A 54684-nucleotide genomic window follows, 5' to 3' on the forward strand; every position below is an offset into this window, starting at 1 on the left:
ATGTAATTATTTCATAAAAACCAAAATATGCTAAGGAATAATTAATCAAAATATAACAAATTATTCTAAAACTTAATAATTCAAGACACACCTCACGTTGAAACTGTGGTTAAGCTAGTTAAGTAATACCAATGGTTTAAGGGTTTTAGAGAGTTTGAAAAATCGATATTTCCTACATTTTTCCGACATAAAAATATTATGTCGGAAACTAAACTAAGACAAGAGGCTTTTGAATTTTAGAATAAGATATACTAATTATGCTAAGATATGAATCTTAAGTTGTTTTTGGGGGAAAAGTTATGAAAAAAAGACTAATATTATTTTTTCATCCAGCCGATGAAAGAAAGCCCGAAAAGGATCAAACTATATATAAATGGGCAAAAGATGTTAGGCATTCACGCAAGTACGTAGTCTCAAATGGGAAGTTGTTATCATCTATAGATGATGAAATTAAGGAATGTAATTTTGGATTTTGGACTGAATGGGAGGCAATATCCAGATTTGAAGAAATAAACAATGCAAGCGAAAATAAAAAAGGTTTTCCAGAGAGAAGGCATTATCCAATTAAGCCACTTTCTGAAGGTTGTAATTCCATAAGTTCAGAGGGAAATGGAAGTTGCAAAACAGGATATTTGAATACAGATCCATGTGTGCTTGGAAATATGTTTTTATATTCTAATTGTCAACAAGATAACAATGTGAAAAAGTGTAAGATACTAAAAGATTTAGAGCCAGGTGGAATTATTCTTTTTGGATCTGGGAAGCAATCTAACGAAAAAAATATATATGATAAGTTTATATGTGATACCATTTTTGTTACAAAATATAAAATTGAGAATTTGTCTTCTGAAACTTTTGAAGACTTCTATAATGATACTATTCAAAAGCTTAAAGAACAAAAAGCACCTGATAGAACTTTAGAGAGATTTACTAGACTTAGCAAGTGGTACTATACTTTAACTATAGAATCTTTAAAGAATAAGAATAAGTATTATACTCTATATATTGGAGCTACTATTGATGATAGGATAGATAATATTTATAGCTATGTTCCATGTAAAGAAATAGAGGATTTAAACTCTGATATTGGATTTGAAAGACCAGATTTATCAAGAGTTCTTAAAAATTATTTTACGAATGTTAAAAACAATAATGGAGGTTTTGGAAACCAAACAATAAATTATAAGAATGACGTTGATGATATAGAAGACATAGAGGAAGTATGGAATAAAATTAAGGAATGTATTATAAATCACTATAAGCTAGATATTGGTACATTATGCGATTTTTATGAATAAGTATTAAAAAATATACGATTATGTGTTTTCTTTTAAGCTTATATTTTATACAGACATGTGTTGAAATTATGTTAACATAAGTAATCTTAATGCTTAGATTACTTTAGAAATCTAAAAGCGAGATTTCCGACATAAAAATATTATGTCGGAAATTTTGTCTTTATTATAGTTTCAAAAATATCAACACTCTCTTTTTTCATTTTTTCAGTTACATGTGAATATGTATCCATTGTTGTTGCTAATTTACTATGCCCTAGACGAGCTTGTATTTCTTTTATATTAGCTCCAGATTCTAATAACATAGTAGCATGTGTATGTCTTAGAGAATGAAATTTGAAATTAATACCTAATTCGTAATTGACTACTCGACTTAGATACTTTAAACTGTCGGTAGTAAGTAATTCCCCATTTTCTTTTAAGCATACAAAATCAAAATCATTTTTCTTATAATGAACACCATATTTAAGTTTATTTTCAAGTTGACTTTTATGGTGTTTTTTTAATAAGTTAATTAGTGTTTTACCAATGTATATTGTTCTTATACTACTTGCAGTTTTTGGACTATTAAAAATCCAAACACCTAAATCGTTACGATAGAGAATTTTTTCAACCTTTATAGTTCCTTTTTCTAAATCAATACAATCCCAGGTTAAACTCATAACTTCAGCTGCTCTCATTCCAGTATGAAAAGCTATTTGTAAAGGTGTATAGAAGTTAGAACCATAAGGAAATCGTTCGATTATTCTACTGTAGTCTTCAGTTGTTATTATTTTAAGATCATCTGGATTATTTATTAATCTGGTATCATATTTAGGTAAATATACATGAATCATTGGGTTTACTTTTATCAATTCATATGGATTTACAGCCATTCTAAATGAGCCGCTTAGAACACCATATAAATTAGATAAATAGTTCTTACTAAATCCATTTCTGTATTTAAGGTTTATCAACTCTTGTAATCTTGCAGAGGTAACTTGCTTAAGTTTATAAATACCTAAATCCTTTTTTATGTGATTCCTTATAAGCTGTTCATAGCTCTTCTGGGTATTAGGCTTACAGTTTATAAGAACATACTCTTTAAACCAGTAATCAAGATAATCACTTATACTCATATCACTTTCTGTAAAAACACTTCCAGCACTTTCAAATTCAACTATAGCTTTTCTAAGTGATTCAAGAGCTTCTTTTTTTGTAGATCCACCAGCTCTTTCTATTCTTTTTCTTTTGCCGTTCTCTCTTCCAACTTCAAAAGAGTAGTACCATTTACCATTTTTCTTTCGGACACTTCCTTGCATGTTAACACCTCCGTATTTAATTCTCCTATAGTAGAAAAGTAGTTTCTATAGGTAATGTTTTCCCCATTCTGTATACAGATATCTTTTTTTATGCTTTTATAAATAGTTTGTTTATTAATTCGAATACATAGAATATATTCTTCTAACATAGAACATCCCCCTTATTACAAAGTAAATAAAAAGTTTCTTTATTCACTTTGTAATAATTATTTCATAAATTGAATAATTATGTAATTGTCTGTATACAGAATTTATCTTCAAAATATAACAAAATTAGCTTATATAATCCAAATTAAATATGTAGACAACAAAAAACAATTAATATATACATTTGAATATGTTAAGTATGTTTATATAAGTAAATTAAATAAAAGAATTAAAAAAAGACAGTAGATATTTTTTTATCTACTGTCTAGTCGTTTTTGTTTTTAGCTTTTTCAATTAATTTATTAACATCAAATCCTACTTCTTTAAGTTGATTAATTAAATTTTCAACTTCTTGTGGAGTAAGATTATGAGGATAATTTTTATTTATTTCTATCTCTATATCATTACCATCTAAATTATAATTATATATTTTTGCTATTGGATTATCAGTTCTATATAATAAATAATCTATAGATACATTAAAATAATCAGCTATTTTTATAATCATATCTGCATCTGGAGTTCTTTTACCATTTTCCCAGTTAGAAATAGTTCCTTTATGAACATTAAACATTTTCCCTAACTCTTGTTGATTTAAGCATTTGTCTTCTCTTAATTCTTTTATTCTATCACCAATAGTTTTCATAATGACTACCTCCTATATATTATTATACACAATTAATTATTATAAAAATAAATAACGACATAATGAATATTTTTTTTGAAAAAGATTAAAAATAGTATTGACAGACGACAATATGACAACTATAATTGAATTATGATAAGTAGTCACTTTGAATACAAGGAGGTGATTAAATGGTTAATCGTAAATTAAAGTCACTTAGAGCTAAATATGGAGATACCCAAACAGACTTAGCTGATTTTCTCGATATAAGAGTATCTACATTCAATTTTAAAGAGAATGGTAAAACTGAATTCACGCTTAGTGAAGCATACAAAATATCTAGAAAATATAATAGCTCAATAGAAGAAATTTTTTTTACTGACCTTGACGTCGATATGACAACAGATACGGCTTAATATATCTTATGTAGTTCTTTAAAAAATAAATTAGTAAAAGTGAGGTATGTAAAAGGCAGGAAAAGTAACAATTCTAGTATTTAAGAACTGTTAGAGAAATGACTATTATATTGATATTTTAAATAAGATTGTAAGAAAGTTTAGATAGAAAAGGAGATAAGAATGGTCATAAGGTTATTTATAAGAATATTACTTAAGAATAAAGATAGCTTCATTAAACCGATTAAGTTAAATGGGGAAGTTTATGTAATTAATATTGAGAAATACGAATCATCAGATATGTATATGAAAGGTTTAGAGGGAAAAGTGCTTTAGTTCAGAAACTAAAGCACAATTGTAATTAAAGGTACGAATTTAGTTTATTTAGTCTAGGGCAACATTTTTCAATTTTATTAGTGATTGAAGAATAAAGATCTATATCTACATTTATGCTTTTGTGAGATATAGGAGAGTTAGGAAGATTTTTAAGTTCGGTTAATTTTTTAATTTCCTTTTTAAAATGTCCATAGATAAAAATTATTTCTTCAGATGTAAAATCAAAATCCATTAATAGTTCTCCTTTCATATGTATTTGGTATTACACTACCATAATTACATTATAGGATGATAATGGAAGTAAAACAATAAAAAGGAGGTAACAGTATGGAAGAATTAAAGTTTACTGTTACACAAGAGCAAAGAGAGAAAACAATAGATAAAATTTTAAAACTTGTAGAGAGTGAGTTTGAAGGAGTAGAAATTACAGCATTATTTACTAAAGTGATTTTACAAGAAACTATAAAAACATTAGAAGATAGATGCTTATCAGCAACACTTAAAAATTTAAATAAATAAGGGTAAGATGGAAGGGAATAAATCCTAAGGAGGAATCCCTAAAGTGTCAGTTTTAAAAACAAAAGAATTGAGAAGAGAGAAAAGAATATCTTTATCTCAATTAAGTTACAAAAGTGGAGTGGCTAGAGGGTATTTAACAGAGTTGGAAAAAGGGAAATACTCTAATCCAGGAATACAAGTTCTTGGTAAGTTGTGTAAGGCCTTAAAAGTAACACCAAATGAGCTTATAAGTGAAAGTATTTGGAAGTGGGAGGAGTGATATTATTGGATCCAGTACTTTATACAGTTGCAGAAGTAGCAGAATTATTAAAAATAAATAGAAATGCAGTTTATGAACTTATTAGTAAAAATATTCTAGTAGGCTTAAAGTTGGGAAGTATGAAAATAACTAAAGCTGAGCTAATGAGATTTCTAAATGAATATGTAGGTAAGGACTTAAGTGATTTAGATGATATAAAGAAGTTATAAGGAGGGTGAAAATGAAGGGAATTTCAACAGTTAAGGACTTAGTAAATTATTTAAATAACTTTGAAGAAGACATGGAAGTAAGGATACAGCAGATAGAACCTGTATCAATTTATAGAATTAACAAACGTGAGATAAACATCTACAAGTATGGAAAAGTAATAGGAAAGAAAACAGTTTTAGTAATTTGCTAAAACATCAGATGAGTAAGGCTGAAAAGCCTTTTTAAAATAAGTTTTTTCTGTAAAAAAGAAAATACCTTCCCAATATATTCTATGTGGGACTGGTTGAAAAGATTACAAAAAGTTTTTATATAAGGAGTGAAGAATTTTGAGTATACAAGAATTAGTCCAATGTCAAGTAGAGGGGTTAAGAATAAAGAAGTTAAATATTAAAAACTTCTTAGGTTTAGAAGAGTTAGGATTAGATTGCAGCAAGGTAAATCTTATAAAGGGGCCTAAGGGAAGTGGTAAAAGTTCTATTATAGAAGCCATAGAAAAGACATTTACTAATAGGAATAGACGTACAGAGGTTATAAAACATGGGGAAGAGGAAGCTACATTATTTGTTGAATTAGATGGCGGATTATCTGTAGATAGAAGATTAAGAACAGATAAAGGGGATTACTTAAAAGTAAGGAAAGAAGATGGAGCAGTTCCAAGTACAGAAAAGTTTTTAAGAAGTTTAATAAATGGAGATATTTTTAGACCATTAGATTGGGTAAATATGAATATTAAAGAACAAACAAAATCTATCCTAAGTATGTTAGAAATCGGTTGGAGCAAAGAAGATATTGTTAATTGGTTTGGCGACCTCCCTAGCAATATCGACTTTGACCAACACATTCTACTCATTCTTAAGAGTATAGAACAAAAATACTACAAAGATAGGGAAGAAGTCAATAGGAAGATAAGAGAACTTAAGACTCAGATAAAAGTAATATTGGATGAATTACCTGCAGAATATGATGGAGAAGAGTGGAGAAATCTTAAAATTCAGGAGTACTATAACAAAGTTTCAGAAGCTCAAAAAATTAACCACTGGATTGAAGAAGCTAAGAATTTACAGGCTAACTTTGAGGATAAGATTAACTCCATAAAAGCTAATGGTGAAAGTGAGAAGTCTAAGATAGCTTTAAAGTTTAAAGATAATAGGCAGGACATAAAGGATATTATAGAACTTTCTAAATCTAAGATAGATAAAGCAAAAGATACTATTAATGGATTAGATAAGACTTATGAAACAGGACTAAAAGGGATTGAATTAGATAATGAGAGAGCTAAGGTAGACCTAGAAACAGAGTTACAAGCCAAGATTCAAGAACTTAAGTCTTCATATATAGAAAGAATGGATTTAGTTAATAAAAAAGCTAATGAGGATAAAGAAAACCTAAAGAAGCAACTAGAAATAACAAAGGAAGAGTCCAAGGACCTTATATCTATAAATGAAAATAAAGTAGCAGCTAAAGAACAGGAGCTTTTATCTATGGATAGCTTAGAACAGCAGGAACTTAAAGCTGTAGATGAAAAAGTAAATGCAGAGGTAGAAAAAGAAGAAGTTAGGATTGGCAAGTCAATTGAGTATTTAGAAAATAATGAACCTGTGGATATAGATCCATTACAAGAAGAAGCAGAAAAAATAAGTGAAATGCAAAGTTACTTAAGACAATGGGATATGATGCTAAACATTCGTGATGGAGAGTTAGCAGATAAAGAGAGATATAGTAATGATCTTACTATAAAAATAGATAAGGCAAGAGAGTTACCAGGAGACTTACTAAAGAAAGCTAAGATGCCTATAGAGGGAATAAGTGTAGATTCTGATGGATTAATAAGAATAAATGGAACTCTAATAGATGGTTTAAGTGATGGAGAAAAGCTTGAATTAGCTATGAAGATTGCAAAGGCACAAGCAGGAGTACTTAAAATTATTTGCTTAGATAAATTTGAGTCTTTAAATCCAAAGGCACAAGAAAAGCTTATAGAGGAAATGAAAAAAGATGAATATCAATATTTTGTAACTAGCACTATGGCAGATGAATTTGAAATAGAAAAAATAGGATAGGGGGATTAAAAATGAATAACAGTATTAAAGAAAAAACAATTGAAGAAATAAGAAATTGTATGAGAATTCAAAAAGAACTTTGTGAAGAAAAGGGGTATCCAAATTTTGCTCCAAGTAGCGGAACTTGTTGGAAGTGTAATAGAAATATTTATCAAAGTTATCAAATTAGAGAGAGGAAATCTATTGGAGAAACAGGAGAAAGGTTAGTAACCGGTTGTCCTCACTGTTTCAGAAGCTATTGTGATTAAGAGGTGTTTTTAATGATTGAATTTATAGAAAATAAAAGTTTATTTCCTAGTGTAAAAATAGTCTTTGATACTAGAAAAGACAATGAAGAAAGAACTCAATGGCTTAATCAAAGATGTAATAGTATAGGCGGTTCAGAAATAGCGAAGATAGCAGGATTTAGTAAGTATGGAAGTCCATTAACTGTATTTAATGAGAAACTTGGATTAAGTGAAAAGTTTAAAGGTAATATACACACTAAGTTTGGCAATAGAATGGAGCCAATAATTAGAGAATGGGTACAAGAAGACTTTGAGAAGGCTACAAAAATTAAACTTACTACTTATGAGTATCCATACATGATGGTTCATAAAGAACATGAATACTTTAGTGCTAATATAGATGGTTTAGCAAGATTAGAAGATAACTACACATATTGGGAAAATAGAGATACAGCAGAGATTAAGCAAATAGGTAAGGATGAACTAATAGGTATTGAAATCAAAACAGCTAGTGAGTTTCTAACTAAGATGTGGCAAGGAGAAGAGATTCCAGATGAATATTATTGCCAAGTTCAATGGTATATGGGGATTACAGGTCTTAACTACTTCTTAATTGTTTACTTATTAGGTAAAGAAGTTAAATGGAAGGTAGTCCCTAGGAATGAAGATGATATAAAAGTTTTATTTGAAATGGGAGAAAAGTTTTGGAATAGTAATATTCTCACAAAGATACCACCAGAGCCAACAGGTTTAGAAGTAGAAACTAAAGAGATACTTTTTAAACAAGCCTTAGATAATGATATAGAAGCTACTATAACGGATAATAAGTTATCTAGGTATAAAGACATTACAGAAGAGATAAAAGCATTAGAGAAGGATAAGGAGCATATTAAACAACTTATATATTTAGATATGGGAGATAGTAAAAAAGCTACAGATGGAATTTATAAGATTAGTAGATTTGAAGTTAAAAAAGATAAGTTAGATACTAAGACACTTAAGGAAAAATATCCATTGACATATGAAGCTATACTTCAAGGACAAAGTGAATTTGTAAATATGAGAATTGCTAAATGTAAATAGAAGGAGAGATAAAAATGGCTAATATAAATGGCGGCTTAGTTACTAATAAACAAGCAGCAACTACTAATGTACAATTAACACCACAAAAGAAAATGCAGAATGCCTTAGAGAAGATGATACCAGAGATTAAAAAAGCAGTAGCAAATACAATGACACCAGAGAGATTTAGTAGGATAGCTTTAAGCTTATTCAATGGGAATCCTGTGTTTTGGGAAGCTGATACAACAACATTTTTAAGTGCTCTAATGCAGAGTGCTCAGTGTGGTTTAGAACCTAACACAGTCCTAGGAGAAGCTTACGTTATACCATATAGGAATAACAAAGCAAACATTGTAGAAGTAAACTTCCAAGTTGGATATAAAGGTATATTGAAGATGGCTTTTAATACTGGAGAATATGAGGCTATATATGCTCATGAGATAAGAAAAGGTGATGAATTTTCTTATGAATACGGACTACACAAAAACTTAGTTCATAAGCCTGCAGATGTTCCTAATGAAGAAGTAACACATTATTATGCAGTGTATAAACTTAAGAATGGAGGTTGTGACTTTGTAGTATGGTCCAGGGAAAGAGTAGATAAGCATGCAAGAGATTTTTCTAAGAATTATTTATATAAAGGTGAAGTTAATAAGAATTCAGTTTGGGCCAAGAATTTTGACTCAATGGCTAAGAAAACAGTACTTATAGATGTTTTAAAGTTTGCACCTAAGAGTGTAGAAATGGCCAAGGCATTAGACCTTGATTATAAGTCAGAGGCAAAAGAAGAGAAGGTAAGTAGTTTTAATTACATTGATGTAGACCCTATACCATTAAATGATACTCAAAATAATATTAATTATATAGAAAATAATGAGCAAGAGGAATTGTTTAAAGATTCACCATTAGAGTAGTGAAATAGGGTTAAGAATCATGGAAAGGAGAAACTTATGGCAGAAGTAAAGTGGATAAAGATAACTACCAATATGTTTGATGACGAGAAAATTAAACTTATAGATGCTATGCCAGAAAGAGATACGATTCATTATATCTGGATAAGGTTACTAGTTCAATCAGGTAAGACAAATGCAAATGGGTATATATTTCTTAATGAGAATGTCCCATATACAGAAGAAATGTTGTCCACTATATTTAACCGTCCACTAAATAGTGTAAGGCTTGCCCTTCAAACTTTGTCCAACTTTGGCATGATACATGTCCAAGAAGACAGGCTAATTAAAATTAATAATTGGGAAAAGCATCAAAACATTGAGGGTATGGAGAAAGTACGGGAACAAAATAGACTTAGAAAACAAAAGGAAAGAGATCGAAAAAAGCAAGTTAGTTTACCAGAATCTTGCCCTAAAGATGATACGTCATGTGATGGTCACGTGACAATCACGCAACAGAATAAGAATAAGAACAAGAATAAGAAAGAAGAATTAGATATAGATAAAGATATAAATAATAATAACAATAAGATATATAATACAGAGATTAATACTGGTAGTTGTTGTTGTGATGAAATTAAAAATTTAGATAATGCATATGTATTTAGACATTTTCAAAAATGTGGATTTATGTTAACACCTTTGCAGTATGAAGAGATCTCTGCTGATATAGAGCTTTATTCACATCAATGGCTAGTAGATGCAGCTAAGGAAGCAAGCAATAGAGGAAAGTTAAACTATAGCTATGTAAAAGGCATATTAGAAAATTGGAAAGCTAAAGGCAGAGAATATAAGCCAATTAAGAATCAAGAGCCTTATAAAAAAGCAAGTGGTTTCAACAATTTTGATCAAAGAAAGTATGACGGAAGTGATGGAGGAATGACCATAAAAGAGCTTGAGGAAGGATTATTAGGTCTTAATAAAAATAAATAAAAAAGGATGGGGGATTAATGGATATGGAGATTTTATTAATAACTATAGGGATAGTTCAAGTTGTGGTTATCATGGGAGTGGTAGTTACTCTAGAAAGAGTAATAGACGAAAAGATGGAAGCAGTTCAAGAGAGATTTTTAGATTCTCACAGTAAAGTTATAAATGCTATTACAAACACAGAGGATAAGTTAATTAGGGAACTTGAAGAGTCAGAGCAGTCTATAGTGTTTGAAAATGTAGATCAAAGAAGAATCGCTACAGCAGAGTTAAAAGAGTTAATTGATGATACTAGATATAAGTTGTTAAAAGCAATAAATATAGGAGTTAGATATAACGTTGATAAGTTCAAAAGCACTATAGAGGGGAATGCACAGGTTTTAGAAGAGGTTTGTATATCTAAGGATGAACTAATTAAGAAATTAGATGCACAAGTAGATTTAAATATGGTCAACTTAAAAGAATTCAAAAATGGACTATCAGGAATGATAGAAAGAGAGTGTCAAAAACAAATGTTTAGATACATCATGCATGAAGTTCTATTTAATAACAAAAAATTAAAGAGTGAAAAATAAGATACTATATAGCATGAATATTAATATAACTTTGGTTAAAGACTAATATAATCAATATCTAATGTAGGTGATTATATGTATAAAGTTATAGTTGAGTTACCCAAAAATATAAAATTTTTAGAGGAAAAATATGCAGAGGTTCTTGCGGATATAATCGCTGAAGAATTTACTCAAGATGAATTAGGTTATCTAATTGAAAGATTGGAAAATAGAGAAAGAAGCTTAATAAAGGATAATAAATATTAAAAATCTTAAACCAATGATGGTAGATTGAAAAGCTCTTAATTAATGAACAAAAGATGAGGTGATAAAATGCCAAAGGTAATTATAGTAAAACCTGATATAACCAAAAAACAAAATGAAGAAAACTTAAAGAAAGTAATCGCCGTATTAGAACTTATTGCACAAGAGATAACTGAAGGTTAGTCCTTTTTATATATTAATCAACATAAGAAAACACTTAGCATTATATTATACTAAGCTCTAAGATATAAAGCCAAAGACCTTCTCACTTTATGATATGCAAAATAAATTGAGAAGATGAGAAAAAATTTAAAATAAAATTTAGTACAAGCATAGGAGGGGATTAAATGAATAAGAAAGAGGTCATAAATCAATTAAAGAGTTTAAAAGAGCACTGTGAAGGGTGGAAGGAAGAACCTTGGGTTGATGATGTACAAGCTTTAGACTACGCAATAAAGAAACTAGAAGAAACTACTCTTGAAGTACCAGTTCAAGAGCAGTTAGAAAAATTATATTTAAGTAATGTATCTATAAAAGATTTAGTAGATGAATTATTAAAACGTAATGACTGTGTTACAGAGTTAAGAGCTGAACCTTATGAAAAATATAGTATTTCTAGAGAATATAACGGTACCATAACCGATTTAGGTCCGGCAACAATTTTAAGAATTATAGACTAAGGCAATGGTTGGAATGGGTATTTGTGTCTAATATAGGTAGAAAAATATTTACCTTTTGATGGTGAAGACATTAAAGCAGAATAAACAGCTTCAGGTACATGTAGATACCTATAAACTTTACCAGAGTGAAATTCAATTTCTAATGTTGAATTTTCATATCCAACGGAGCATAAATTCTTAGAAGAAACTTGAGTTCTTTGCATAGTATCACCGCCTTTCAACTGGTGATATTCTTCACAAATACTAAAAAATCCTTTAGGAGTGATATTAAAATGTTACAAGCTCTGAAAATATATTATAACTTAACAGATAAGCAATTTAGAGAAGCACTTAAGTTAACAACAGAGGACATTAAATTCAACCGTATAGGATTTAACAAAAGGACAAGCTTGCATGACACAATAACTATCTTAGAAAGATCCATAAAACTTGTAAGGAGGTGTTAGCTTGGAGGGATTATTTAAAACTATATTTCTTACATTATTGGCTTATTTGGTTGTAAATGTAGTAGAAAAATCTTTAACTGTATATAAGAAAAATGATTTATTTAAGGAGGAATATTAATTATGAAATCAACAGGAGTAGTAAGAAAAGTGGATGAGCTAGGAAGGATAGTACTTCCGATAGAGTTAAGAAGGACATTAGATATTGAGGTTAAAGATGCTCTAGAGATATTTACAGAAGGAGAGCAAATAATACTTAGAAAGTATCAACCAGCATGTATCTTCTGTGGAGAAGCTAATGATATGACTAACTTTAAAGGTAAAAACATATGCGAGCATTGTTTAAAGCAACTTAAAAAGTAGGACATATATAAGCTTTTAGGATCTAGTACAAGAATATATATCTATAAATCTATATATATGGATATAACAATATAAGGAGGATAAACTATGGAAAATATGATTAACCTTGAGAATTTTGCTGAGGGAGCACTAGCAGAGAAAATGGATATGGCATTAAAGGAGGTGTTAGGAAATATTTCAGATCCAAATACAGATTACAAGCTAAAAAGAAAACTTACCCTAGAAATGACCTTTGCTTCTGGTGAAGATAGAGAGTTAGCAGAAGTAGCTATAATAGCTAAAACCAAGTTAGCTCCAAATAAACCAATAGCAACAAAGATTGTAATTGGAACAGATGGTAAGGGTGGAATACTAGCTAGTGAATATAAGAAGCAAGTACCAGGGCAAAGTGTTATGCGAGTAGAGGATGGAACTGGCGAGATTGTGACAACTGCAGAAGAGAAGGAAAAAGCAATAGACCTTAAGGGAATAAAATTAGTTAAATAATAAATTTTAGGAGGAAGAAAAGATGATAAATAGAGAAGGATTAGAGTATTTAGTAGGTTTAGGAGAAGGAAAGAAAATAATAATTGAAACAGAACAAGGAGTATTTACAACTAGGAACTTAACTAGAGTTAAAGCTCCGAGGGCATCAGTATTAGGAGTATCAACTTTAACAGGATTTGTAGATTATATAAAGGCAAACATAGATAAATTACAAGGAGAGTTATTGATACAAGTTAAATCACATGGGGAAGTTAATCTATATAGTACTTTAAATAGTGATAAGGAAAGAGAGGAGTATATAAGAGCAGAAGCTATACTTCCAAATAACATTCACTATGACTATTTTTTAGATACAGAGAAATTTAATATCATGCTACAAAGTTCATTTGTAAATGTGGGAGATAGAGAAATTTTATTAAAATATACAGGTCTCATAAGAGATGAAGCTGTAAAAAGTACAGGGGATGATGGGGTAAGTCAGTCAGTAACAGTTAAAACTGGTGTAGCAACTGTAGGACAAGCTATAGTTCCTAATCCAGTATCACTAGCACCATATAGAACATTCCCAGAAGTAGAACAACCATCAAGTAAATTTATATTTAGAATGCAAGAAGGCCCAAGAGCTGCTATATATGAAGCAGATGGAGGAGCATGGAGAAATGAAGCTATGAACAACATAAAGGCTTATCTAACTGAGAATTTAGAAGGCTTAGAAAATATAAAGATAATTTCATAGAAACATATAAAGTTGGACAGGCTAGGTTAAACACCTAGTTTGTCCTAAAAATAAAAGAGGTGAGTTTTTGAATTATTTAGTATGTGAGGAATGTGGCCGTAATGAGGGGATAGAACTACATCATATAATTTTTAAAAGTCAATCTCCATGCATGGCCAATATAGAAATCAATTTTAAGTACTTATGTTATAAATGCCATAGGGGTAATGATGGTCCACACTTAAATAGAGTTAAGGACCTTGAATATAAATATAGACTTCAAAATAAGTTGTTTGAAAAGTTTAGCAGCAAAGCTTATTACACAGAGGAAGAAATAAGGAAGCTACTCAAAATATCCAAGGGTGAAGCAAGTAAGATACTTAAGAAACTTAAAGTCTATAAAGAAGGCTACTGTAAGATAGAGCTTATTCAAAGGCTTATGGGAGGTAGAATCTATGCAAAGTAACAAAGAAAATTTTATGTTATATGCTAAGAAAAGACTTATAGAAAAGAATAGTAAATCAGATAGAGAGTGTGGAGCCTATTTCAAAAACTTTCATGATAGTAGAAAAAGAAAGTGGAATGTAAAGTTTGGAGGCTTTAAATGGTAGTAGTAGAAGGCAAGATTAAAGGAAAGGCTAGGCCAAGAATGTTTAATGGGAGAGCAATAACACCTAAAGATACAGTTAGTTATGAAAATTGGGTAAAGATATGCTACCAACAACAAGATGGTAGACAGCTTACAGGGTCTATAAGAGCCAATATAACAGCTTATTATAAAGTGCCTAAGTCTTATACCAAAAAGAGATTACAAGTTATAAGAGAGGGGATAGAGTATCCACAAAAGAAACCTGATGCAGATAACATAGCAAAGATTATTTTGGACTCTTTAAATAAAATAGCTTTTGATGATGATAGCCAGGTTACTGAACTTACAATTTTAAAGAGATATACAGAAGATTTAGAGAGAGTGGAATTTGAACTAGAGGAGGTGTAGGCCTTGAATAGACAACAGAGAAGAAAAATGCAAAGGGAAGTTAATCAAAGTACAAAGATACTGGATAACTTTAGTTCTAAGCAGTTACAAGTAATAGAGGATATAACTAATGCAAAGGCAGAAGAAAGAGCCAATATGAAATTAGATGAACTAAGTTTTATTACAGACATGTGTATAAGTACATTATTTATAGAGCTATTTCCTGAGAAGGATTTTGAATATATAAAAGATGTTGAAAATAGATTAGCACATCTAATTGAAGAAGATATTATCAAGTGGAAAAAATTAATTGAAGGGAAGGATTTTAATATGGCAAAGAAGCTTATAAAAGAGATAGAGGAAAAAGTGAAAAAGAAAGCTATAGAGCTTATAGAGAAGGATGTTAAGCAAAAGGAATCAATAGAAATTTTACTTACACAATTTCCAAACTTAAGTAAAGCTATAATTACCAATGTTTATAAAAATACTAAGTTTGAACTTAAGGAAAATAAAGATGCTGAAAAGAAGTTTGATAAAGAAACGGAAGAAGCAGCAGAGTATATATTCGAGGAAGAGATAGAGAATAAAACTATAGAAGAAGTTAAAGTGGACAAGCATTCTGTGGTACAAGTTGTAGAAGAACCTAAAGATATTAAAAAAGAATCAAAAGGAGCTGAGAAAGTGAGTAAGTTAAAGATTAAGAGCATGGTACTAGAAGGTGAAAATGGAATATATAGAGTGTGTCCTGAGGGTGTAGAGCTACAAGGACAAGAATTAATAAGCTTCTCAAACTTAGAAGAATTAGAGAAGTATAGGGGTGAAGAGCTTAAAAAGTTTGAAAATAGAATAGCAGAGTTCAGAGAAGTATTTAAGATGAGAGGTTAGTATATGACACCAGTTGATATAATGAATAATCTTGATATTTGTATAAGAGCATTAGGTCAAGGTAACACAGAGCTTAAGACTTTAGGTATAAAGAAAGCAGAAGCAGAAAGAAAGTATAGAATAGCTTTAAATAAAGAAATATTAAGACTTAAAGTGGACAAGTATCCAGCTACATTAATCCAAGAGTTAGCTAGAGGAAATAAGGAAGTAGCTGAACTAAGACTTAATAGAGATATAGCAGAGAGCAGCTATTATACAGCTATAAGTGCTATGGATAATTTAAAGATAGAAATAGAAGTCCTTATAAGTAAATTAACTTGGCTAAGGGCAGAGTTTAAAAATAGTTAAGAGAAAATTATAAAGTGGGAAATATAGTAGACTTAAGGATGTTTAAATTTGAAAATGATTAAGAAGAATGTGTTATGATGAAGGTTATAAATGTTATAATAGTATATTTGTAGATAATATAAAGGTGAGGTATGAGACTGATAAAAATCAAGAAGATAGGATTTATCTTGAAACAATCAGATATTCCTTCTTGCAATAAATATCTGATTGTTCAGAAATAATTTAAAAATGTAATAAAGAACTATTTACGTATGGTGTTAGATTTAAATTTGTATACTCTATAATTTTCTGAATCTGATTATTATAAAAAGCAAGAACTTATAATATTAGTTACTTTCAATTTTTAAATTAAAGCCATTTTTGATTTTTGTTTTATTTTTTAATTGAGCCCTATTAAAACCAACATCAGAGTTAATAAAATTATGTATATTAGGATCATCTGCTGGAGGAGATAAGGGCGGAATTGCCGAAACGAATCCAATAATTTGAACACCTGGAACTGAAATAGTTGTTCCATCGAATTCAGAGTGAAATTTTTCCTCATGGCTACTATGCTCGTAAGTTCCTGATAATTTAAAACATCCCCAACCTATTGAAGCACCTCCACGAGTGGATTCGTCAATAATTTCCAAATCTCTTTCTGACCATTTTGCACTAATTTTAAGGTCTCGAGCAACCAAGAATTGAACTGGAAATTGAGGAAGAAGATCAGCATCTGTATTAGGAGCTGTACCAGATGAAATTATTCCTTTTTTTTGCCCTGATAGATACCATCCATCTAATTTAAAAAAATTAAAATTCATCCATGGACGTTCAATTTGAATATTTCCTACTTTAAACGAAACTGATATGTCTGTAGATGTAGAATGTTCAGTATGTTCTTTTTTTGTATGTCCACCCGAGCCACCTACTGACCATAAACCCCAACCAAAAGAAGCACCACCTCCATATGATGTATAATAGTCTGTCTTTGTTTGGTCCTTAACTTTATTACTAACTTCTATGAGTGTCATACTATTAGCAAGTGAATTATCGTACCAGTTGCTAGGAGAAGCAAAACTAACATGTTGCATTTCACCTGTTGCAGGGTCAGAAATTAAACACTTATTAAATGCATCCCTAGCCTTCGCTATTGCGAATGAAGTTACATCATTCTTTGATGTTGCTATTATATTTAAAGCCTCATCAATACTAGGACGATATGATTCTAATAATCTAAGTTTTTGGTTTCGTACATTAACCAACTGAATAGATTGAATAGCCCATTTATTTCTACCCTCTGTTGTATTTAAATCACATTGAAGCTTTAAAGATTGTAGAGCTGATTCTGCTGAAATATATTCAGATTCAAGGTCTAAAAATTTCTGATAACGGGTTTGAGGTACTGCTGGAAGTTCGATAATGTTTCCATTCATATCTTCGATTTTTTGTACCTCCCATAAATAATCCCATGCTTTATTGTACTGCTTTATCTGATCAGGATTTGCTTCATATTTGGAATTAGCTTGTAAGCAAATTTCAAATGCACTATCGACAGCATCACCTGAAGGTATGTAACTTGAAATTGCACAGGCAGGAATATTATTGACTAAAGCTGAAAATGCTAACGCGGTACTTATATCACCACCAGGATTTGCTCTACTCATAGCATTTTTATAATCGTTTTCATTAACAGGAATACCCGGGTGACATAGCTGTATCATTGTATTTGTTGAAGCAATTCCAGTTTCTGGTGATAGAGTTATGATTTCGTAGATTTGATTAACAATCTTTTTTATAGCATCTATATTATTTTCTGAGAAATTCATATAGACATACCTCCTTTAAATTAGTTTTTATTACAATAAGTATATTACTCTAAATATTAATATTAAATTCATGTTAAGTTAAGGGAGAAGTTACATGAAATAACGGATAAGTGTGGATAAAACTTTAGTTAAAGATATAGAATGTAAATTATAGATTTATTTTGATAAAGAAAAAAATAGAAAGTGATGAAGTAAAGTTCTACTGTGAAGATGGTTAAAGTTTTTAATTCATCATAGTCAAGATTGTTGTGAAAATGTAACTATTTAAAGATATATGTGGTAATGCTAATAATTTAATTAGGAAGTTCAATATTAAAACTTGAAGAATCCACAAGTAATGAAAATACAAAAGACTATAGAGGGGCTGAAAGTTTTACATGGATATTTTATAAAATAGCTACATCAAAGGGATATGTAACAATTAGATGGCATGTGGAATCTAATTGCTATTATTCTGAATCAGTTGATTTTAAATAGATTGATTAATATAGATTAAATAACACGGTATGGGAGTATAGGTTCATGCCTGTATTCTCATATGGTAATCAATTATAAGTGTTCTTTGAAAATTGAATAATACGGTGTTAAGCAATATTTTTTTAATATTAGATGGTGATAGAGTGGAATCATATGGTATAATTACTATAATATTGATTCATATTTGTAATACTTTTAACTTATGGTGAATGTTCTAGATAATGTATTTTTTACACATGAGAAGTTAACATATTTTAAGGAGTGATTTGATGGCTGATTTTGCTTTTCATTTTAAGAGTGTTAAAAGAAGTACTCCATACACCCTAACTTTCGAAGGGAGCTGTACTAATTCAGGAGTTAGAAATCTTATTATTAAATACCCAGGGACAGAGGTAATTAATGAGACAAGCATTGCAATACCTCAAGATATTTTGGAACAATTAAAAGAAGAATTTAATGGACAGTTTGGTTATGGTCCGTTTAATACTAGAGAGGTCAAAAAGGCTTTTGAAAATAAAAAGGATTTTTATTTAAATTATAAACGTAATAATGATTAGCATGATATAAATATAAAAATTTTCTTAGAACTTAAAGTTGTGTGAAAAAACTTTTTAGTTAAAAGATATAAATAACTCAATATGATATTTAAAAAATTAATATGTATATATTAAGCTAAACACCGTATCATTCAGAAATGGATATGCGGTGTTTTTATATTCAAGGAGGTAATTATGGATAGGAACTTATTTAGAGCTACTGAGAAGAAGCTATATAACTATTTCAGTAAAGATAAGAAGATAGATAGCCTTAGGAATAAAATAAAGTTATTAGAGCAGCAAAGTGATGCTATAGAAAATAGAATAAAACATACAGATATAAGTATACCAATAGAAAGTAGAAGTATAGAGTTTAGTGAAAGAGTCACCTGTAGTTCAGATGGTACAAGCTACATGGAGAGAACTATGATTAAGATAATAGATAATTTATTAATAGAAAAGGCTAGAAAAGAAGAAGAGATTACCAAGACAGAAGAATTAATAAGGAGTATAGAAGAAGATAATAATATAATTGGTTATAATATAGGATTTTTAAGTGATGAGTCTAAAAAGTTATTAAAACTAAAATATAAAGATAAGAAAAAAGAATGGGAGATAGGACAGGAAATTAACCTATCACAATCCAGAGTTAATAAACTAAAAAATGAGTTAATAAAAGACATATCTAATTGGGATAATTGGTTCATATGCTAAAAATGGGAATAAAAGAGGAATAAAAGAGAGATAATTTTATGAGCTTACCTGATGTATAATGATAATATAGAATAAATTTATTTCCCTCATGTAAAATACGATTACTTAGGTATATGTGTTTTTAAAAGGAATTTATAACAATTCTGTAGAAGTATAAGATTTAAAGGGGGAATAATTATGAAGGATATAAGGGGTAAGAGTAAAGAAATTGAACATAAAAATGAGTATATTTATTTTTTAATTATGTTGATTGTATTAATTATAATAGGAGTAATGGTAGCTTCTTTGTTTGAAAATAGCTCTTATGGGAATCAATTAGAAGTAAAAGATTATTTTAATTATACAGGGGTATTAATTGGATCTATTTCAGGTGGTTTTATATCATTTTTTATATTAAAGATTACATTAAATAATCAAAAAGAACAGTTTGAATATGAAAGAAAATTGAATAATGATTCAGAAAGAATTGAAAACTCTCTTTTATTGTATAAAGATATTTATAAAACATGTGGGCATATAAAATTTGAAATTAGTAGTTTTAAAAAGATTATAGAGATGGATAATGATTTAGAAAATTCAGTACATAATATACTTGTAGCATTTAATAGTATGAATAATAATTTAACACAGCTTTTTAATAATCTTGAGTTTAATTATCTATTATTAGATGTAAAAGAAACACAAGATTTATTAGTATCAAAAGTATATGATGAGTTATTAGATAAATATGCTAATTTTGAGAAGTATTATTTTAGGACAAATGAGTATGAAAGGTTGAGTAAATTCTTAACTGAAAAAAATAACACTATAGATGATTTCATGAAAGATTTATTATCTGAGGCTAAAAAATTAATATAGAATGATAAGGCAACACATAAACCGCAGGGATTATACCATAAGGTACTTTGTTGTAAAATATTAGGATATATTGTAAAATACTTTATGGAGGGGATGCAAATGGATAATAGAAAACTCGAATATATAGAAATTTGGTATGATGAGAATAAAAACGTATACAAAAAATTAATTAATAAAGTTACTAATATAATAAATGATATTTTAGAAAATGAAAAAATTATTGTTAATTCTGTTTATGGTAGAGTTAAAGAGAAAGATAGTTATTGTAATAAAGCATCAAAAGATAAATACAAAACGCCTGTAGATGAAATAACGGATCTAGCTGGAATAAGAATTATAACTTACATAAATTCAGATGTAGATAAAATATGCAGAATAATTAAAGAACAATTTCATATAGATGAAGAGAATAGCGTAGATAAAGGAGAGGAATTAGGAACAAATAAAGTAGGTTATAGATCAGTTCATTATGTGGCAAAAATAAAAGAAGATAGAAGTAATCTTCCAGAGTATAATGCATATAAAAATTTGAAGTTTGAAGTTCAAATTAGGACTTTATTACAACATACATGGGCTGAAATAGAGCATGATAGAAATTATAAATTTAGTGGGGTTTTGCCAGAGAGTATTAAAAGAAAATTTGCATTAGTTGCAGGTACTCTAGAATTAATTGATATGCAGTTTGAGGAAATATCCAAGGAAATAGATTCTTACTCAAAAGAAATTTATAAAAATACACAGGAAGGAAACTTAGAGGGAATATTAATTGATAGTACATCACTTAATCAATATTTATTAAATAGATTTGATAATGAAATAAAAGAAAAACGTATAGAACCTAGCTTCGGAAAAATCAGTACTGTAGAGGAAGCGATAATCAACGAATTAAGAGATTTTGGAATAAAAACTTTAGATCAACTTGATAGTATGTTAGAAAAGTATACTTTAAATGAAATAGAGCATGAAAATTATTCTGGACTTTTAAGAGATCATATGATTGTAAATGACATAGAAAAATATTTTTCAAAGTGTTGGAATCGTCATTGGGGAGGATTTAATAGTAGGGATATACCTATAATGGAAAAATATAACCCTGACATTAGTGATTACCTATATAAATATGATGTAGGTATAATTTATGAGTAGTACGTTTTAGGTAATAAACTAGTAATAATTATATTTTTATGCTGTTATAAAAATATATAGCAAAGATAGTAAATAAAATTCATTTTTTTAGTAAAAATTCTAAAAAGGACACTTGCCAATAGTGTCTTTTTTATTTTGTAAAGGTAGGTGAGGATATGCTAAGTATTTATACAAGCTATAGCTGCAGTAGATGTAGAAAAGAATTTGTTTTACTTACAGAAGATATACAAAGATTACAAGGATACTTAGTGTGTCCTTACTGTAGTAATAGAAATATTAGAAAGCAAGGAGCTTCAGATAGTTTAAAGGAATGTATGCAAGAGAGAGCTTATGTAAGGGTTAAAGGTGCTTTAAGGCAAAAATAATATTTTAAATAAATGGAGGTATTTTAAATGAGTATAAAAAAGTTTAGTACAAAAGAATTAGTTGAAGAACTAAGTAAAAGAGAAGGGGTAGAAACTATTATAGCTGAACCATATGAGAATAAAGAACTTAAGATGAATGGTCCAGCTATAATAATTAAAGTTATAGATTAAGCTACTTGCTTATACTGGTAAACTCCTTTTACATAATTATGAAGATAGCTACCATGAGATGATGCTGACATTATACCACTATAAACTGACTGAGGTACATTGTAATATTGATATATAGAACCTGTATGAAATTGTACTTCTAAAGTTTTAGAATAGGAATCATATCCTATGGAATAAATATTTGATGATGAAACTATAGTTCTTTCCATTTAAAACGCCTCCTTTCATTTACCATATTTCTACAATTGATTAAAAAATCCTTCATTAAATGTAAAATAAAAGTAGGAAAGTGCGATATATATGTAGAAATGTATGCATTTAGGAAGGAAAGATTAATAATGATAATTTTAAAAACGCCTGAAAATAATAAATTGGAACTTGAAATAAGTTCTACTTATGAAGCAAAAGAATTTTTTGAGAGAGAACCTTATAACTTTGGAGAAATAATTTCTGTTATATCAAAAAATAAAAATAAAATAATATTAAAATCTAAATTAGGATATGAAATAATATTTAAAGGTTCTTTTACAACTGGAGATGTAGGAGAAGAATTAAATGGAGCTATCTTCATGTTGGAAAATTGTGGATTTGAATTAAAGGATTTAATATATACAAGTGATAATTTAAAGCTTAAAAAAACACTAAAATATAAATATAGAACCATAATAAGTAATATAATTGATGCTCTTTTCAATGTATACAAAAAATCATTTAAGAAAAAATCTAGTAAGCATTATGAAAAAGGAGCAAAAAAGCTAAAAAAGATATATCGCAGTCTTGATATTGAAAAAGAAAACAAAATTTATTTAGATTTTATATCTGATATAAAAAAAGATTATAAAGGGATGTTTGGAAAAAATTTAAATAAAATAGACGAAGAAAAAAGTAGAATAAAACTAGAAATAAAATATAAAGAAGATCAAGACCGAGGATATACAACTGCTTTTGCTATATTTATCTTAGGTATTTTAATTAAAGATATTGTTTTTGGAAAATTATTTTCTGGAATGAGTAATTTGGAGTTTTTTATATATGGAAGCTTATATATTCTAATATTTTCATATGTATCAAGTAAGGTATTTCTAAAGGATGAAAAAAAATTAAGAGTCTATAAACTTATGTTACAAAGTTTAATAGATCTAGAAAAAGAGATCGAAGTAAAAAAGAATTCTAGATCAAGTTTAAATAATTTGAAATAAATAGATATAAGGGTCAATGTGTAAGGTAGTTAAAAGAATTTTAATATACTTATGAACATAGGCTCTTTTTCTTATATACAAAATAAACAAATAAGCAATTAGCAATGAGGTGGTGGTATGGCAAAAGTAAGAAGTCCAAACAGAGACAAAGCATTTGAGATATACAAAGAACATAAAGGGAAGATTGACTTAGTTAAGATAGCAGAGATATTAAGTGCTTCCCCTGGAACAATTAGAGGTTGGAAGAATAAAGATAAATGGGAACAAAAATTAAACGGAACGTTCCAAAAGGAAAGTATAAAAAATACGGAACGTTCCAAAAGAAAAAGAGGAGCACCACTCAATAATAAAAATGCAGTAGGGCATGGAGCGCCGTTAGGTAATAACAACGCTGAGACTCATGGATTCTTTTCTAAGTATTTACCGGAAGATACTTTTAATATTATTCAAGAGATACAGAAAAAAGATACTTTAGATATCCTATGGGAGAACATTCAAATTCAATACGCTGCAATAATAAGAGCTCAGCATATTATGTATGTTAAAAATAAAGAAGATACTACTAATGCTCTTAGCGGTGAAACTAATGGAGATACATCTTCATCAGAAAGATATACTATTCAATTTGCATGGGATAAACATGCCACTTTTCTACAAGCACAGTCAAGGGCAATGAAGACACTTGAAAGTATGATTAAACAATATGATGAATTATCAAAAAATGGCATTGCTACTGAAGAACAAACACTAAGAATTAACAAGTTAAAAGCTGAAATATCTAAATTAACTGGTGAGAATAAAGATAAACAAAAGGGTAACTTAGGAAAATTAATTGAAGTCTTCAAGAAAGGACCAGCTAAGTAATGGAATTTGAACAGTTTGGTGAAAAAGCTTGGAACTTCATTGATACACCAGTAATTTTAGATGCAAGTATTAATATTTTAGAGGGAAGTGTAAGAAGTGGTAAGACTATAGCAATGCTTCTTAAATGGCTTAGATATGTAGAAGAAGGCCCGAAAGGTCTATTGATAATGACAGGAGTATCTAAAGACACCGTATATGATAATGTTCTTAGAGATTTATTTGAGACCTTATATGAAGAAGATTATTCCTATAATAGACAATCAGGAGACCTAAGGATATTTGATAGAGAGATAAAAGTTATAGGGGCAAAAGATGAAGGTTCAGAAAAGTATTTAAGGGGTAAAACTTTGGCAGGAGCCTATTGTGATGAGTTATCCTTAATGCCTGAAAAATTCTTCAAGCAATTACTTAATAGACTTTCAATTAAAGGAGCTAAACTGTATGGAACTACTAACCCAGATAGCCCATACCATTATCTTTATACAGAATATATAACAGATAAAGAAAAACTAGAGAGTGGAATGGTTAAGGTTTATCATTTTATGTTAGATGATAATCCAAGTTTAGATGATGAATACAAAACCTTTATTAAGAATGCTTATACTGGATTTTGGTATGAACGAATGATTTTAGGGTTATGGGTAATTGCTCAAGGTGCTATATATGGAATGTGGGATAAAGAATTAAACACTTTTATAGATGAAGATTTACCGCCAGGATTTAAAAGTATGGCCCAAAGGTATATTTCAATTGACTATGGAGCATCAAACCCTACAACCTTTTTAGATATTTGGGATGATGGAGATACAGTTTGGATATTAGATGAGTATTACCATGATAACAATAAAAAAGGACAAAAAGAAAATTCACAGTATGCAGAAGATTTAGTAAAGTTTATAGGAAGTGATTATCCTAGATTTGTTATTATAGATCCATCAGCTAAAAGTTTAAAAATATCTATAAGAAATAAAGGAATAAGAACCAAAGATGCAGATAATGATGTATTAGAAGGAATAAGAATGGTATCTACAATGATATCTAATAGAAAATTAAAAGTTCATAGGAAAAACTGTCCTAATTTTCTAGAAGAAGTGGCAGGGTATGTATGGGATGAAAAAGCAGCCTTACGTGGAGAAGATAAACCAGTAAAAAGTAAGGACCATACTTTAGATGCAGCAAGATATTTTGTGAAAACTATAATTAAGTCTAGAAGGTTAGCAAGATAAGTCATAAGAGATAACATCTATTGAAGATGTTATTTTTATTTTGCATGAAAGGAGGTAACCATGAAGAAGAAAAGGAATAAGAGATATTCTAGGGATTCTAAACCTAGAATAAAAAAAGATAATAGAGTTATGGCAATAGATGCTTTTTCTAATGTTCTTGCAAGGCTAGGAGCAGGTACACCTAATCTTTTAGAAGGTACAGACTATCCAATGACTAGACTTACACAGAATTTTCAGCTTATGAATAGTCTTTATAGATCGCATTGGATAGTAAGAAAGGTAATAGATTGTATTCCGGAAGACATGTGTAAGAATTGGATAAATATAAAAACTCAATTATCTCCTAATGATTTAGATAGGTTTATAAAGTTAGAGAGAACAACTAGGGTACAAAGAGATATATTACAAGGATTAAAATGGGGAAGACTTTATGGTGGAGCTGGAGCAGTAATTATAATAGATGGACATGAGGATATACTAAACACTCCTTTAGATTATGACATGATAATGCCTGGAAGTTTTAAAGGAATGATAGTAACAGATAGATGGTGTGGTTTAACTCCTGGTGATGAAATTATAGAAGACTTAGGAAGTCCAGACTTTGGATTACCTAAATACTATGATTGGAATACAGAAGCAGGTGGATGCATAAGAGTACACCATAGCAGGGTTCTTAGATTCATAGGAAGAGAACTTCCTAACTGGGAAAGGTATACTGAACAACAGTGGGGTGCTTCAGAAGTAGAAGTAATCTTTGATGAATTAAAGAAACGAGATAATACTAGTTGGAATATAGCACAGCTTGTATTCTTAGCTAACTTAAGAGTATTAAAGATGGCTGACTTAGGAGAGTTGCTTGCTGTAGCAGATGAACAGGCTCAGAAAGAATTATATGATACTGTACAGGCTCAAAACTGGTTAATGTCTAATATGGGGATGTATATATTAAATAAAGATGATGATTTTCAAACACACCAATATTCATTTAGTGGGCTTAACGATATATATGAAAGCTTTATGTTAGATGTAGCAGGTGCTGCTGAAATACCAGTTACTAAACTATTTGGTAGAAGTCCAGCGGGGTTTAATGCTACTGGAGAATCAGATTTACAAAATTACTATGATGTAATTGAGCAGAAACAAGCATCACAGCTATATCCAGTACTAGATAAGTTACTACCTATAATGTTTATGAGTGAGTTTGGAGCTATACCAGATGATTTGGACTATGAGTTCAATTCAATAGGTTCTCCAAAAGAAACAGAATTATCGGATATAGTTGATAAAAAATCTAATGCAATAATTAATGTATTTAATGCTGGACTAATAAGTCAAAAGACTTCATTAAAGGAATTAAAGCAAATGGGAGAAACAACAGGGATGTTTACTAACATAAGTGATGAAGATATAGAAAATGCTGATGAAGATATAGATCCAGTAGGTGATGTACCAGAGGAGAATGGAGAATTAGATTATGAAGAATTACAAGGATACACAATTAAGGAGGAAAAGAAATATGGATAATCTGAAGGAAATTAATGAGCTAAAAAATCTATGTACACCAATAGTAGAGTATTTAAAAGAGAATTACGACCCATATTGTAAAGTTATTATATCAGACAATGAAATAAAGCTAGTATCTACGAAAATAGGAATACCAATTAATCAAGAGTAATAGATTGTACTTTTATAGGAGGAAATTAAATGGATATAATTTCAGAGCGAATTGTTAATATCTATAAATTAGAGAATAAAATAAAGTCTGCTCGCTGTAATGCTGATAATATCGAAAGGTTTATCAAAGAAAAAAATTACAACAGAGCAGAAGAATTTTCAAAAATACTTTCATTACAAATGCATGAACTTGATTGTTTTGAATTTCAAATAGAGCATAGGAAAATAAATAAAATAGATTAATACTTATTTATTTAAATCAATTGTTGGTTCAAAAGAATTTAATTCATTACAAGGATATTCTTTACAAAAAGCGTAAAGAGCTAATTTACGGTTTCTTTTATATTCTGGTAAGTTATTATTTTCAATTATTGGGCAAATACCAAATTGAAATTCAGCTTTATAGGTATCTCCAATAAGCTTGTATTTACCAGAAACAGATAAATCAATATTTCAAAATGAACAATGAATCTTTTTACTAACCAATGTATAGTATGGCATAAATGAACACCTCCTTTAAGAATATTTTAACATTAAATTATAAGTTGGTGATAATATGACACTGAGAAAAAATACGGCTAAAGACCTTTGGAAGCCTAAAAGAAGAATAGAGGAAATGTATAAACGAACCTTAAAGCAGATAGCAAGTCAGATACAGGTTAAATTAAAAGATGCTAAGACAATAGAGGAAATATTAGTAGAACTTAAAAAAGCAATCAATAGTCCAGAGTTTAGCAGGTATGCAGATAGAGCAGCTATGAAAATGGTAACTAGTTTATTTGCAGATGCAGGACATACCTGGAGGCAAGCAGCTAGGAAGAATAGTAAAGGTAAGGGTATATACGAAGCATTAAAGAGAGAACTTAATGGGCCTATAGGTGGATCTATCAATGAACAAATACGAAGAAATGCACATTTAATAAAAAGCATGCCTTTAAGTATATCTAAAGATATTACAGAACATGTATCTAAAGAAGCCTTTAAGGGTAGAAGAGCAGAGTATATAGCAGAGGATTTACAAAAGGAAATACCAACTATGTTTGAGTCTAAAGCTAAGCTAATAGCTAGAACAGAAGTAAGTAAAACTTCTACAGCATTAACTAAGGCTAGATGTGAAAACATGGGGATCGATTGGTATATATGGCGTACATCAGAAGACCAGAGAGTAAGAAAGAGTCACTACCATATGGAAGGGGTGATTGTTAATTGGAACAATCCACCTAGCCCTGAAGCTTTAAACAATGAAAAGAATGTAGGTTATTATCATGCAGGTAATATTTATAATTGTAGATGTTACCCAGAAGCAGTAATAATCTTAGATTTAATTAAATGGCCATCTAAAGTTTATTACAATGGTTCTATAGTAAGAATGACTAGAAAGCAATTTGAAGAAATAATGTGATATTTAAAAAGTATGTTATAATTTACTAAATGTAGATTGATAAATTGGAATCTGAAGGAGAAATTTTTATGAAAGATAATTCATTTATAGAAACTGAAAGGCTGATATTAAGAAAGTTTACTGAAAAAGATATAGATGCTTTTTTTTCGATTTTAAGTGATAAAGAGGTAAATAAATTTTTACCAATGTTCCCGCTTAAAGATATTGAAGAAGCAAAACAATACTTGCAAGAAAGATATCTAGTGTCAAACGGTTATCATTATGCTATTTGCTTGAAAGTAGATAACGTACCTATAGGATTTATTAATGTAAGTGATAATGAAAGTCACGACTTAGGATATGGATTAAAAAAGGAGTTTTGGCATAAAGGAATTGTAACAGAAGCAAGTAAAGTAGTCATAGAACAGCTTGAAAAAGATGGTATTCCTTATATTACAGCTACACATGATGTTAAAAATCCAAGAAGTGGGGCTATAATGAAAAAAATAGGAATGACTTACCAATATTCATATGAGGAACAATGGCAACCAAAGGATATACTTGTAACCTTTAGGATGTATCAATTAAACTTTGATGAGCAAAAAGATAGAGTATACAAAGAATACTGGAATAAGTACCCTGTCCATTTTATTGAAAAAGATGTTTAAATTCTAGCTTAGTTATGAGTATATTATAAACACATTATTAAGTAAAAAAATAAATGACATATTAAAATATTGCATTATTCATAAATGAATTTGCGATATTTTTTTATTACGCAATTTAAATAAATAGTGAATTAAGTCTTAGAAATAAGGCTTTTTTATTTTGCTTGAAAGGAGGTGATGAAGACATATGAGAGCATTTTATGGATCTAGATTTAGTCCTAACATGACAAAGACACCTGAAGGTTTTTTAATATGCCATAACGTTCCTATTGCTCGTACAGGATGGTATACATACTTACCTAGTGAGCTAGGAATAAAAAGTGATAAGCAGACTATAGAGGTATATAGAAGTCCAGATGAGGTATTCAATAGAGCAGCTATAGCAAGCTTCGAAGGTAAACCAGTAACAGATGACCATCCACCAGACTTATTAACTCCAGATAATATTAATATCTATTTAAGGGGTACTGTACAAAATGTAAGACAAAGTAAAGAAGAAGATGATCTTTTAGTAGCAGACTTAGTTATCTATGATAGTTGCCTTATAAAAGAAGTAGAAGGTGGGAAAAGAGAAGTTAGTTGTGGATACGAATTTGAATGTAAAGAGAATGAAGATGGGACATATAGACAGATTAATATATGCGGTAATCATGTAGCGGTTGTTGATGCTGGAAGAGCTGGCAATCGTGTATCTATAAAAGATTCTAAGAACAAAGAGTTGGAAGGGGAGAAGAAAGTGAGTAAAAAAGTAAAAATACCACAAAAAAGAGGACCAGTAACAAATATATTAGCGGCATTAGGATTTAAGCACTATGCAGCTGATGCAGAACCAGATGAAATAGCTAACACTATAGATCAGTTGGTGGAAGAAAGGAAAGAAGGAGAATATGAGGATATAGAAGTAACTCCTAAGCAAGAAAATGAAGAAGCAGCTAAGGATTCAAGTCCAGAGATAGCTCAACTTACACAACAGGTATCAGGTTTAACTAAATTAGTAGAGCAATTACTTACAAAACAAAATGAAGAAAAGGCACCAGAAGAAGCAATAGATGAAATGATTAATAAGTTAGAAGAAAATACAGTAGGGGATGAAGAAGAATCAGTTACAGTTCCAGTTGGAGAGATAGGGGATGAAGATATTCCAGATGGTGTAGTAATAAGCCCTGAAGATAGACCTAAAAACCCAATACCAGGAACTGATAGTAATCAAACTATGTTAATGGCATTAAAAGCTATGAAGCCTATAATAGCAAATATAAGTAATCCAGTAGAAAAGAAGAAAGCTTGTGATTCTCTTTTAAGTGCATTCAAGACTTCTAAGAAGACACAACAAAGTAATAATGGTTATGCAGATATATTAAGAGCACAAAAGAAGAATGCAATGGATAGAAAAAGGGCAGATGATGAAAAAGCAAAAGAAGTAGAAGCTATAGGAGAAAATTATAAGAAGCAATTTAATCCACATTACAAGGAGGGGAAATAATATGCCAGGAAAAGCAATAGGAATTGAACTTAATTTAGGTTATCCAGGTACAGTATCTAGGAGTGTAGATACCATAATAACAGCAAGAAAGGTAAAAAGTAAAATAGATGGTGATAAAGAAACAGCTTCTCCAGTAGCTTTTGGGGAGGCTGTTATTTTAAATCCAGATAATTCTTATAGTAAGTTTTCTAGTACTAATATAGCAACAGATTTTGTAGGCATAGCAGTAAGAGAAGTTAAGCAGACTATAGATTATTATTCTGCTGCTAAATATTTGCCAAATGAAATTATGGACGTTCTTAATAGAGGTAGCATAACAGTTAAATGTAATAACGGTAAGCCAGCAGCAGGGGGGAAGGTTTATATAAGAATAAAAGAAAATCCAACTTTACCTAATGGAAAGATTGGACAATTTGAGGCTGTAGCAGATGGAGAAAATACTGTAGAAATTCCAAATCTAAAGTGGGCTACAGGTAAATTAGATAGTAATAAAGTAGCAGAAGTTACTATTCTTAATAGGACTATATAGGAGGTGCAGGAATGAAAGGAACAACGAATATAAATGCTTTTAATGGACAGGTGCATAATGCATTTAATAACATAACACCAACTAGAACAGCTTTGGATGCAGCAAGTGATGGATCAGGGATGGCCTTCTTAGTTGGAGAGTTAGAAAAAAGAGATGCTAAGCTAAATGAACCACTAACAAGTGTTACATGGATGAGAGATATAGTAGCTAAGACCGGTGGAGGATGGATAGAAAATACATCTAATTTATTTGTTGACTATGCTACTACAGGTGGTAATAACTATGGATTAATTAGAGGACAGACAAACAACATACCTGTAATGCAAGCTAATACAAGTAAAGATACATTTAAGGTGTTCCCTTGGTCTAATATACTAAAAGTACCTTTTATAGATCAACAGAAAATGCAATCTATAGGAAGATCCCTTGATAGCATATTAGATGATGGTATTAGATTAAACTACAATAAAACTATAGATTACATGGTTTATAGAGGTGTAGAGGAAGAAGAAGTCTATGGATTAGTTAATAATACAGCAATTACTATTACAAGTGTGGCTAAAGGTGAAAAAGGAAAATCAGAATGGGCTACTAAAACAGCAGATGAAATATTAGATGATATAAATACAGTACTTACAGAAGCATGGACCAATAGCGAGTATGATTTAGGAGGTATGCCAAACCATATATTAATATCTCCACAGCAATACACTTACATTGCTACTAGAAAGGTTAGTGAGGCAGGAAATGTGTCTATTCTAACTTATCTATTAGAAAATAACATAGCTAAGAACCAAGGAGTTGAGCTTGCAATAGTTCCTTGTAGATGGTGTGTAGGTGCTGGGCTTAACAAGACTAACCGTATGGTGGCTTATGTAAATGATGAAAGTAAAACACTAATTGATATACCAGTACCAATTATGAGAGCAATGACACAGCCTAGTGTAGGAGATGTTGCTTATTTAACTGCATATATGGCTAATATAGGACAAACTAAGTTCTTATATACACAATGTGTTTTATATGCAGATGGAATATAAAAGTAATTAAAATTAATAAATAAAAAGCTTTAGTGTGATGCTAAAGCTTTTTCTATTTAAGGAGGAAGAATATGAGAATATATACAAACAAATCATTACTTTTTATAAATGGAGATGAAAAAATTAAAGTTAAAAATCTTGAAATAATAGATGTACCAGAATGGATAGAGAATACAGGTCTTTTTAGCTTAGCTAAATCGGATGGAACTTTAACAGTGATAGAAAGTAAAGAGGATAAAATAGCAGCAGAAAATGGTGATCTAAGAAAGCAAAGCAAGACTAAAGGTAAAGCAAATAAAGATGAAGTAGAAGAAATAGAAAAAAGTGAATAGGTGATTTTATGAGTACTTTCAATGGGTTAATAAGTAGTGCTGGAAATATGAAGCCTGGAACTAATCCACCTTTTACATTAGAAAATTTCTATGAGGTATATCCACAGTTTGGAGAGAATGCAGAGGGGAATTATACAGTACCTAAAATAGTATTAGATATGTATTTAGATATGGCCAATGCCTGTATTAAAGAAAGTAGATGGCATAGACAATGGAGATATGGAATGTGTTTATTTATTGCACATTTTTGTACCTTATACTTACAAGGCGTAGCTGATGTTAATGGTGGAGTTAAAGGCATATTAGAAGCAGGTAAAACACGAGGACTAGACACATCCATAAGTGTTGGGGATGTATCTATATCAACAGATTATAGTATTACTATGAGTAATATAGAAGGCTGGGATGGTTGGAGCTTAAGTACTTATGGTCAGCAACTAATAACCTTAGGTAAGTTAGTTGGAAAAGGTGGAATGTATGTGTATTAAGGGTGTTCTTATATGCTAAATGGATTTACTAATATGCTTATAACAAAAGATTTAACCAAGGACATTAAAAAATCTCTTGAGGATTTAGCTAAAAAAACAGTATGCATAGGTATTCCAGAGGAAGAGAACACCATGCATGATAAGATAGCCAATGCAGAATTACTATATATCCATACCCATGGAGTAAGAGATGTAACAATGAGAAGAGCTATGCAACATGATTTAGATAGTGGTACTCCTTATAGTAAAGTCCATGAAATGTATGTACATGAAAATGGATCTCCACTTTGGCATAGTCCACCTAGACCAGTTCTTGAGCCTGCTATGGATAATAGCAAAGAGGAAATATCTGAACAGATGAAAGAGGCAATTATGGCTGCTCTGGATGGAAATAATCCAAGTGTTGAATTACAAAAGGCAGGAGCACTTGGAGAAAGGGCAGCTAAAGACTGGTTTACTAATCCTGATAATAATTGGCCTCCAAATAGTGAAGTAACAATCAAAGGTAGTAAAAAGGATAAGAACGGTAAGAAGTTTATAAAAGGAAAAGGTTCAGATAGGCCACTAATAGATACAGGAGCATTGAGGAAAAGTATAATTTATGTGATTAAAGAAGGGGATAAGGAATGATTAATGTATCTAGAGTAATAAATGATCCTAGATTATCACAAGGGTTTAGTATCTTTAGAAAGTCAGGAAAGTGGGATAAAGGTAGATTTGTACAAGAAGAGGCTAAAGTAAATATGTCCGGAGTAATAAGTGTAGCAAAGCCCAAAGACATAGAAATGATTCCAGAAGGTGATAGAGTAGGTGGGGAATTAGCTATTTATAGTACACAAGAAATATTTACTACACGTAAGGGAGATATATCTAAAGAAAAGGATTCAGGTACTTCTGATGAATTACTATGGCATGGTGAAAGATATAAAATATACTCCGTAAGTCCGTATAGGGATTACGGATACTATAAAGCTATAGCTATGAGAAAGGCTAGTTGTTAATATGGCAGACCAAGTTTTAAGACTTAAGGAAATAGAAGACTTTTTTTATTTAATTACATGCCAGATGTTAGATATAGATCTAGAGAAAGAAGAAAATCAAAGCAAGGTTAGGATTGCATGGCCAACGGATGGAGCCCCAGCATGGTCCATAAATGAAGATGTAGCTTATCTAAGAATTACACCAGTAGATGATAAAATGGCTAGACAACAAAATATTATATATAATCCACATGAACAGGACAAAGCTTATGCTAAAAAGCAAACAGTATATACAAGAGTTCATAAAGTTAATTGGACTTTATATGGTCCAAATAGCTATGATAATGCAGATGTAATAAGACATATGATTTTTGATTATGATTATATGAAAAAATTCAAAGTTAAGAACTTATTTCTTATAACAGATGTACCAATGCCTACAAGATTGCCAGAATATTATAATGGCCAATGGTGGGAAAGAACAGATTTTTCTGCTACTTTTAACGAAGCTGTAATTAGGGAGACTAAAGTACCTTATATTACTGGTACAGAAATAAAAACTATTCATAATAGATAAAAAGGAGGAGAGACAATGACATTACCATTAAGTGATGCAGTAGACGTATCCGTAAGTGTAGGTCCGGTTAGTTCTGTTAGGACTAATTTTAATTTAGCGATTATAGTTGGATCATCTAAAATTATAAAACTTCCTGATAGAGTAAAAACATATTCTAAAATGGGAGATATGACTGCGGATGGATGGACAGGAACTGAGCCAGAATATTTAGCAGCTCAATTATATTTTTCTCAAACACCAAAGCCAACAAAGATTGCGGTAGGAGTTTGGGATAAGGAAAAGGGAGAGACTGCTGTACAAGCAATGACTGCCTGTAGAGAAGATAATTCCGAATGGTACTTAGGATATGTTTGTGGTGTTACTAAAAGTGAAATTATAGAAATAGCTAAGTATATGGATTCTGCTACTCCAGCTAGCATCTATTTTTATACAACTAGTGATAGTGATGTATTAGAGAATAAGAAGGGAAATGTAGCAGAAACATTAAATAAATCTGGAGTTCATAGAACTTTAGGACAATTTTCTACTACAGAAGATGCAATAATGGCTATAGCAGGATATGCTATGGGAGCCAATACACAAACAGCTGGTTCTGCCTATACACTTAAATATAAACAAGAAACAGGGGTAGAGCCTGAAAACTTAACAAGTACACAAGTAACAATATTAAAGAATAATAATTGTAATGTTTATATAAATAGGGGATCAGTTTATAACTTGTTTGAGAATGGTGTAATGGCAGATGGAACACCATTTGATGAGATTTTAAATTTAGATATATTAACAAATAATATTCAATCTGCAGTTATAAATGCACTACAAACATCATCTAAAATACCACAAACTGACCATGGGATTGATAATTTACTAAATCATATTACAGCACCATTAGAAAAGGCAAGGAATATAGGTTTTATAGCTCCTGGTATATGGAACACTGCAAGTATTTTAAGTGTTAAGACAGGAGATACATTATCTAGAGGATATATGATTTTAGCAGATAGTATAGATGAGCAATCTCAAGTTGATAGAGAAGCTAGGAAGTCTCCACCAATATATGTATTGGTTAAGCTTGCAGGATCTATAGAGTTTGTATCTATAAAACTATTTATAAATAGATAGGAGGTAAAAGTATGTATAGCACATATAGCTTTGAAGATGTAACATGTTCATTTCAACATCCAGGTGTTGGAGCTTCTTCATCAACAGGAGCTGGTCTAGGTAGCATAGCAATAGCTATGGCTAATGATAAGACTTCGCATGATGTTGCTGCAGATGGAACTGTGATGATATCTAAAATAGCAGGTAAGAATGGAACGCTAACAATAACAATGCAACAAACATCAGAGCTTCATAAGTACTTACTACGTTGGTATAACTATGTAGAAATAGCGAACTCTAGCGAATTTGCTAAGATGGCTATAACTGTTAAATCTAATAATTTAGGAGATATAACTACATGTACAGGAGTTACACCACAGAAATTAGCAGATAGACCATATCAATCACAAGGACAACAGGTAACATGGAACTTAATGTCTGCAGAAATAACACAGAGCTAGGAGGGAATTAAATGGATATGCCAGTTTTATTTAAAGATATAGAGGTAGAAGGACGTAACTTTAGATTAAATAAAATGGATGCTAGAACAGGATCATTTATGCTATTTAAGTTAGTAAAAATAATAACACCTATATTTAAGAATTTAAAAGTTGATAATATAGAAGACATAAGCTTAGATGATATTAATCTTACAGAGGTAATGTCATCTATTTTTTCTTTACCAGAAGATGAATTTAGATATATACAAGATAACTGTTTAAAAGTTGTAGAGGAAGTATTACCCGCAGGGCCAGCAATAGTTTTAGATAAGCATGGAAGTTATGGTGTATTGGGCATTGAATTTAATACAGGACTATTAATGAACCTAACAATACAATCCTTAATTTTTAATGTATCAGGTTTTTTCGCAGGAAGCCCCTTGAGTTCAATAGCCAAGGGGTTGAATATCTCCCAGCTGAATTTAAAAATATAGATGCCTATTTATATGCTCCTGTTATCGCTGGCATGTGGAAACAACACGAAGTCTGGGATGGGACTTATACATTGGATGATTTATTAGATGTACACGAAATGATGGCAGTGAAGTCAGAAAATGAACGCAGGGCATATGAAGCTTCTCAAAGGGAGGTGATGTAACTGGCACTAGATCTTATAAAAAGTTATCTTATAGGCATAGGGTTTGATGTAGATTCTAACTCAGCAAAAAAAGCAGAAAGCTCTATAGAGCAAACAGAAGAAAAAATTAAGAAATTTAATGAGAATAGTAAGAAAGGTTTTTCAGAGAGCAATGAAGCAATGAAAGGCCTTTTTTCATTATTTGGCTCATCTAGTTCTTTGGGAAAGTTATTCCCAGAGTTACAAAAGCCTTTTAATGGATTAATTAAAGATATAAAAGTAGTAAAAAAATTATATGAAGACTTGAAAAGCACAGGTCAAGGGGCAGATTCAAAAGGTAATCTAAATAATTCTAAGGAAAAATCTATTGATGGTTTTAAAGAGTTAGAGAAGTCATCAGAAAGTTTAAAAATTAATGGTGGTAAGTTCCTATCAGATTTTTCTTTTAAAAGTGTAGGTTCTTTTTTAGCCATTGTAGCAGTAATAACCGCAGTAATAGCTTTAACGAAAAAATTACTTGGTTCACTAGCAAATATGGCAAAACAAGATATAGAACATGAAAAGTTATCTAGGCAGTTATGGACAACTAAGGAAAATGCTAAGGATATAGATAGTGCTTTAAAAACACTAGGGGCAACTATGGAAGACCTTTGGTTAAGTCCAACTCTTTTAAAGCAATTTAACCAATTAAGAAAAGATTCTCAAAGCTTAAGATTACCTCCGGAGTTTCAGAACAATATAAAAGTTATACAAGGGATAGGATTAGAATTTAAAAGACTAAAACAACTAGGTTCTTTAGCTATGCAATGGATAGGTCATTATATTTTAAAGTATATTGCTGGGCCACTTGCAGAGTTTAGAAAGAAATTTAGTAACTTTAATAATAAATTTATAAAAGTAATTCCAGCTATAGCTAAGGTAATAGGTTCAGCTATAGGTATTATACTAAGAATATTATTATTAATATTTAAGTTGCTATCTCCAATATTTATAATAATATCTAAAATAGTTGGTTTTATAATAGGTCTTGTTGATAAGATACCAGCACCACTAAAAAATATATTAAAAATAATAGGAGCTATAGCAGCTTTAATAATGGCAGGTCCAGTTGGAGCGATAATATTTGTCCTAGGTCTTTTAGATGATCTATTTACTTTCTTAAGAGGTGGAAAATCTATAATAGGAAGTGTCTTTGGGTTCTTTAAAGATATAGGAAGTAGTGCTATAGATGCTTTAGGGAATAAGTTAGAAGGCTTTAAAGAGAAGTTTAAAAAGGCTATGGAAGGTATAAAAGACAAAATTAAAGGAGTTTTTGGAAAAATAAAAGACTTTTTTAATGGGGAAGAAACTGAAACAGATATACAATCTAAAATTGATGTTTACCATAGGGATATAGAAGGTAATAGGTCTACTCCACCAAGTTACACAAGTAGTAGCAATACAGCTAACAATGAGACGACAACTAACAGCAATAATAGAATTACTAATACTAATACAATACAGATTTATGGCAATGATTCTAATTCTAATGCTAATGCAGTAGATAGAAAGTTAAGAGGGATAAATACAAGGAGCCTACAGGGGGTGTACTAATGGCAGAAGAGATAGTAAAGACTTATTTTGATACTGGAAAAGAAAAGCTAATTTTTGATGCTATTTTTAGTACCCAACATGATACTTCTTTAAATATTACAGAGCATCCAATACAAACAGGAGCAGACATAGCAGATCACGCCTACGAGGAAGCTTCTAGATTAAACTTTGATATTGGTATGAGTGATGTAATGGAGAGTTACTTTAGTGGACAGTTTCATGACAACACTTCTAGATCTGTTAGTGCCTATAAGAAGTTAAGAGAACTGCAAAAACAAAGAGTACCTATAACAGTAGTAACTAGGCTTGGAACTTATAATAATATGATGGTGGAGACAATAAGTACAACAGATGATAATAAGACTACTTATGGGTTAAGAGCTACAGTAACATTAAAACAAATATTTGTAGTAAGTGTTACTACTGTTAAGGTATCTCAGAGACCACAAAAATCTAACCAAACCAATGAAGGAGACCAAAAAGTTATTAAAGCTGATGAAGGTTTCCTTTTTAGTCTTTTTAAATAAAGGAGGTTTAGCATGTATATAGTACCTTTAACACCAAGTCCAAACCAAACTTTTACAAGTACTATCCCTATAGATGGAAAGAAAATTAAACTGTATTTCTTTCTAAGATATAATACAGAACAAAAGTGTTGGCAAATGGACTTGTCAGATTCAGAAAAAGCTCCTTTAATAAACTCTATACCCTTAATAGGATCCCTTAATATTTTAGAGCAATATAGCTATTTAAAGATTGGTTCAGCCTATATTGTAAAATTAAATCCTAATATAGATAGTGATAGACCAAATGAACATAATCTAGGTAAAGAGTTCATTCTAGTTTGGGGTGATACTCAATGAGTAAAGACTTTATTAATAAAATAGTTCCTGGGGCTAAGAAGACTTTTGAAAAGTATGGTGTGTTTCCAAGTATAACAATAGCACAAGCTATCTTAGAATCAGGATGGGGAAAATCTAAATTATCAAAAACTGATAATAATTTGTTTGGAATTAAGTTTCCTGGAGCACATGATCCATCCTTAAGAATATCTAGGGGAACTTGGGCCACTGATGATGGTGGATATTATGTCCATTATCAAAGTTGGGGTGACAGTATAATAGACCATGGATATTTTCTTAAAAACAATGAAAGATATACAAGACATGGAGTTTTTAGAGCCAAGACACCACTAGAACAAATAACCGCAATAAAAGCAGCAGGATACGCTGGTAATCCAAACTATGTGAAGGAAGTTACTAGCGTTATGAATGATAATAATCTTACTCAGTATGATAGTGGGACTTATACAGGGGGAGAAAGTGGAGAGAGTGCAAATAATCAACCAGGAATGACTGTAGAATCTACTAATTATCAAGTTATTAAAGGCAGTGAAAAAGAAGGAGACATACTTTTTGGTAGAAGATATAGAATAACCGTTTCAGATTCAAAAGGAAATGCAATAGATGTCTCACAATTGCATTGCACCTTCAACATAACCAAAACAATACAAATGGAACCTAATACGTCAGAGATAACAATATATAACCTTAATGCTCAAACAGAGAATACAATAATGATTAGTGGTGTTAGGGTAACAATAGAGGCGGGATATGAGGGGATTCAATTCGGTCTTATTTTTGATGGTGACATATTGCAGACCATTAGAGAAAAAGAAGGATCAACAACATATAAACTTACTATAATCGCCTTAGATTCAGATAGGGCGATTAATTTTGATATAGCTAACTTTTCTATAACAAGAGGTCAAACAGCAAGAAGCATGGTAGACCATATAGTAAGTAAAGCCCAAAATCCTATATCCTTAGGAAGTATATCAAACCAATTAAGTGGACAAACACTTACCAGAGGAAAAGTATTCTTTGGAAAGTCTAGTGACTATTTAAGGCAGATTGCTAAGAGTAATAATATGCAGTATTACATGGATAATGGTACTTTAAACCTTATAAATATGGATGATTTACCAGAGGGAGAAATATTTGAGTTGAGTCCTAAAAGTGGACTTATAGGAACACCAGAACAAACAGACTATGGAATATCTGGGCAGTGCTTATTAAATCCACAGATAAAGTTAAATAGTCTTATACATGTAGACAATAGTTTAGTAAGGGCTAAAAGAATAGATTTAAATGGTTCTAATTCTGTTCCAGGGGTAGGAGGAACTACAAGTAATAGTGTAAGAGATAAGATTATAGCAGAAGCAAAACAAATCTGTGATGATCCTAATGTAGAATATAGTCAACCGTACAGAGGTCAAACCATTAACGGAATTAAGTACTATGATTGTTCTCTATTTGTTAAGCATTGTTACGAAGTAGCTGGACTTGAAATGGTTGATATAACTTACCCACAATATAAGTTAGTAGCCAGTAGCGGTAAATTTATACCACAATCTGAGGCACTACCAGGAGATATAGTATTTTGGGGTAAAGGAGATGCATGCCATCACGTAGCTATTTATGCTGGAGATGGATATTGCTATGCTGCTAGAGGAAGAGATGGCAAGGCACCAAAAGACCAAGTTGCATACCATGCCCTTTATGGAGTAACAGAGTTTGGAAGACCTAAATGTATGATAGATGTAGATAAAGGTATATTGCCTAGTGCTAATAGTTCTAATAATACTAATAGTGATGTTCCGCAAGTACTATTTAGGTCCTTAGATAAGGATGGTATATACAGAGTAATAAAATTAGAGTATTCAGGAGATACCAGGGGCAATGATTGGTATGTAAAGTTTGAAACCATAGACCAACTTGGTGGAATGATTCCAGCAGTAGCAAGGTAGGTGATAGAAATAAGAATTTTAAATGAAATTATAGGTTCAGATCAAGGTATGCTTAGAAGTATGGGTGATGGATGGAAGAATGTATTAAGGGTTGCGTGTCCAGGAATAATACAAAGCTTTAATTCTGATGAGCAGACAGTAACAGTTCAACTGGCATTAAGGGAGCTTATCTCTAAAGAAGATTTAAACCAGGAGTGGGTAAACATACCTATATTGTTAGATGTACCTATTGTAATGCCTAGAGCTGGTAACTATTGTATGACATTTCCTATAAAACAAGGTGATGAATGCTTAGTTATATTTGCAGATATGTGTATAGATGCTTGGTTTTCCTATGGTGGAATACAAAACCAACTTGAAAGAAGAAGACACGATCTATCGGACGGATTTGCAATATTAGGAGTCTGGTCTCAGCCTAATAAAATAAAAAACTATTCAACAAATTCATGTCAATTAAGAACTATAGATGGAAAGTCTTTTATAGAACTTAAACCAGGAGAAATTAATATAAATGCATCAAATGTCAGAGTTAATGGAAAGGATGTGTTAACTCATGAGGTATAGAATGTTAGATATTAATGGAGATTATTCTTTTGGTAAAGGCCAGCAAAATATAACTTATGGCACTTATGCAGTAGCACAGGCTATAAAAACTAGGCTTTTATTACTAAAGGGTGAATGGTGGGAGAATGTAGAGGAAGGATTACCACTTTTTCAGAATATACTTGGACATTCAGGGGCACCAGACAATTTAGATTTAGTTGATAACTTAATAAAGGAAAGAATAATAAAAACAAAAGATGTACTATCAATAAAGAACTTTGAAAGTAGCTTTGAAAATAGAGATTATTCTTTTAGTTGCAAAGTAGAAACAAGATATGGAGATGTAACATTATCCTTAGACTTTTAGAAAGGAGGGCTTATATGACTTATTTTGCTCCCTATATAGATAAATCAGGATTCCATATGCCGACTTATATAGATGTAAGAGATAAACTTATAGAAGATGCAAAATCTATCTTTGGACAAGACATTTATTTAGGAGAAGATAGTCAAGACTACCAATGGATTTCAACAGTAAGTGAAAAAATATATGATGCTTTTCAAATAGCACAGCATGTTTATAACAATCGTGGTCCTAATGTAGCTATAGGAAGTGGACTAGATTCTATTGTTAAAATTAATGGGATTAAAAGAAAACCAGCTATTTATAGTAAGTGTAAAGTAATTGTTAGTGGGATAAAAGAGACTACAATTAGGAATGGAATAGTTACTGATAAAGGAAATATAAAATGGGATTTACCAGCAACAGTTGTCATTCCTGAAAGTGGTGAACTTGAGACTATAGCTACATGTGAGATACCTGGACCAATAGTAGCTAATCCAGGGGATATAACAGGAATATTTAACCCTACTTTTGGTTGGAATGGTGTATATAATAAAGAAAGTGCAATCTTAGGATCTAATATAGAAGGTGATGCAGATTTAAGAAAAAGACAAAGTCAAAGTACCGCACAAGCAAGTTTAACTATGTTAGAAGGGACAAGTGGAGCAGTAGCACAAGTTAAAAAAGTACGTAGGTCGAAGGTTTATGAGAATGACACTAATTTAATAGATAAACGAGGATTACCACCACACTCCATTACTGCAGTAGTAGAGGGCGGAGAAGATAAAGATATAGCTAATGCAATATGGATTCATAAAGGAATTGGGTGTTTTACAAATGGAGATGTAACTGTAAAAATTACAGATAAAAAAAGGCAGGTAACACCAATTAAATTCTTTAGGCCAACATATGTAGATATAGAAGCAACAATAAATATAAAGAAATTAAATGGATACACAACAGAAACTACAGAATCCATTAAAAGAAACTTACAAACTTATTTAAATGCTATGGATATAGGGGCGAATTTATCTTTATCTGCATTATGGGGAGTGGCATTACAAGCAATGCCTAATTTAATGGACCCTATGTTCTCCATAACTTCTATAACTGCAGCAAGAGTAGGAGAAACCCAAAAGACAGAAGATATAGAACTAAAATTCAATGAGGTTTGCAGAGGAAATGTAAATCTTATTAAAGCGAATGTAGTTTAGAGGTGATGTCATGGCCATAGAAAAATATGTAGATAATATAACATCCCAACATAGGGATAAGCCTAAGTTTATTTCTTGGCTTAGTAAAAGTCTTACTATAATAGATCATGCTTATTTATCTGTTAAGAGTATAGATATAAACTTTGATTTAGATTATGCAGTAGGTAAACAACTAGATACATTAGGTAAGGTTATTGGGAGAGAAAGATTACTTACCTTCCAACCACTTAACGGACATAATCCAGTATTAGATGATGAGACCTATAGATTAGTACTAAAAGCAAAAGTAGCTATGAATATGTGGGATGGTACTATTCCACAGATGTATGAAATTTGGGATAACATATTTAAAGATATAGGATTGCAATTACAAGATAATCAGGACATGAGTTTTAATGCTTATATTACTGGTTATGTTAATCAAATTAGACAGGACCTAATACAGCATGGTTATATAGTACCTAAGCCAGAGGGTGTTAGAGTAAATTATATAGGTAAATCTTTGGTGGATTTTAAACCTTATTCTGCTATGGTTGTATCTATGGCTAAGAGTGAGGTTATTAATATGAGCTATAATCCTAAAGAAATTATAAACTTTAAGCAAAATCCATATTTTATTGTACAAGGATTAAATAAAAGCACCATAAAAATGAAAGGGGTTGAATAGATGGCACTTTTTAAAAATATGATAATAACCAGTAAGGGAATGGAATTATATGCAAAGGCTCAAGCAGGACAAAAAATACATTTTACTAAATTACAGGTTGGATCTGGTCAAATAGATACACAAAATCCTGTTACTTTACTAAGATTATTAAATCCTAAACTAGATGTTCCAATAACATCTATAGCGCCTAATCCAGAACTTAAAAGTGCAACAATAATAGGGAGTATAACAAATAAAAATGTTAAAGAGGCTATTTATATTTGTGAAATAGGACTATATGCAAAAGATCCAGATGAGGGAGAAATATTATATGGATATGCTAGCGCTGGTGGTTATGGAGATTATTACGCCCCGGAATCACAAGGTCCTTATAGTTGGCAGTATGAAATTAATGCATCCATAGGAAATGCTGCTAATGTTACTGCAGAGCTTAGTCAATTACAGTGGGATTATGGAGTAGTAAATTCTAATAAAACTTTCTATATTATACAAGGATCTAACCAAAGGGAAATAAATAAAAATATAGATGATAATCTAAAAACGTTAACTGATGAAAGTAGAGAAGCAAAGAATAAAATTAAGGTAATCGAAAGTACTATAGAGGATGGAAGATGTAGTTTCTCAACATCCAACGCACTAACAAAGTTGGATAATGTACAAGATGGGTATTTAACAGATGTAGTTATTAAGGGGAGAACTTTAGTTAACTTATGTTTAGATGGTAAAGTTCCTAAAAGTATAGAGGATGTTGGAGGAAAGCAGACATATTATTTTAAGCATAATGTATCTGCTAAGGGGGTATATACAATTGGATTTAGAATACAAAATTCAACACTTGATACATCTAGCATAAGATTTTTATATCCTATAGATGGAGGTATGGTTGAATACCCTGTTTCGAGTTACTATGCTAAAAAAGATGGATACCATTGGATAACAGTCAATGTAGAAAAAAATATAACCAATGAGATGTGTGGATTATATGTTTACCTAACAAATAAAGGAGAAAAGGCAACTCTATCAGAAATAATGGTTTTAAAGGGTGATTACACATCAAGTCCACCAATCTACTTCGAAGGAATTAAGTCTGCTGGAGAAGTCAACTATATAGATGGAAAATATATCGGTAAGAACTTATTTAAAGGAGAATATCAAAAAAAGTATATTCGAGGTGGAGATGGTAATAGTACTTTCCTTGACGACTCAAACACGAGAAGTGCTGTAATACCTATAGAGGCAGGAGGAAAATACTCAGTAAAAAAACATAGCATGAGCAACAGGTTTTCAATATGCTTGTATAATTCGATAGAAATAGGTTCGAACGCTACGCAAATTATCAATATGAGTGATTCTTTAACACAGACTACATTTACTAATACAAGTAATTCTAAGTACATGGTTATTTATGTGTCTAATGCAAAAGAAGAACCTTTGTTATTGGTGGAAAAGGGAGACGGTTTTAGTGAATATGAATCTTACTATGAAGGTAATAAAATTGAGATTTTAAGTACCGGTAAAAATCTATATAGGGTTGATATAGCTAAATTTAATGGCACTGATAGAATTTATACTTCAACTGATTTAATATACAATTTTAATGAAATGTATGCAATAAACAATTCAAATAAGAGATTGATTTTTGGAATTTCAAATAAACCTAATGGAGTTTGGATAAGGGATTATATTGTCAATGCAAATTCAATGCAAAAAATTCCTTTATATTCAAATGAATATGTGAAAACTGTAGCAGGACTATTTTCAGATGGATGGAAAGAAGCTGATTTAGATTATCTTAAAAATAATATTATGGTAACTAGTACCTTAGATACTAAGCAAGAATCGTATAAATCTAATAAAACAGAAATTCTATTAAAAGAACCTTTAAGAGGTTTACCGAATGGTGTCGCAGATACTATCAATCAAAGTAATGCTTTAACAAGAAGAATAATCAAAAAAAATATTTTGAGTTCATGGGATTGGAAGGTAAATACTTGGGCAGAAACATTACCAAATAGTATAGCATTTCAAGCGGGAGTAGAAGATATAAAGCATGGGGTAGGTGTGAATTTGATATGCAATAAGTTCACAGCATCAGATAAGGTTGGAAACGTTGATTTCGAAGGCATTACCTTGTCCGCTCAAAGTAATCTTTTGAGTATCAGGATTGCAAAAAATAAATTGAGTACCCATGACATAACTGGCTTTAAGAAGTGGTTAGATGACAATGAAGTTTTTATTTATTGTGAAAAAAAAGAGCCAACAATAGAACAAACCAATAATCCATTAAACATAAGAACATTTAAAGATGGTTATATACAACAAAATACTATTCTTCCAGCTACTATAGAGGGAAGATATCCTATTAGTTTAGGAGGTTCTATACAAAGCAATACTAATGCTATAAATCAGATGGAAAATGAGCTATTTGGAGTTTGGAGAAGTATATTAAGTTTAACTGATAATATGTTAAGTAGAGTTAGATGTGAAACAGAAAAGGTGATTATAAAGGGAGATTGGGTTGGGCCTAATAATGAGTGTTCCATACTTTATGAATATTTACCTAATAATGTTGTTAGGGCAAACATAAAATGCACAGAAATAAAATTAAATGGTAATGGATCAGCTACATTCAATGTTCCACTAAAGTTTTTAACTAACATTGAAGACACCTATGGTGGAGGAGGTCAGATTTATAGAATCTTAGAAAATGGGAGTTGGATAACAGATGACTTTAGAACAACATCCTATAATGTAACATGCCAACCGAATGGGAATAACCTAATAACAATTTGGGTGGATGAAGTAAATCAACTCTCACAGGGACAACTTGCTGAGAAAGCTGGGATACATGCTTATACAATATTAAAATTAAAGTAGGAGGGAAATGCATGAGTGAGTATATTTTAGCTATACTTAATGGAAATCTGGTCTTAATTAACACTATATTAAATAGCATACCTTCTAATTATATAAAGATTAATAATGAATTAGTTGGGTATTTTAGAGAAAGAATATGTACTCATACTTTTAATGGTGAAACAATAAAAGAAGAGAAAATAACTACAAAAGAACAAATAGACAAATATTTAAGTATAAAACTAAATATGACAATTCCAGATACAAGTAATAAAAATAAGGATCAGGAAATAAAAGAATTGAAAGATACCATAGACGCTCTTATTTTATCTAATTTAGGAGGTAAGACAGATGTTTAATACTTTAAAAAGACTATATTTAGAACAAAGGTTAACAGATATTATGTTAGGTAGAGCAGTTGAAAAAGGATGGATTACAGAAGAAGAAAAAAAAGAAATAATGGATTCAAATGGAGGTATGTAATAATGGATAGCTTTGATGTAATTATGGAGAATTGCCCTTTTCTAAAGAGAGTTATAGAAAATAAAATAGCAGAGGAGGTAGGAAAAAAAGATGAAGAAATAGAAGAGCTTAAGGAAACAGTAAAGAACCTTACAGAAACACTACTTATAGGAGGTATTTCTAATGTATAAAATAGTATTGGAGCTATGGTTAGAAAAAAGAATAGATGAGAGTGGATTAGATAGGGCAATAAAATTTAGGTGGATTACAGAAGAACAGAAAAAAGAAATAATGGATATGTAGAAGAATCTAGGCAATAGAAAGGCTTAGATTCTTTTTATTGCCTTAAAACCTAAGAAAAGGAGTGATATACAAGTGATGAAACCACCAATTACAAGAATGGGCGGAAAGTCCAAATTAAGAAAAGAAATAATAAGTATGATACCAGATCACACTTGTTATGTTGAGTTATTCTTTGGAGCAGGATGGGTTTATTTTGGAAAAGAACCTAGTAAGGTTGAAGTTATAAATGATATTGATAAAGAACTAATAAACCTATTTAGAATGATAAAATATCATGCTCCAGAAATAGAGAGAATGCTTGAGTACGAATTCTCAGGTAGAGATATTTTTGAGGAATATAAGAATATGACTATTGAAAATCTTACAGAGATACATAGGTCTGTAAGGTTTTTGTATTTAATAAGTCAATCCTTTGCAGGTAAGGGAAATCATTATGGATATGGTACAAATTCTAAACCTAAACCACAAATTTTTTACAAAGGTATTTTAAATGATATAAAAGAAAGGCTTAGAAATACTTATGTTGAAAATCTAAGCTTTGAAAAGACAATTGAAAAGTATGATAGAGATTATACTTTCTTCTTTGCAGACCCACCTTATTTTGAAACAGCAGGTTATGGTAACAGTTTTAAGGAAGAAGAACACTTAATATTAAGAGATAAACTTAAAAATATAAAGGGTAAATTCTTATTAACAATTAATGACCATGAGAAGGTTAGAGAATGGTATAAAGATTTTAATATAAAAGAAACAGAAGTAAGCTATTCTGTGGCTAAGGATAAGAAAGCAAGGGGGAAGTATAAAGAATTAATAATAACTAACTATTAAAGGTAGGTGTTATTATGAGTGTTGAGATAGGAGTTATATGTACTTTACTAGGAGCTTTACTAGGTTACTTAGGATTTAGAAGAAATGAAAATAAAGACATAAAAGAAGACGCTAAAAGTAATGCTCATTTGTCTACAACCCTAGCTTATATAAGTAAAGGTGTAGATGATATAAGACTAGATATTAAAGCACAAGACAGGAGAACAACGGACATAGACTCTAGGTTAATAAGGGTTGAGGAAAGCAGTAAATCAGCACACAAAAGAATTGATACATTAGAAAAAGAAGGTGTATAGTATATGGATTTAATAAAATTTGTTCCAGAGCAGTTACTTATATTAGTAGCTGCTCTTTATGTTATAGGCATATTTTTAAAAGCATCTAAAATAAAAGATTGGACCATACCATGGATTCTATTAGTTGTAGGTATAATTGGAGCTATAGGAATAGAAGGAATAAGTGTATTAGCGATAATAGAAGGGGTTATATGTACTGGAGTTGCAGTGCTAATTAATCAATTAATTAAACAAAGTACGGAAAAGAAGGATCTAGGAAACTAGGTTCTTTTTTATTTTAAAGATAAGGAGAGGATATTATGAAAATAGGATTAAGAGGTGGACATAGTGAGAATCATAAAGGTGCAAGTTCTGATATAACTGGGTATGATGAATGGTCTCAAATGCAAGAACTTTATAGAAATGTAAAAACTGTTTTAGAAGCTTATGGACATACAGTGATAGATTGTAATGCTTATAATTCAAGCTCTATAAATGATGAGTTAACTCAAGGAACAAGTAAAGCAACTAATAATGGAGTTGATATATTTATATCTCTTCATATGAATGCATTTAATGGAAGTGCACAAGGACACGAATGTTGGATATTTGATGAAAATAGAAATACTATAGCAAAAGATGTTGCTAAAAGAATAGCTAAAAACTTTGGTAATCATGGATTTAAACTAAGGCCAGAAAATAATGGCGTAAAAGGAATGAAACAATATAATAAAAACTATCATGATTTAAAGGCACCAATAGCGCCCGCTATTATAGTTGAAACAATATTTTGTGATAGTTTAGAAGATAAGAAAATTTGGGCTCCTACTTCTTGGGATGAATTAGCTAGACTTGTTGTAAATGGAATAGATCCTAATATACCTTTAATGTTAAATGATTCTAAAAAATCAAAAGAACCTTCAGAGGGTTATGTAGTTACAGGATATTTAGATAAACAGCTTAAAAATTATGATGGGGCAGAGGTTGCAGGAGCTATAAGATATTACTTTAAAGATATAGATAGAGTGTATATTAGAAGTAATTCCATAGGTATGTGGTTAGAAACACAGTTATTGCCTATGGATAAATGCAAGGAAATAAAAGAGTTATTAGGTAGTTGGGGTAAAATTAGATGTTAATATTTATAATATTATATAAATTTTTGGTAAAAATTTGTATGAGAATACAATAATTATATTTATAAAAAATACATATTTACCATTTTATTATTTAGATGTAAAATAAATACAGATACAATTTTTATATCTAAATTATAGAAAGGGGGAAATTAAGAATGAAAAAGTTTTTTTCAAAAAAGAAAATCTTTGCGCTAGTTTTCGCTAGTATGATGTTATTCTCTGCTACGGCAGCATTTGCAGCACCTGTTTGTCCAGCATATGAGGATGGACATAGATTTTATAATCAGGTATATTTAAGGCAGGAAACTCAGACAGTGAGGCATTATCCAACTAGTGTTGGTCCAGGATGTGATGTTACTACAACATATAATGTTTATAAAAAAACTTGTGCTTGTGGATATTCAACTCCAACAGGAATTATAAGAGAAAAATTATATGAATCTCACTCAGTGAATCATAATTAATGGTATTATAAAATAAAAAAGGTGGTCTAGGGAGTAATCCTTAGACCACCTTTTTTATTTTATAATAAATATTGGAGTTAGGTGTAAATAATGTATAGATAATTACAATTCTCTTAACAATTAAGCTTGTTTATACCAGTAAAGATACAGAAATAGATGACACCAAATGGACTGAGAAGCTTTATAATAAAATAAAAAAGATTTTAATATAGATTATGAAATCATAATGCTAAATAAAAATACAGTGAAATATAATAATAGTGCTGATGGAATATATATGTGGTAATAGCAGTTATGGAATCAATATTGTTTTTTTATTTTAGCAAATATTTTACCAATATATATAAATCCAATAAGTACATCTGCTACAGTTATGTAGTTTGTATATGATATACTTAAGGGGAACCTACAATTAGACATAAATCTTTTATTAATCATATAACTTTAATGGTATTAAATGAATTAAGACCAGAAAACGAAAAAAGTCTAGAGAATAATATTCATATTAGACTTTCATAGTAATTTTGGTGTTATAGACAAATTTACCATATTTAATGTAAAATGAAATAACCACTAAATTTTATATATAAGTGGTTACTAAATAAATATATAGTGGGGGAAGTATATGATACATAGCATAGAAATAAAAGATTTTAGAGCACTTAAAAATGTGAATATAAATTTAGGAAAATATATAACAGCTATTTCTGGAAGAAATGGATTGGGAAAGTCTACAATTTTAGCTTTATTGGGAAATACATGTGAGTTAAAGGTAAAAGAAGGAAAAACACTGTTTGATACGCAGTTTAGAACAGAGTTTAGTGAAATATTTAAAGCTTCTAAGGAATTTGATAAGAGTGGTTCCGATAAATTTAAGGTTAATTTTAATGATATAAGTAATCCTGATAAGATAAGTGACTGTAAAATAAGCAGAGTAACATGGCAAAAAGGTAAAAGATTTAGAGTTATACCAGAAACAAAAAATGAAAAGGAGAAAAATAGCAGAAAAAAAGAATTACCCTCTATATATCTTGGTTTATCAAGATTATATCCTATAGGCGAAGTCAGTGACGAGGAAATAAATATTAAAAATATTAAATTAGAAGAAGAAGAAGAAATTTATTTTGTAGATAACTATATTGATATTTTAAATTTAAAAATGGATGAAGGAGAAAATCTTTCTTTTGAAATGATAGATATAGGACGAACTAGAAGAAAAAAGGGAATAGGAGTTTGTACATCAACATATAGTTCTATTACTAATTCAGCTGGACAAGATAATATAGGCCAAATAATAATGTCTATATTATCATTTCGTAAATTATCAAAAAATAATAAAAATTATAATGGAGGATTGCTATTAATTGATGAAATAGATGCTGCTTTACATCCTATTGCTCAAATAAAATTAGTTAGATTTTTGTATAAGGCATGTAAAGAATTAAAATTACAAGTTGTATTTACTACACATAGCGTCTCCTTATTAAAATATTTATGTTCTAAGGTTTTACATAATAAAAATACTAATGTAAATAATTATGAAATACATTACTTAACTACAAATAATGGGCCTTTAAAAGTTTTGAGAAATACAGAATTTCCAATTATAGAAAATGACTTAATGCTTTCTCAACCAGGAAGCAATATAAAGAAAATAACCGTTTATTCCGAAGACTCTGAAGGAAGATGGTTTTTTCAAAAACTTACAGAAAAATATTCTTTATATTTAGATGTTATTAAAGTAAAATTATCATATGAATCATTACTTCAACTTAATAAAAATGATCCACTTTACTTTTCAAATGTACTTTTTGTGTTAGATGGAGATGTAAAATCAATTGAGGAATCAGGAAACTCTAAAGGAAATATAATTAAGTTACCAGGTGAAGTTAGACCAGAGCAAGTCATATACGAGTTTCTATTAAATTTAAGTTCAGATTCTCAGCTTTGGGAAAATGGACTTAACATAGGTTTTTCAAAAGAGAGTATTGAAGAAAATGGACCATTATCACAAAAGTTTGATGGAAAAGATAGAGAAAGATACAAAAAATGGTTTAATGAAAATTTAGGAATAATAGAATCATTAGATGTCTTTGGTTATTGGATTAAAGAAAATGAGGAAATGTATAATAATTTTATAGAGAGATTTAAAAGTTCTTATAATACAATAGCCAAAAGAAAATTATCTCCTATTATAAAGTAAATCTGTTATAGGATATAATTTAATTATATTATTTAGGAGGTGAAGTATGGCTAAAGAAACATATTCACCGTTAAGATATCCAGGAAGTAAAAATAAATTAGCCGAATATATAAAAGAATTGATTTATTTAAAGAAACTGAATAATTCAACATATGTTGAGCCATTCTGTGGAGGAGCTTCAGTGGCTTTGTCACTATTAATAAATGGGCATGTATCTAATATAATAATCAATGACTATGATAAATCAATATATGCCTTTTGGTATTCTGTGATATATCATAATAATGAGCTATGTGAACTGATTAAAAATACTAATATTACAATGGAAGAATGGCAAAAACAAAAAAAGATTCAATTTAATAAAGAAAAGGAAGATTTATTAAGCTTAGGATTCTCAACGTTATTTTTAAATAGAACTAATAGATCTGGAATATTAAAAGCAGGGGTAATTGGTGGAATAAATCAATTAGGAACATATAAGCTTGATTGTAGGTTTAATAAAGATAAACTAATACAAAAGATAAAGCTAATTGGAACATATAGAGATAGGATTAAAGTTTACAATTTAGATACAGAAGAACTTATAAAGCAAGTAATTTCAAATTTAAATAAGAAATCATTTATTTTTTTTGATCCACCTTATTATAAAAAAGGCTCATGTTTATATACTAATTTTTATAAACATGATAATCATATTTCCTTATCTAATAAAATTAAAAATATAAAATATCATTCCTGGATTGTTACATATGATAATATAGATAATATAAAAAGAATGTATAAAGGATACTTTAAGGAATTATATAAATTAAATTATTCTGTAAAAGTTAAATATAAAGGAGAAGAAGTAATTATGTATAGTAATACTTTGAGTAAAGATTTAAAAAATAAAAATTTAACTATACATAAATATTGTGATAAAGTTTAAATTATATAAATTAGATAGGGTGAGTTTATGGGAGTGACGAATAGACTAAAAGAAATTAGAATGAAAGAATATATGATGGATCAAAATGAATTTGCAAAGTTTATTGGAGTTACAAATAAAGTTTATTGGAGTTGGGAGAATGATAAAAGTAGACCAACTTTAGAAAAAGCTTTAGAGATATCCAAAAAATTAAATATAAATGTTAATGAAATATGGCATCTAGAATAGATGTCTATTTTTTTATTCTTTATATTAAAAAATATTAGACTTAATCTAATATTTTAGGAAACTTTTCAGAGTTTACTACATATGATATACCAAGAGAGTTAAAAAAATATAAAACAAGTATGAAGGAAGGTGTGAAGATGTGGCTAAAAAGGTGCCTATTAGTTTCAAAGAGACAACCAAAGATATAAAGCTATATACATTTATTATGTCTATAGAGGAAAGAGAAAGAAGTGCTTGGATTAAAGAACAGTTAAGAAAAGTTTTAGAGAAAGAAAATAATAATTAGGAGGTATATATAATGTTAGGTTTATTAAAAGTTTTAGATTTAGGAAGAGAAGATCTGTATGTAGAGAAAGGGATATTAAAAAGAGAAGGTAATTGTAATTGGGAAGAGTGCTTTATTGTGGACAGTGGGGAAGGGGGATTCTTAGATTTAGAAGGAAATTGGATTGAGGACTACTTAGAAGATTGGAAGCCTAAAGGCATCTTAATAGATGCAGAAATGGGTATTAACAATATAAAAAATAGCCTAACCGATTAAAGGCTAGACTATCCCTAAGTTACTGCTGCGTTCACTACTGCGTACGCTTACTAGCAGTATATGCATATGCTATATAAAAGTTGACAGTATTTATATACATTTTACTATTATTAATGAAAATTTTACTATCTTAATAAAGTTTCTGCGATTCTAACTCCAGTAGAAAAAGCCATTGTTATTAATGCTATAGCAAAAGTTATAGTCATATAAAACACCTCCAGATGATAAAGTAGGTTTTCTTAATTCTATTATTAACTATTAGGGAGGGGATTATACATGGAAATAACGTTCTTTTATTATAATGAAAACTCTTTTAAAAACAGACTAATGAGAGAGAAGTATAAATGGGGAGAAGAGTTTGCTAAAGTAGTTATGGCAGATAAGAAGCTTAAAGCTCTTACTACATTTGTTATGGCCAATACATTAATGTTAAAAAAGGCTTGTGCATCATCAGCAGAAATAGCAGCTGACTTAGGAAAAGTAGACTTAGCAGGAGGAACTTTACTGACAATATGTAGAAGGTTTGGTTATTGGGTTTGCCTAATAATGTGTATTGCAGAAATA

At 30.2% G+C, this 54684-nt stretch carries 80 protein-coding genes (1 of these 80 only partly in view); 74 read left to right on the forward strand and 6 right to left on the reverse strand.

Going from position 1 to position 54684, the window contains the following annotated elements; translation table 11 throughout:
- Positions 1-299: 299 nt before the first annotated feature.
- Positions 300-1298, forward strand: coding sequence for a hypothetical protein (locus BR69_RS0111565; RefSeq protein WP_027633342.1), 999 nt, complete (start codon positions 300-302; stop codon positions 1296-1298).
- A gap of 140 nt (positions 1299-1438) precedes the next feature.
- Here the strand turns inward: BR69_RS0111565 and BR69_RS0111570 are convergent, their stop codons facing one another.
- Positions 1439-2596, reverse strand: a complete 1158-nt coding sequence (locus BR69_RS0111570) for a tyrosine-type recombinase/integrase (protein ID WP_027633343.1) — start codon at positions 2594-2596, stop codon at positions 1439-1441.
- A gap of 412 nt (positions 2597-3008) precedes the next feature.
- Positions 3009-3389: a helix-turn-helix domain-containing protein gene (locus tag BR69_RS0111575; protein ID WP_027633344.1), complete on the reverse strand. Its 381-nt coding sequence runs from the start codon at positions 3387-3389 to the stop codon at positions 3009-3011.
- 170 nt (positions 3390-3559) lie between these two features.
- Here BR69_RS0111575 and BR69_RS0111580 point away from each other — a divergent pair, with 170 nt between their 5' ends.
- Both BR69_RS0111580 and BR69_RS21845 read left to right on the forward strand, forming a co-directional pair.
- Positions 3560-3784, forward strand: a complete 225-nt coding sequence (locus BR69_RS0111580; protein WP_027633345.1) for a helix-turn-helix transcriptional regulator — start codon at positions 3560-3562, stop codon at positions 3782-3784.
- 162 nt (positions 3785-3946) lie between these two features.
- Positions 3947-4099, forward strand: a complete 153-nt coding sequence (locus BR69_RS21845; RefSeq protein WP_160169951.1) for a hypothetical protein — start codon at positions 3947-3949, stop codon at positions 4097-4099.
- 25 nt (positions 4100-4124) lie between these two features.
- Here the strand turns inward: BR69_RS21845 and BR69_RS0111590 are convergent, their stop codons facing one another.
- Positions 4125-4331 (reverse strand): hypothetical protein, encoded by a 207-nt coding sequence (locus BR69_RS0111590; RefSeq protein WP_027633346.1) that lies wholly within the window; start codon positions 4329-4331, stop codon positions 4125-4127.
- 95 nt (positions 4332-4426) lie between these two features.
- On the opposite strand from BR69_RS0111590, the gene BR69_RS0111595 reads away from it, so the two are divergent.
- From BR69_RS0111595 to BR69_RS20460, 12 genes are all read left to right on the forward strand, one after another.
- Positions 4427-4618 carry a hypothetical protein gene (locus tag BR69_RS0111595; RefSeq protein WP_027633347.1) on the forward strand — a complete coding sequence of 64 codons (192 nt, stop codon included), beginning with the start codon at positions 4427-4429 and terminating at the stop codon, positions 4616-4618.
- 43 nt (positions 4619-4661) lie between these two features.
- Complete coding sequence (locus BR69_RS0111600; protein WP_027633348.1) at positions 4662-4877, forward strand: helix-turn-helix domain-containing protein; 216 nt, start codon at positions 4662-4664, stop codon at positions 4875-4877.
- A 5-nt stretch (positions 4878-4882) separates the two neighbouring features.
- On the forward strand, positions 4883-5086 hold the full coding sequence (locus tag BR69_RS0111605; RefSeq protein WP_027633349.1) for a helix-turn-helix domain-containing protein: 204 nt from the start codon (positions 4883-4885) through the stop codon (positions 5084-5086).
- A gap of 11 nt (positions 5087-5097) precedes the next feature.
- Complete coding sequence (locus tag BR69_RS0111610) at positions 5098-5277, forward strand: hypothetical protein (protein WP_027633350.1); 180 nt, start codon at positions 5098-5100, stop codon at positions 5275-5277.
- 136 nt (positions 5278-5413) lie between these two features.
- Positions 5414-7147 carry an AAA family ATPase gene (locus BR69_RS0111615; protein WP_242840692.1) on the forward strand — a complete coding sequence of 578 codons (1734 nt, stop codon included), beginning with the start codon at positions 5414-5416 and terminating at the stop codon, positions 7145-7147.
- 11 nt (positions 7148-7158) lie between these two features.
- A complete protein-coding gene (locus BR69_RS0111620; RefSeq protein WP_027633352.1) occupies positions 7159-7395 on the forward strand; it encodes a hypothetical protein in 237 nt (78 codons plus the stop codon).
- 12 nt (positions 7396-7407) lie between these two features.
- A complete protein-coding gene (locus BR69_RS0111625; protein ID WP_027633353.1) occupies positions 7408-8457 on the forward strand; it encodes a YqaJ viral recombinase family nuclease in 1050 nt (349 codons plus the stop codon).
- 14 nt (positions 8458-8471) lie between these two features.
- A complete protein-coding gene (locus BR69_RS0111630) occupies positions 8472-9350 on the forward strand; it encodes a recombinase RecT (protein WP_027633354.1) in 879 nt (292 codons plus the stop codon).
- Between the two features lie 36 nt (positions 9351-9386).
- Positions 9387-10319, forward strand: a complete 933-nt coding sequence (locus BR69_RS20455; protein WP_051623593.1) for a phage replisome organizer N-terminal domain-containing protein — start codon at positions 9387-9389, stop codon at positions 10317-10319.
- A gap of 23 nt (positions 10320-10342) precedes the next feature.
- On the forward strand, positions 10343-10891 hold the full coding sequence (locus tag BR69_RS0111640) for a hypothetical protein (RefSeq protein ID WP_150112269.1): 549 nt from the start codon (positions 10343-10345) through the stop codon (positions 10889-10891).
- Positions 10892-10966: 75 nt separating this feature from the next.
- Positions 10967-11137 carry a hypothetical protein gene (locus tag BR69_RS21990; protein WP_162832176.1) on the forward strand — a complete coding sequence of 57 codons (171 nt, stop codon included), beginning with the start codon at positions 10967-10969 and terminating at the stop codon, positions 11135-11137.
- A 344-nt stretch (positions 11138-11481) separates the two neighbouring features.
- Positions 11482-11814 carry a BC1881 family protein gene (locus BR69_RS20460; protein WP_034849828.1) on the forward strand — a complete coding sequence of 111 codons (333 nt, stop codon included), beginning with the start codon at positions 11482-11484 and terminating at the stop codon, positions 11812-11814.
- Here the strand turns inward: BR69_RS20460 and BR69_RS0111660 are convergent.
- Positions 11811-12017, reverse strand: a complete 207-nt coding sequence (locus BR69_RS0111660; protein WP_027633356.1) for a KTSC domain-containing protein — start codon at positions 12015-12017, stop codon at positions 11811-11813. The two genes, BR69_RS20460 and BR69_RS0111660, sit on opposite strands and share 4 nt — an antisense overlap.
- Positions 12018-12380: 363 nt before the next feature.
- Between BR69_RS0111660 and BR69_RS0111675 the strand changes: the two genes are divergently transcribed.
- The 8 genes from BR69_RS0111675 (at position 12381) to BR69_RS0111710 (ending at position 16030) form a co-directional block, all read left to right on the forward strand.
- A complete protein-coding gene (locus tag BR69_RS0111675; protein ID WP_027633357.1) occupies positions 12381-12620 on the forward strand; it encodes an AbrB/MazE/SpoVT family DNA-binding domain-containing protein in 240 nt (79 codons plus the stop codon).
- A gap of 87 nt (positions 12621-12707) precedes the next feature.
- On the forward strand, positions 12708-13106 hold the full coding sequence (locus BR69_RS0111680; RefSeq protein WP_027633358.1) for a hypothetical protein: 399 nt from the start codon (positions 12708-12710) through the stop codon (positions 13104-13106).
- A 22-nt stretch (positions 13107-13128) separates the two neighbouring features.
- The gene (locus BR69_RS0111685) at positions 13129-13842 is read left to right on the forward strand and encodes a hypothetical protein (protein WP_034849829.1); all 714 of its coding nucleotides are present in this window, start codon (positions 13129-13131) and stop codon (positions 13840-13842) included.
- Positions 13843-13909: 67 nt separating this feature from the next.
- On the forward strand, positions 13910-14287 hold the full coding sequence (locus tag BR69_RS0111690) for an HNH endonuclease (protein WP_027633360.1): 378 nt from the start codon (positions 13910-13912) through the stop codon (positions 14285-14287).
- Entirely contained in the window at positions 14277-14432 is a 156-nt protein-coding gene (locus BR69_RS21850) for a hypothetical protein (protein WP_160169952.1), read from the forward strand. The genes BR69_RS0111690 and BR69_RS21850 overlap by 11 nt, the downstream gene beginning before the upstream one ends.
- The gene (locus tag BR69_RS0111700; protein ID WP_027633361.1) at positions 14426-14818 is read left to right on the forward strand and encodes a RusA family crossover junction endodeoxyribonuclease; all 393 of its coding nucleotides are present in this window, start codon (positions 14426-14428) and stop codon (positions 14816-14818) included. The genes BR69_RS21850 and BR69_RS0111700 overlap by 7 nt, the downstream gene beginning before the upstream one ends.
- A gap of 3 nt (positions 14819-14821) precedes the next feature.
- A complete protein-coding gene (locus tag BR69_RS0111705; protein ID WP_027633362.1) occupies positions 14822-15682 on the forward strand; it encodes a hypothetical protein in 861 nt (286 codons plus the stop codon).
- Positions 15683-15685: 3 nt separating this feature from the next.
- Entirely contained in the window at positions 15686-16030 is a 345-nt protein-coding gene (locus tag BR69_RS0111710; protein WP_027633363.1) for a hypothetical protein, read from the forward strand.
- A gap of 326 nt (positions 16031-16356) precedes the next feature.
- On the opposite strand, the gene BR69_RS0111715 is transcribed toward BR69_RS0111710, so the two are convergent.
- Positions 16357-17838, reverse strand: a complete 1482-nt coding sequence (locus BR69_RS0111715; protein WP_027633364.1) for a hypothetical protein — start codon at positions 17836-17838, stop codon at positions 16357-16359.
- Positions 17839-18147: 309 nt separating this feature from the next.
- On the opposite strand from BR69_RS0111715, the gene BR69_RS22480 reads away from it, so the two are divergent.
- From BR69_RS22480 to BR69_RS21710, 7 genes are all read left to right on the forward strand, one after another.
- Complete coding sequence (locus BR69_RS22480; protein WP_423219682.1) at positions 18148-18315, forward strand: DUF7448 domain-containing protein; 168 nt, start codon at positions 18148-18150, stop codon at positions 18313-18315.
- Positions 18316-18584: 269 nt separating this feature from the next.
- Positions 18585-18872, forward strand: a complete 288-nt coding sequence (locus BR69_RS0111720; RefSeq protein ID WP_027633365.1) for a hypothetical protein — start codon at positions 18585-18587, stop codon at positions 18870-18872.
- A gap of 174 nt (positions 18873-19046) precedes the next feature.
- On the forward strand, positions 19047-19565 hold the full coding sequence (locus tag BR69_RS0111725) for a hypothetical protein (protein WP_027633366.1): 519 nt from the start codon (positions 19047-19049) through the stop codon (positions 19563-19565).
- Positions 19566-19742: 177 nt separating this feature from the next.
- Entirely contained in the window at positions 19743-20423 is a 681-nt protein-coding gene (locus tag BR69_RS0111730) for a hypothetical protein (RefSeq protein WP_027633367.1), read from the forward strand.
- Positions 20424-20522: 99 nt separating this feature from the next.
- Positions 20523-21569 carry a GTP pyrophosphokinase gene (locus BR69_RS20465; protein WP_051623594.1) on the forward strand — a complete coding sequence of 349 codons (1047 nt, stop codon included), beginning with the start codon at positions 20523-20525 and terminating at the stop codon, positions 21567-21569.
- A gap of 155 nt (positions 21570-21724) precedes the next feature.
- A complete protein-coding gene (locus tag BR69_RS0111740; RefSeq protein WP_027633368.1) occupies positions 21725-21934 on the forward strand; it encodes a hypothetical protein in 210 nt (69 codons plus the stop codon).
- Between the two features lie 27 nt (positions 21935-21961).
- Positions 21962-22105, forward strand: a complete 144-nt coding sequence (locus BR69_RS21710) for a BC1881 family protein (RefSeq protein WP_150112270.1) — start codon at positions 21962-21964, stop codon at positions 22103-22105.
- Here BR69_RS21710 and BR69_RS0111750 read toward each other — a convergent pair.
- Positions 22102-22314, reverse strand: coding sequence for a KTSC domain-containing protein (locus BR69_RS0111750; RefSeq protein ID WP_027633369.1), 213 nt, complete (start codon positions 22312-22314; stop codon positions 22102-22104). The genes BR69_RS21710 and BR69_RS0111750 overlap by 4 nt on opposite strands.
- Before the next feature lie 129 nt (positions 22315-22443).
- Here BR69_RS0111750 and BR69_RS0111755 point away from each other — a divergent pair, with 129 nt between their 5' ends.
- The 44 genes from BR69_RS0111755 to BR69_RS0111970 all read left to right on the forward strand — a co-directional run.
- A complete protein-coding gene (locus tag BR69_RS0111755; RefSeq protein WP_027633370.1) occupies positions 22444-23304 on the forward strand; it encodes a hypothetical protein in 861 nt (286 codons plus the stop codon).
- A 117-nt stretch (positions 23305-23421) separates the two neighbouring features.
- The gene (gene terS, locus BR69_RS0111760; protein WP_027633371.1) at positions 23422-24168 is read left to right on the forward strand and encodes a phage terminase small subunit; all 747 of its coding nucleotides are present in this window, start codon (positions 23422-23424) and stop codon (positions 24166-24168) included.
- A complete protein-coding gene (locus BR69_RS0111765; protein ID WP_027633372.1) occupies positions 24168-25394 on the forward strand; it encodes a PBSX family phage terminase large subunit in 1227 nt (408 codons plus the stop codon). Before terS ends, BR69_RS0111765 begins: the two co-directional genes overlap by 1 nt.
- 60 nt (positions 25395-25454) lie before the next feature.
- Entirely contained in the window at positions 25455-26918 is a 1464-nt protein-coding gene (locus BR69_RS20470; RefSeq protein ID WP_034849831.1) for a phage portal protein, read from the forward strand.
- Positions 26911-27069 carry a hypothetical protein gene (locus BR69_RS21995; RefSeq protein ID WP_162832177.1) on the forward strand — a complete coding sequence of 53 codons (159 nt, stop codon included), beginning with the start codon at positions 26911-26913 and terminating at the stop codon, positions 27067-27069. The genes BR69_RS20470 and BR69_RS21995 overlap by 8 nt, the downstream gene beginning before the upstream one ends.
- A 29-nt stretch (positions 27070-27098) precedes the next feature.
- Positions 27099-27311, forward strand: a complete 213-nt coding sequence (locus tag BR69_RS0111780; protein WP_027633373.1) for a hypothetical protein — start codon at positions 27099-27101, stop codon at positions 27309-27311.
- A gap of 313 nt (positions 27312-27624) precedes the next feature.
- The gene (locus BR69_RS0111785) at positions 27625-28470 is read left to right on the forward strand and encodes a phage head morphogenesis protein (RefSeq protein ID WP_027633374.1); all 846 of its coding nucleotides are present in this window, start codon (positions 27625-27627) and stop codon (positions 28468-28470) included.
- 68 nt (positions 28471-28538) lie between these two features.
- Positions 28539-29117, forward strand: a complete 579-nt coding sequence (locus BR69_RS0111790) for a GNAT family N-acetyltransferase (protein WP_027633375.1) — start codon at positions 28539-28541, stop codon at positions 29115-29117.
- A gap of 187 nt (positions 29118-29304) precedes the next feature.
- On the forward strand, positions 29305-30600 hold the full coding sequence (locus BR69_RS0111795) for a DUF2213 domain-containing protein (protein WP_027633376.1): 1296 nt from the start codon (positions 29305-29307) through the stop codon (positions 30598-30600).
- Position 30601: 1 nt separating this feature from the next.
- A complete protein-coding gene (locus BR69_RS0111800; RefSeq protein WP_027633377.1) occupies positions 30602-31129 on the forward strand; it encodes a structural cement protein Gp24 in 528 nt (175 codons plus the stop codon).
- 11 nt (positions 31130-31140) lie between these two features.
- Complete coding sequence (locus BR69_RS0111805; RefSeq protein WP_027633378.1) at positions 31141-32169, forward strand: DUF2184 domain-containing protein; 1029 nt, start codon at positions 31141-31143, stop codon at positions 32167-32169.
- A gap of 71 nt (positions 32170-32240) precedes the next feature.
- Positions 32241-32501: a hypothetical protein gene (locus BR69_RS0111810; protein WP_027633379.1), complete on the forward strand. Its 261-nt coding sequence runs from the start codon at positions 32241-32243 to the stop codon at positions 32499-32501.
- Positions 32502-32509: 8 nt separating this feature from the next.
- Positions 32510-32989, forward strand: a complete 480-nt coding sequence (locus tag BR69_RS0111815; RefSeq protein ID WP_027633380.1) for a DUF4054 domain-containing protein — start codon at positions 32510-32512, stop codon at positions 32987-32989.
- A gap of 12 nt (positions 32990-33001) precedes the next feature.
- A complete protein-coding gene (locus BR69_RS0111820) occupies positions 33002-33619 on the forward strand; it encodes a hypothetical protein (RefSeq protein ID WP_027633381.1) in 618 nt (205 codons plus the stop codon).
- Positions 33616-33990, forward strand: a complete 375-nt coding sequence (locus BR69_RS0111825) for a hypothetical protein (RefSeq protein WP_027633382.1) — start codon at positions 33616-33618, stop codon at positions 33988-33990. Before BR69_RS0111820 ends, BR69_RS0111825 begins: the two co-directional genes overlap by 4 nt.
- A gap of 1 nt (position 33991) precedes the next feature.
- On the forward strand, positions 33992-34546 hold the full coding sequence (locus BR69_RS0111830) for a phage neck terminator protein (RefSeq protein ID WP_027633383.1): 555 nt from the start codon (positions 33992-33994) through the stop codon (positions 34544-34546).
- A 15-nt stretch (positions 34547-34561) separates the two neighbouring features.
- Complete coding sequence (locus BR69_RS0111835) at positions 34562-35668, forward strand: DUF3383 family protein (protein WP_027633384.1); 1107 nt, start codon at positions 34562-34564, stop codon at positions 35666-35668.
- Positions 35669-35679: 11 nt separating this feature from the next.
- On the forward strand, positions 35680-36108 hold the full coding sequence (locus tag BR69_RS0111840; protein WP_027633385.1) for a tail tube family protein: 429 nt from the start codon (positions 35680-35682) through the stop codon (positions 36106-36108).
- Positions 36109-36119: 11 nt separating this feature from the next.
- Complete coding sequence (locus BR69_RS0111845) at positions 36120-36581, forward strand: phage tail assembly chaperone (RefSeq protein WP_242840693.1); 462 nt, start codon at positions 36120-36122, stop codon at positions 36579-36581.
- 32 nt (positions 36582-36613) lie between these two features.
- Positions 36614-36745, forward strand: coding sequence for a DUF6889 family protein (locus tag BR69_RS22485; RefSeq protein ID WP_423219680.1), 132 nt, complete (start codon positions 36614-36616; stop codon positions 36743-36745).
- 159 nt (positions 36746-36904) lie between these two features.
- Positions 36905-38317, forward strand: a complete 1413-nt coding sequence (locus tag BR69_RS0111850; protein WP_027633387.1) for a hypothetical protein — start codon at positions 36905-36907, stop codon at positions 38315-38317.
- On the forward strand, positions 38317-38844 hold the full coding sequence (locus tag BR69_RS0111855) for a phage baseplate protein (RefSeq protein ID WP_027633388.1): 528 nt from the start codon (positions 38317-38319) through the stop codon (positions 38842-38844). Before BR69_RS0111850 ends, BR69_RS0111855 begins: the two co-directional genes overlap by 1 nt.
- 12 nt (positions 38845-38856) lie before the next feature.
- On the forward strand, positions 38857-39180 hold the full coding sequence (locus BR69_RS0111860; protein WP_027633389.1) for a phage baseplate plug family protein: 324 nt from the start codon (positions 38857-38859) through the stop codon (positions 39178-39180).
- A complete protein-coding gene (locus BR69_RS0111865) occupies positions 39177-41126 on the forward strand; it encodes a phage protein (RefSeq protein WP_027633390.1) in 1950 nt (649 codons plus the stop codon). The genes BR69_RS0111860 and BR69_RS0111865 overlap by 4 nt, the downstream gene beginning before the upstream one ends.
- Positions 41127-41690, forward strand: a complete 564-nt coding sequence (locus BR69_RS0111870; protein ID WP_242840694.1) for a Gp138 family membrane-puncturing spike protein — start codon at positions 41127-41129, stop codon at positions 41688-41690.
- On the forward strand, positions 41680-42036 hold the full coding sequence (locus tag BR69_RS0111875; RefSeq protein ID WP_027633392.1) for a contractile injection system sheath initiator: 357 nt from the start codon (positions 41680-41682) through the stop codon (positions 42034-42036). Before BR69_RS0111870 ends, BR69_RS0111875 begins: the two co-directional genes overlap by 11 nt.
- A gap of 14 nt (positions 42037-42050) precedes the next feature.
- Positions 42051-43226 (forward strand): baseplate J/gp47 family protein, encoded by a 1176-nt coding sequence (locus BR69_RS0111880; RefSeq protein WP_027633393.1) that lies wholly within the window; start codon positions 42051-42053, stop codon positions 43224-43226.
- Positions 43227-43236: 10 nt separating this feature from the next.
- A complete protein-coding gene (locus tag BR69_RS20475; RefSeq protein ID WP_034849834.1) occupies positions 43237-43893 on the forward strand; it encodes a baseplate wedge 1 family protein in 657 nt (218 codons plus the stop codon).
- Entirely contained in the window at positions 43894-46770 is a 2877-nt protein-coding gene (locus tag BR69_RS0111890; RefSeq protein ID WP_027633394.1) for a hypothetical protein, read from the forward strand. It abuts the gene before it with no gap.
- An 11-nt stretch (positions 46771-46781) separates the two neighbouring features.
- Positions 46782-47108, forward strand: coding sequence for a hypothetical protein (locus BR69_RS0111895; RefSeq protein WP_027633395.1), 327 nt, complete (start codon positions 46782-46784; stop codon positions 47106-47108).
- Positions 47101-47232: an XkdX family protein gene (locus BR69_RS21555; RefSeq protein WP_084315452.1), complete on the forward strand. Its 132-nt coding sequence runs from the start codon at positions 47101-47103 to the stop codon at positions 47230-47232. The genes BR69_RS0111895 and BR69_RS21555 overlap by 8 nt, the downstream gene beginning before the upstream one ends.
- Positions 47233-47234: 2 nt before the next feature.
- Positions 47235-47402, forward strand: coding sequence for a hypothetical protein (locus BR69_RS21855; protein ID WP_160169953.1), 168 nt, complete (start codon positions 47235-47237; stop codon positions 47400-47402).
- Complete coding sequence (locus BR69_RS22490; RefSeq protein WP_423219681.1) at positions 47395-47514, forward strand: XkdX family protein; 120 nt, start codon at positions 47395-47397, stop codon at positions 47512-47514. Before BR69_RS21855 ends, BR69_RS22490 begins: the two co-directional genes overlap by 8 nt.
- Positions 47515-47589: 75 nt before the next feature.
- Positions 47590-48342 carry a DNA adenine methylase gene (locus BR69_RS0111915; RefSeq protein WP_207640771.1) on the forward strand — a complete coding sequence of 251 codons (753 nt, stop codon included), beginning with the start codon at positions 47590-47592 and terminating at the stop codon, positions 48340-48342.
- Between the two features lie 14 nt (positions 48343-48356).
- Positions 48357-48638 carry a hypothetical protein gene (locus BR69_RS0111920; RefSeq protein WP_027633397.1) on the forward strand — a complete coding sequence of 94 codons (282 nt, stop codon included), beginning with the start codon at positions 48357-48359 and terminating at the stop codon, positions 48636-48638.
- A gap of 3 nt (positions 48639-48641) precedes the next feature.
- Positions 48642-48902 carry a phage holin family protein gene (locus BR69_RS0111925; protein ID WP_027633398.1) on the forward strand — a complete coding sequence of 87 codons (261 nt, stop codon included), beginning with the start codon at positions 48642-48644 and terminating at the stop codon, positions 48900-48902.
- Between the two features lie 35 nt (positions 48903-48937).
- Positions 48938-49756: an N-acetylmuramoyl-L-alanine amidase gene (locus BR69_RS0111930; protein WP_027633399.1), complete on the forward strand. Its 819-nt coding sequence runs from the start codon at positions 48938-48940 to the stop codon at positions 49754-49756.
- A gap of 155 nt (positions 49757-49911) precedes the next feature.
- The gene (locus tag BR69_RS0111935) at positions 49912-50220 is read left to right on the forward strand and encodes a hypothetical protein (protein ID WP_027633400.1); all 309 of its coding nucleotides are present in this window, start codon (positions 49912-49914) and stop codon (positions 50218-50220) included.
- A gap of 625 nt (positions 50221-50845) precedes the next feature.
- Entirely contained in the window at positions 50846-52423 is a 1578-nt protein-coding gene (locus BR69_RS0111940) for an AAA family ATPase (protein WP_027633401.1), read from the forward strand.
- Between the two features lie 46 nt (positions 52424-52469).
- Complete coding sequence (locus BR69_RS0111945; RefSeq protein WP_027633402.1) at positions 52470-53351, forward strand: DNA adenine methylase; 882 nt, start codon at positions 52470-52472, stop codon at positions 53349-53351.
- 27 nt (positions 53352-53378) lie between these two features.
- A complete protein-coding gene (locus tag BR69_RS0111950; protein ID WP_027633403.1) occupies positions 53379-53579 on the forward strand; it encodes a helix-turn-helix transcriptional regulator in 201 nt (66 codons plus the stop codon).
- 139 nt (positions 53580-53718) lie between these two features.
- A complete protein-coding gene (locus BR69_RS22000) occupies positions 53719-53865 on the forward strand; it encodes a hypothetical protein (protein WP_162832178.1) in 147 nt (48 codons plus the stop codon).
- Between the two features lie 12 nt (positions 53866-53877).
- Positions 53878-54120, forward strand: a complete 243-nt coding sequence (locus tag BR69_RS0111960; RefSeq protein ID WP_027633404.1) for a hypothetical protein — start codon at positions 53878-53880, stop codon at positions 54118-54120.
- A 276-nt stretch (positions 54121-54396) separates the two neighbouring features.
- Positions 54397-54684 carry the 5' portion of a hypothetical protein gene (locus BR69_RS0111970; protein ID WP_027633405.1) on the forward strand. The gene runs 123 nt beyond the window's last position, so the window shows 288 of its 411 coding nt (coding positions 1-288); the start codon lies at positions 54397-54399; the stop codon falls past the right edge of the window.

The organism is Clostridium hydrogeniformans DSM 21757 (assembly GCF_000686705.1).
GTDB lineage: Bacteria > Bacillota > Clostridia > Clostridiales > Clostridiaceae > Clostridium_Z > Clostridium_Z hydrogeniformans.

What these genes read in the sequence shown, in the direction of transcription:
- BR69_RS0111565 (WP_027633342.1), top strand. Translation starts at nt 300, where the DNA reads ATGAAAAAAAGACTAATATTATTTTTTCATCCAGCCGATGAAAGAAAG.
- BR69_RS0111570 (WP_027633343.1), bottom strand. Translation starts at nt 2,596, where the DNA reads ATGCAAGGAAGTGTCCGAAAGAAAAATGGTAAATGGTACTACTCTTTT.
- BR69_RS0111575 (WP_027633344.1), bottom strand. Translation starts at nt 3,389, where the DNA reads ATGAAAACTATTGGTGATAGAATAAAAGAATTAAGAGAAGACAAATGC.
- BR69_RS0111580 (WP_027633345.1), top strand. Translation starts at nt 3,560, where the DNA reads ATGGTTAATCGTAAATTAAAGTCACTTAGAGCTAAATATGGAGATACC.
- BR69_RS21845 (WP_160169951.1), top strand. Translation starts at nt 3,947, where the DNA reads ATGGTCATAAGGTTATTTATAAGAATATTACTTAAGAATAAAGATAGC.
- BR69_RS0111590 (WP_027633346.1), bottom strand. Translation starts at nt 4,331, where the DNA reads ATGGATTTTGATTTTACATCTGAAGAAATAATTTTTATCTATGGACAT.
- BR69_RS0111595 (WP_027633347.1), top strand. Translation starts at nt 4,427, where the DNA reads ATGGAAGAATTAAAGTTTACTGTTACACAAGAGCAAAGAGAGAAAACA.
- BR69_RS0111610 (WP_027633350.1), top strand. Translation starts at nt 5,098, where the DNA reads ATGAAGGGAATTTCAACAGTTAAGGACTTAGTAAATTATTTAAATAAC.
- BR69_RS0111620 (WP_027633352.1), top strand. Translation starts at nt 7,159, where the DNA reads ATGAATAACAGTATTAAAGAAAAAACAATTGAAGAAATAAGAAATTGT.
- BR69_RS0111625 (WP_027633353.1), top strand. Translation starts at nt 7,408, where the DNA reads ATGATTGAATTTATAGAAAATAAAAGTTTATTTCCTAGTGTAAAAATA.
- BR69_RS0111630 (WP_027633354.1), top strand. Translation starts at nt 8,472, where the DNA reads ATGGCTAATATAAATGGCGGCTTAGTTACTAATAAACAAGCAGCAACT.
- BR69_RS20455 (WP_051623593.1), top strand. Translation starts at nt 9,387, where the DNA reads ATGGCAGAAGTAAAGTGGATAAAGATAACTACCAATATGTTTGATGAC.
- BR69_RS0111640 (WP_150112269.1), top strand. Translation starts at nt 10,343, where the DNA reads ATGGAGATTTTATTAATAACTATAGGGATAGTTCAAGTTGTGGTTATC.
- BR69_RS21990 (WP_162832176.1), top strand. Translation starts at nt 10,967, where the DNA reads ATGTATAAAGTTATAGTTGAGTTACCCAAAAATATAAAATTTTTAGAG.
- BR69_RS20460 (WP_034849828.1), top strand. Translation starts at nt 11,482, where the DNA reads ATGAATAAGAAAGAGGTCATAAATCAATTAAAGAGTTTAAAAGAGCAC.
- BR69_RS0111660 (WP_027633356.1), bottom strand. Translation starts at nt 12,017, where the DNA reads ATGCAAAGAACTCAAGTTTCTTCTAAGAATTTATGCTCCGTTGGATAT.
- BR69_RS0111675 (WP_027633357.1), top strand. Translation starts at nt 12,381, where the DNA reads ATGAAATCAACAGGAGTAGTAAGAAAAGTGGATGAGCTAGGAAGGATA.
- BR69_RS0111680 (WP_027633358.1), top strand. Translation starts at nt 12,708, where the DNA reads ATGGAAAATATGATTAACCTTGAGAATTTTGCTGAGGGAGCACTAGCA.
- BR69_RS0111685 (WP_034849829.1), top strand. Translation starts at nt 13,129, where the DNA reads ATGATAAATAGAGAAGGATTAGAGTATTTAGTAGGTTTAGGAGAAGGA.
- BR69_RS21850 (WP_160169952.1), top strand. Translation starts at nt 14,277, where the DNA reads ATGCAAAGTAACAAAGAAAATTTTATGTTATATGCTAAGAAAAGACTT.
- BR69_RS0111700 (WP_027633361.1), top strand. Translation starts at nt 14,426, where the DNA reads ATGGTAGTAGTAGAAGGCAAGATTAAAGGAAAGGCTAGGCCAAGAATG.
- BR69_RS0111710 (WP_027633363.1), top strand. Translation starts at nt 15,686, where the DNA reads ATGACACCAGTTGATATAATGAATAATCTTGATATTTGTATAAGAGCA.
- BR69_RS0111715 (WP_027633364.1), bottom strand. Translation starts at nt 17,838, where the DNA reads ATGAATTTCTCAGAAAATAATATAGATGCTATAAAAAAGATTGTTAAT.
- BR69_RS0111720 (WP_027633365.1), top strand. Translation starts at nt 18,585, where the DNA reads ATGGCTGATTTTGCTTTTCATTTTAAGAGTGTTAAAAGAAGTACTCCA.
- BR69_RS0111725 (WP_027633366.1), top strand. Translation starts at nt 19,047, where the DNA reads ATGGATAGGAACTTATTTAGAGCTACTGAGAAGAAGCTATATAACTAT.
- BR69_RS0111730 (WP_027633367.1), top strand. Translation starts at nt 19,743, where the DNA reads ATGAAGGATATAAGGGGTAAGAGTAAAGAAATTGAACATAAAAATGAG.
- BR69_RS20465 (WP_051623594.1), top strand. Translation starts at nt 20,523, where the DNA reads ATGGATAATAGAAAACTCGAATATATAGAAATTTGGTATGATGAGAAT.
- BR69_RS0111740 (WP_027633368.1), top strand. Translation starts at nt 21,725, where the DNA reads ATGCTAAGTATTTATACAAGCTATAGCTGCAGTAGATGTAGAAAAGAA.
- BR69_RS21710 (WP_150112270.1), top strand. Translation starts at nt 21,962, where the DNA reads ATGAGTATAAAAAAGTTTAGTACAAAAGAATTAGTTGAAGAACTAAGT.
- BR69_RS0111750 (WP_027633369.1), bottom strand. Translation starts at nt 22,314, where the DNA reads ATGGAAAGAACTATAGTTTCATCATCAAATATTTATTCCATAGGATAT.
- BR69_RS0111755 (WP_027633370.1), top strand. Translation starts at nt 22,444, where the DNA reads ATGATAATTTTAAAAACGCCTGAAAATAATAAATTGGAACTTGAAATA.
- terS (WP_027633371.1), top strand. Translation starts at nt 23,422, where the DNA reads ATGGCAAAAGTAAGAAGTCCAAACAGAGACAAAGCATTTGAGATATAC.
- BR69_RS0111765 (WP_027633372.1), top strand. Translation starts at nt 24,168, where the DNA reads ATGGAATTTGAACAGTTTGGTGAAAAAGCTTGGAACTTCATTGATACA.
- BR69_RS20470 (WP_034849831.1), top strand. Translation starts at nt 25,455, where the DNA reads ATGAAGAAGAAAAGGAATAAGAGATATTCTAGGGATTCTAAACCTAGA.
- BR69_RS21995 (WP_162832177.1), top strand. Translation starts at nt 26,911, where the DNA reads ATGGATAATCTGAAGGAAATTAATGAGCTAAAAAATCTATGTACACCA.
- BR69_RS0111780 (WP_027633373.1), top strand. Translation starts at nt 27,099, where the DNA reads ATGGATATAATTTCAGAGCGAATTGTTAATATCTATAAATTAGAGAAT.
- BR69_RS0111785 (WP_027633374.1), top strand. Translation starts at nt 27,625, where the DNA reads ATGACACTGAGAAAAAATACGGCTAAAGACCTTTGGAAGCCTAAAAGA.
- BR69_RS0111790 (WP_027633375.1), top strand. Translation starts at nt 28,539, where the DNA reads ATGAAAGATAATTCATTTATAGAAACTGAAAGGCTGATATTAAGAAAG.
- BR69_RS0111795 (WP_027633376.1), top strand. Translation starts at nt 29,305, where the DNA reads ATGAGAGCATTTTATGGATCTAGATTTAGTCCTAACATGACAAAGACA.
- BR69_RS0111800 (WP_027633377.1), top strand. Translation starts at nt 30,602, where the DNA reads ATGCCAGGAAAAGCAATAGGAATTGAACTTAATTTAGGTTATCCAGGT.
- BR69_RS0111805 (WP_027633378.1), top strand. Translation starts at nt 31,141, where the DNA reads ATGAAAGGAACAACGAATATAAATGCTTTTAATGGACAGGTGCATAAT.
- BR69_RS0111810 (WP_027633379.1), top strand. Translation starts at nt 32,241, where the DNA reads ATGAGAATATATACAAACAAATCATTACTTTTTATAAATGGAGATGAA.
- BR69_RS0111815 (WP_027633380.1), top strand. Translation starts at nt 32,510, where the DNA reads ATGAGTACTTTCAATGGGTTAATAAGTAGTGCTGGAAATATGAAGCCT.
- BR69_RS0111820 (WP_027633381.1), top strand. Translation starts at nt 33,002, where the DNA reads ATGCTAAATGGATTTACTAATATGCTTATAACAAAAGATTTAACCAAG.
- BR69_RS0111825 (WP_027633382.1), top strand. Translation starts at nt 33,616, where the DNA reads ATGATTAATGTATCTAGAGTAATAAATGATCCTAGATTATCACAAGGG.
- BR69_RS0111830 (WP_027633383.1), top strand. Translation starts at nt 33,992, where the DNA reads ATGGCAGACCAAGTTTTAAGACTTAAGGAAATAGAAGACTTTTTTTAT.
- BR69_RS0111835 (WP_027633384.1), top strand. Translation starts at nt 34,562, where the DNA reads ATGACATTACCATTAAGTGATGCAGTAGACGTATCCGTAAGTGTAGGT.
- BR69_RS0111840 (WP_027633385.1), top strand. Translation starts at nt 35,680, where the DNA reads ATGTATAGCACATATAGCTTTGAAGATGTAACATGTTCATTTCAACAT.
- BR69_RS0111845 (WP_242840693.1), top strand. Translation starts at nt 36,120, where the DNA reads ATGGATATGCCAGTTTTATTTAAAGATATAGAGGTAGAAGGACGTAAC.
- BR69_RS22485 (WP_423219680.1), top strand. Translation starts at nt 36,614, where the DNA reads ATGTGGAAACAACACGAAGTCTGGGATGGGACTTATACATTGGATGAT.
- BR69_RS0111850 (WP_027633387.1), top strand. Translation starts at nt 36,905, where the DNA reads ATGAAAGGCCTTTTTTCATTATTTGGCTCATCTAGTTCTTTGGGAAAG.
- BR69_RS0111855 (WP_027633388.1), top strand. Translation starts at nt 38,317, where the DNA reads ATGGCAGAAGAGATAGTAAAGACTTATTTTGATACTGGAAAAGAAAAG.
- BR69_RS0111860 (WP_027633389.1), top strand. Translation starts at nt 38,857, where the DNA reads ATGTATATAGTACCTTTAACACCAAGTCCAAACCAAACTTTTACAAGT.
- BR69_RS0111865 (WP_027633390.1), top strand. Translation starts at nt 39,177, where the DNA reads ATGAGTAAAGACTTTATTAATAAAATAGTTCCTGGGGCTAAGAAGACT.
- BR69_RS0111875 (WP_027633392.1), top strand. Translation starts at nt 41,680, where the DNA reads ATGAGGTATAGAATGTTAGATATTAATGGAGATTATTCTTTTGGTAAA.
- BR69_RS0111880 (WP_027633393.1), top strand. Translation starts at nt 42,051, where the DNA reads ATGACTTATTTTGCTCCCTATATAGATAAATCAGGATTCCATATGCCG.
- BR69_RS20475 (WP_034849834.1), top strand. Translation starts at nt 43,237, where the DNA reads ATGGCCATAGAAAAATATGTAGATAATATAACATCCCAACATAGGGAT.
- BR69_RS0111890 (WP_027633394.1), top strand. Translation starts at nt 43,894, where the DNA reads ATGGCACTTTTTAAAAATATGATAATAACCAGTAAGGGAATGGAATTA.
- BR69_RS0111895 (WP_027633395.1), top strand. Translation starts at nt 46,782, where the DNA reads ATGAGTGAGTATATTTTAGCTATACTTAATGGAAATCTGGTCTTAATT.
- BR69_RS21555 (WP_084315452.1), top strand. Translation starts at nt 47,101, where the DNA reads ATGTTTAATACTTTAAAAAGACTATATTTAGAACAAAGGTTAACAGAT.
- BR69_RS21855 (WP_160169953.1), top strand. Translation starts at nt 47,235, where the DNA reads ATGGATAGCTTTGATGTAATTATGGAGAATTGCCCTTTTCTAAAGAGA.
- BR69_RS22490 (WP_423219681.1), top strand. Translation starts at nt 47,395, where the DNA reads ATGTATAAAATAGTATTGGAGCTATGGTTAGAAAAAAGAATAGATGAG.
- BR69_RS0111915 (WP_207640771.1), top strand. Translation starts at nt 47,590, where the DNA reads ATGAAACCACCAATTACAAGAATGGGCGGAAAGTCCAAATTAAGAAAA.
- BR69_RS0111920 (WP_027633397.1), top strand. Translation starts at nt 48,357, where the DNA reads ATGAGTGTTGAGATAGGAGTTATATGTACTTTACTAGGAGCTTTACTA.
- BR69_RS0111925 (WP_027633398.1), top strand. Translation starts at nt 48,642, where the DNA reads ATGGATTTAATAAAATTTGTTCCAGAGCAGTTACTTATATTAGTAGCT.
- BR69_RS0111930 (WP_027633399.1), top strand. Translation starts at nt 48,938, where the DNA reads ATGAAAATAGGATTAAGAGGTGGACATAGTGAGAATCATAAAGGTGCA.
- BR69_RS0111935 (WP_027633400.1), top strand. Translation starts at nt 49,912, where the DNA reads ATGAAAAAGTTTTTTTCAAAAAAGAAAATCTTTGCGCTAGTTTTCGCT.
- BR69_RS0111940 (WP_027633401.1), top strand. Translation starts at nt 50,846, where the DNA reads ATGATACATAGCATAGAAATAAAAGATTTTAGAGCACTTAAAAATGTG.
- BR69_RS0111945 (WP_027633402.1), top strand. Translation starts at nt 52,470, where the DNA reads ATGGCTAAAGAAACATATTCACCGTTAAGATATCCAGGAAGTAAAAAT.
- BR69_RS0111950 (WP_027633403.1), top strand. Translation starts at nt 53,379, where the DNA reads ATGGGAGTGACGAATAGACTAAAAGAAATTAGAATGAAAGAATATATG.
- BR69_RS0111960 (WP_027633404.1), top strand. Translation starts at nt 53,878, where the DNA reads ATGTTAGGTTTATTAAAAGTTTTAGATTTAGGAAGAGAAGATCTGTAT.